This window comes from Bradyrhizobium sp. 23AC, from assembly GCF_054863025.1.
Window position 1 is genome coordinate 1 of sequence record NZ_JAVAYN010000035.1, and the last position, 40,821, is coordinate 40,821.

A 40,821-nucleotide genomic window follows, 5' to 3' on the forward strand; every position below is an offset into this window, starting at 1 on the left:
CCGACATGAACTACGCCTGGCCGACCGCCCAGATCGCGGTGATGGGCGCCAAGGGCGCGGTCGAGATCATCTTCCGCTCCGACATCGGCGACCCCGACAAGATCGCCGCGCGCACCAAGGAATACGAAGACCGCTTCCTGTCGCCGTTCATCGCCGCCGAGCGCGGCTACATCGACGACGTCATCATGCCCCACTCGACGCGAAAGCGGATCGCCCGGGCGCTGGCGATGCTGAAGGACAAGAAGGTGGAAGCGCCGGCGAAGAAGCACGACAATTTGCCGTTGTAGGGAACGTAGCCCGGATGAGCGCAGCGACATCCGGGTTTTTGCAGAGGTCCCGCATGTCGCTTTGCGCATGCGGGATACCGCGTCCTGCTGATTTGGCATCCTCGATCCAATGACTGAAGACGATCCGACCGACGAAATCTCCGATATTGAAGATCGCATCGAGCGGCTCGCCGAGATCGCGGAGCGGTGCCGGAAGTACATCCTGGCCTCCAAGATCGCGATCGGGGGCGGGGCGGCGCTGCTGTTGGTGACAATCCTCGGCGTGTTCGGCTTCGGTCAGACCGCAGCGCTCGGATCGATTGCGCTGGTGCTGGGCGGGATCGTGTCGCTCGGCTCGAACGTCTCCACGTTGCGGCAGACGGACGATGCCATTAGCGCAGCGGAGGCGCGCCGTGCGGCGTTGATTGGCAGCATCGACTTGCGCCTCGTCGCCGACGCGCCGCTGAAGCTGGTGTGAGGTGTAGGGCGGATTAGCGACAGCGTAATCCGCCAACGTCCGTATCGCCGGATGCATGTGTTGGCGGATTACGGCTTCGCCTAATCCGCCCTACGAATTACGAGCGCGCTTTATCCGCCGCAGCGAAATGCGCCATCTGGTCGGCGTGGGCCTTGGCGAACGCCGGGCGGGCCGTCGCACGCGCGACGTAGGTGCGGCAGGCAGGACTGTCCGCCAGCCCGTCGAAACCATCGACGACGCGCAGCACGTCCGACATCAGGATGTCGGCGACGGAGAAGGAGCCCGCCAGCCATTCGCGGCCGGCCAGCACCGGCTCGAGATGCTTCAGGCGCAGCTTGAGGAAGTCGTCGACGAATTTCCACGCCGCCGTGTCGATCGGATGTCCCATGAACTTCGACATTCCCCAGGGCAGGCTCGCCATCTCCACCGAATTGAGCGCCGCGAACACCCATTCCGTCGCCTCAGTGCGGCCGCGCGGATCGGTCGGCATCAGCTTCTCGCTGAGCCCGCCGAGATGGAGCAGGATCGCGCCGGTCTCGAAGATCGAGAGGTCGCCGTCGGTCAGCCACGGCACCTGGCCGAAGGGCTGGTGCGCGAAATGTGCGGCGCCGCGGTCGTCGAACGGGGCGCTTGCGACGCGATAGGGCAGCGCGGCCTCTTCGAGCGCCCAGCGCACGCGAAGGTCGCGCACGAATCCTCGCGGCGGTTCGGGAACCCAATTGAAGGTGGTCAGGGTGAGGTCGGCCATTTGCTGTCTCCGTGTCCTGATTCGAAACAAAGGACGAGCGAAGGGCGCCCGTTCCGACACCCGCGCCAACTCTTTTTGTCGGCGGCGGCGTATCCGGCTAGGCTCGCGCCAAACAACCGGAGGAAACCCGATGCCATCAGCTTTCTTCGTCGTCCGCGCCACCGTCTCCGATCCCGCCCAGCGCGCCGTTTTCGACACATGGTACGAGAGGGAACATGTGCCCGACGCGGTGAAGGCATTCGGCGTGAGCAAAGCCTGGCGGTTCTGGAGCCTGGACGATCCCTCGCTGCATCAGGCGATGTATCAGTTTGATGACGAGGCCAAGCTTGCGGCGATGCTGAAGGGCGATGCGCTCAAGCAGCTCGTCGCCGATTTCAACCGCGACTGGCCCGACGTCAAGCGTTCGCGTGAGACGCTGGTGCTGGCGCAGGAGTTTGCGAAGTAGCGAGGTCCATCCAGGCTACGAACTCTCCACTCACTTCATTTCTGAATCTGAACACAGGATTCAGCCTTGGTTCATGTCGTGACCGCGACACTCCCTCTGCATCACTTGCTCGATAGCCTAGAGGACATGTCATGGAGCGCCGGAACTTTTTGAAACTTGCATTGGGAGTGACGGCGGGCGCCGCCGCCTTCGCCGCGACCGCACAGGCCGCGCCGTTGTCGCCGCAGCCGGTCGGCGATCCCGCGCGCATGCCGCAAGGCAACCCCGACGCTCATCCTGCCGTCACCACCAGCGAGGAAGCCGCCAAGCTGACGCCGGAACAGGTTCACTGGCATGGCCGCCACCGAGGCTGGGGTCACCGTCATTGGGGCTGGCGTCGCCGGCGCTGGCACCGCCGCCACTGGTAAGCCGCTGCGAGCCGCGAATTTGGACGGGGATCGCAGCCGCGGTCCCCGTTTCGATTCCAGGCCGCTCAACCCACGGCGGACGAATCGTCGGCCGCAAGCCTGAAAACGAACAAGTCTGAAAACGAAAATGGCCGCGCAGGCTGATCCTGCGCGGCCATCTTGCGATGCAAAGAGATCAGAACGGGCGGCAGCGGCCGGCGTACCAGCGGAAGCCATAGGGGCACACGCGCGCGCGCGGCACGACGACGACGGGCGGAGCGACCACCACAGGGGCGGGGCGCACGACGACCGCGCCGCGCATCGGGCGGCAGCCACCGTAGGCGCCACGATACCAACCCGGGCCGCAACCCTGCGCGGCGCTGGCGGCCTCGCTGAAACCGACAACCGCGCTGGCGAGCATGGCGGCGGCGAACAGGTATTTCATGTGATCTTCCTTCTCGTCCTTGGGGCAAGTCTTTGGGGGAAAGTCTTCGGGGGCAAGTCTTTGGAGGCAGGTCTTTGGAGCAAGTCTTTAGGAGCTTGGCGCTTGCGGCGCACAATGAATCAAAAGACACGATTCGACATGTTAATTTTGCAACATGCCGACACGGCGCGATCCAAACCTGCCAATCATGACCTGAATGCGGCATGAACGTTCGCTCAGCGTGCGGCTTCATGCGACGCGGATGGCGCTGGAGCCCGTCCGATGAATCGGAACGGGCTCCAGGTTCTGGTTTGACGCGTTTTCTTGACGCGAACCGGGTATCCACTTCGCTCGACGACGCTCTAGCGGCCGAGAAAGCCCAGCACCAACTCCTTGTACTTGTCCGGAGCCTCCAGGAAGACGAGGTGGCCGGTGTCCGGAATGACTTCAGCTCGCGCATTTGGCATCTTCGCCGCAAATGCCTTCGCCAGCTCGGCGTTCTGACCCATCTTGGGACGTAGTGCTTCCGGCGCGTTTGGCCGGCCCGGCGCGTTATGGTCGTTGGCGCCCATGATGAACAGCGTAGGTTCGGTGATGAGAGGAATCTCATGCGCGACCGGCTCGCGATAGATCATCTGCCCGGAGCTGACATAGGCGCGCAGCCAGCGCGGGTAGTCGGGGCTGCCCTTGATGTTGAAGCGGGCGTCGATATACGGCGTGATCGCATCAGGGGGCAGCTTGATTGCGTAGTTGGTTTGCAGCTGCTTGCGATAGCCGTCGGCGGTGAGCTTGTCCTCGGTCTCAATGATTGCCTCGGTCGGCGTCGGCGGCACGTAGAGGCGGTAGTCCTCCAGCCCGATCGGCGCGGTCAGCACGAGGTGGGCGACGCGGTCAGGGTAGGCGCGGGCGATGCGCACGCCCAGCATTCCGCCAAGTGAATGGGCGACGATGTCGGCCTTGTTGATCTCTAAGTGATCGAGCAGCGCGATGGTGTTGCGCGCCAGCGTGTCGAAATGCAGTTCGCCCGCAGGCTTGGAGGATTTGCCGAAGCCGATCTGGTCCGGCACCACGACGCGGTAGCCGGCCTCGTTGAGCATCTTGATAACAGGGGCCCAATAGCTCGACGGAAAATTGCGCCCATGCAGCAGCACCACGGTGCGGCCGTTCGGCTGTGCAGGCGCGACGTCCATATAGGCCATGCTGAGCTGCTCGCCGTCGTTGACGAGCGGCAACTGGTGCACGGGGTAGGGATAGGCAAAACCCTCGAGCGCGATGCCGTAGGGCTCTCGTGGGGGCGTGTCTGCAGCGTGGGCGGTGGTGAGCAGGGAAGCAAGGAGAGCGGCGGCGAGGGCGGCCGGGAGGATGCGGAACATGGGGGTCTCTAACGGTCACTGAATGACCGTTCGCATAAGCGCGTGGATGGCCGGGTCAAGCCCGGCCACGACGAGAGTGGGAGTTCACACGCAAATGTGCGACGTCACGCGAATAGCGTGATCAGTCCTTCCCGTCGCCGAACAGCGCAGCAAACTGCTTCTCGCCGGTGCGGGTGAAGTTGACGACGCGGCTGCCGGGCGTGGCATCGCGCGCCGCCCATTTCAGTTCGGCGAAGCGTTGCATCATGGCGGCCCCCAGCGTACCGGCGAGATGATGGCGCCGTTCGCTCCAGTCGAGGCAGGCCTTGCACACCGGCCGTCGCGGATGGGTGAGCATGCCGGGCGAGATCTGCAGATGCTTGGCGAGAAAGCGTTCGCCCTCGGCCGTCAGCTCGATGTCCTGCTTCTTCTGCCTGACCAGATGCCGCTCGCGCAGGGAATCGAGCATCTGCACGCCGAGATCGCCGGCGAGGTGGTCGTAGCAGATCCGCGCGCGCCGCAAGGCCGGATCCTTCGGCCCGGTGCGCACCCGCATGTGGCCGGTGCGCGCGGCAAGGCCTGCGAGGCCCTCGAGCACGCTGGCGACGTCGTCGTCGGTAAGGCGATAGTAGCGGTGGCGGCCCTGCTTCTCCGGCTCGACCAGCCCGCCGGCCTCGAGCTTGGCCAGATGCGAGCTCGCAGTCTGCGGCGTGATGCCGGCCTCCTGCGCCAGCTCGCTCGCCGTGAGCGCGCGGCCGTTCATCAGCGCGGTGAGCATGTTGGCGCGCGCGGGATCGCCGACCAGCGAAGCGACCAGGGCGATGTCGGGTCCAGATTTCATGCTTCGATGGTAGCCGAAGCATTGTGGTCGGGCAAGGGCGTAGCGTGTTGCTGCAAACACGTCGTTGCGAGGAGCCGAAGCCGGTAGGCAAAGGGGCGTAGCGACGTGCCCACCAGTCGTCGTCGCGGACGAAGGACGTGGGCACGCTTCCGCCTTCGCTCTGCGAGCTACGGCGGACAAGTCGCTTTGCCCACCCTACGAGACCTGCGCTCGCAATGACGACGGAAACACAGGAGCCCATCATGTCCGTCACCGTCTTCATCCGCTACCAGATCGACCCGTTCAAGCGCGCGCAGTTCGAGGAATATTCGAAGCGCTGGCTCACCATCATCCCGGAATGCGGCGGCGACCTGATCGGTTATTTCATGCCGCATGAGGGCACCAACAACATCGCCTTTGGGCTGATCAGCTTCGAGAGTCTGGCCGCGTACGAGGCCTATCGCGCGCGGCTGCGGCAGGACGCGGAGGGAATGGCGAATTTCCATTTCGCCGAGGAACACAAATTCATCCTCGCGGAAGAGCGCACCTTCCTGCGCAAGGTGGTATTGTAGGTCCGATAGCAGCAGGAGATGCCCATGATCGCCGTGATCTTCGAGGTCTGGCCGAAGCCGGAACACCGCCAGGACTATTTCGACCTCGCAGCCGATCTGAAGCCGATCCTGCAAACCATCGACGGCTTCATCTCGGTCGAGCGCTTCGAGAGCCTGACCGAGAAGGGCAAGATCCTGTCGGTGTCGTTCTGGCGCGACGAGGCGGCGGTGCAGGCCTGGCGCAACACGATGGAGCACCGCCGCACCCAGGCCAAGGGCCGGGCGCAGATTTTTGCCGATTATCATCTGCGCATCGCCAGCGTGGTCAGAGACTACAGCATGAATGATCGCGAGCAAGCGCCGAAGGACAGCCGCGCCCTGCACGACGCGCACTAGCGCTGCCAGGCGCGCACTGGCGCTGCCAGGTTAGCGCGCCTATGTCTGGCGCGGCCAACAAGGGAGAAGAAACATGCACGTCACGACCGCGGACAAGCGCGCGACCTTCAAGAAGATGCACGAAAGCGGCTGCTTCATCCTGCCCAATCCGGTCGATATCGGCAGTGCCAAGGCGTTGCAGCATCTCGGTTTCAAGGCGATTGCGTCATCAAGCGCGGGCTTTGCCTGGACCATCGGCAAGGCCGATAACTACGTCAGCGTCGAGGACGTCTGTCAGCATCTGGCAGCATTGAGCTCGGCCGTCGACATCCCCGTCAACGCCGATTTCGAGGGCGGCTTTGCGGTCGAGCCTGAGAGGGTCGCGGACAATGTCGAGCGCTGTGTGCGCACCGGCGTTGCCGGCCTGTCGATCGAGGATTCCACCGGCGACAAGGACAGGCCGCTCTACGATCGCGCACTCGCGGTCGAGCGCATCAAGGCCTCGCGCAAGGCGATCGGCGACAGCGGCACGCTGCTGGTCGGCCGCTGCGAAGCCTATCTGTGGGGCGTCACCGACTTGAAGCTCGTCATCGACCGGCTCACCGCTTACGCCGATGCCGGCGCCGACTGCCTCTATGCGCCGGGCCTGAAGACCCGCGAGGACATCTCTGCTGTGGTGAAGGCTGTCGCACCAAGGCCGTTCAACCTCTTGATCGGCGCATCCGGCCTGTCGTTGCAGCAGGCCGAAGATCTCGGCGTGCGCCGGATCAGCGTCGGCGGCTCGCTCGCCCGCGCCGCCTGGGGCGGCTTCATGCGTGCGGCAAAGGAGATGGCGGAGAAGGGGACATTCACCGAGCTCGGCACCGGTTATCCCGGCGGCGAACTCAACAAGATGTTCGGCTAAGACCAAACGACAATCCAGGAAAACGAAGAGCGGCGAGACATGCGTCCCGCCGCTCTCTCATCCTTTCGGTGTCATGCCCCGGCTTGACCGGGGCATCCAGGACGCCGCGGCTGATCGGTTCAATCCGCGCCGCCTCTGGAATACTGGGTCGCCCGGTCAAGCCGGGCGACGACAGCTATCGTGTTACTCTTACTTCGCGCCGTCAGACGGCTTCTGCGTGTCCGGGGCCGGCTTGGTCGGCGCAGCACCCGTGGTCACGCCCGGCTCGGTGTTGTTGCGCGGTGGTGTCACGTCGCGCATGCCGGGAGGCGCGGCCGGATTGGTGGGCTGCGTCTGTGCCGTCTGCGAGGCCGGCGTGTTGCTGGCCTGGTTGCCAGTGGTCGTATTGTTCAGGCCGTAGAACACGGCACCGAGCACCAGTGCAATCGCAACGGCGAACAACGCAACCTTGCCGCTGGAAGCGGGGCCTTCGCCAAGCTCGGGATCGGCCTGAAGGTCGGCATCCCGGCGCGCCGCGCGAAGATACTCATCGTCGGCGAGGTTCGGGCGGTACGGATCGTTGGGAAAACGGTCGTCAGCCATCGATTCAATCTCCTCGTTGATTGCGCCGTGACAACCCGGGGATGCGAGATTCTGTTCCGCCCGTTTTATGCTTTCGTCGGATGTTGCCCTCCCGGCGGGAATCGGGAACCTGTCTGATAGGGAACTGGACGCGGGTTCCATGGCCGCGACGAAGGGAACAAGCTGATGTGGAGCCTGCCGCCGACGGATAGCGTGCTGCACCTGCTTGGACTCATCGCAATCACGGCAGAGGGCATGACGGCGGCACTGGCTGCCGGCCGGCGCAGCATGGACTATGTCGGCGTTTGTCTTCTCGCCTGCGTGACCGCGCTCGGCGGCGGCACGCTGCGCGACCTGTTTCTCGGTCACTATCCGCTGGTGTGGGTGGCGAGCCCAATCTACCTCGCGCTGCCGGGTGGCGCGGCGCTGCTCACGATCCTGATCGCGCGGCTGGTGCATCGGCTGCACCTCGCGTTCATCGTGCTCGATGCCATCGGCCTCGTGGTCTTCACCATGATCGGCTGCAACGTCGGCTGGCAGATGGATGCCTCGCTGCCGATCGTGATCGTGTCGGGCATGGTGACGGGCTGCGCCGGCGGCGTGTTGCGCGACGTGCTCTGCAACGACGTGCCGCTGCTGTTCCGATCCGAACTCTACGCCAGCGTCTCGGTCGTGACGGGACTGTTCTACGCCACCGCCTTCGGCCTCAATCTCAATGCCGAGCTCTGGACCATCCTGACCTTCGTGCTCGGCCTCAGCTTCCGCCTGCTCGCGGTGCGCTACAAATGGGAGATGCCGAAATTCGTGTTTACAGGGGATGAGGAGAGGTGAGCGCTGCGCGCGTGAATGGCGAATAGATCTGGCTATTCGCTACTCCCCATTCGCCCCTACTTCCTGGCCTTCGCGACCTGCGCCGGCGTCACCAGCGGGGCCGCATTGCCCCAGGAGTTGCGGATGTAGTTCGTCACCGCAGCGATCTCCTCATTGGACAGCCTGTCATAGGGCGGCATCTCGCCGGTGTTGGGCGCGCGCGGGGTAGTCGCGGTGTGGGCGCCGTCGAGAATGATGCGCAAGGTCGAGGACGGATTGATCGATTGCAGCAGCGCATTGCCCGGCAGGGGTGGATAGATGCGCGGCGCACCCGAGCCGTCGGCTTCATGGCAGGCGATGCAGAGCTTTGCGTAGACCGCCTGGCCCGCCTTCATCTCGGCATCATCAGGCGGCGTCACGATCGCCTCACGCCGCGCCGGCGGCAGGCCTTTCAGGTACACCGCGATCGCACGCACATCGGCATCGCTCATCTTCGAGGTCGAGTTGACGACCACTTCCGCCATCGGCCCGCCGGCATGGCTCCTGGCGTTGCGTGCACTCTGCAGATATTCGGCGATGTCCGCCTCACTCCACGACTTCAGGCCCGTGCGGGAGGCGCCGTCGAGCCTTGGCGCGTACCAGCCCCCGACCTCGTTGCCCGAGAGCGCCTGCGCCTGCTTGTCCGCGCCAAAATAGTTCTTCGGTGTGTGGCAGGCGCCGCAATGACCGAGCCCGGTGACGAGATAGCCGCCTCTGTTCCAGGCCGCGCTCTGGCTCTGGTCCGGCTCGTACAGGCCGGGCTTGAAATACATCGCGTTCCAGACCCGCATCAGGCCGCGATAGCCGAACGGCCAGCGCAGCTCCGGCGGCTTGTTGCGGCTGACGACGGGCGCAAGCGTTCCGAGATAGGCGCGGATCGCCAGCGTGTCGTCCTTCGTCATCTTCGTGAAGTAGGGATAGGGGAACGCCGGATAGTAGTTCGAGCCGTCGGGCGCGACGCCGGTGCGCAATGCGCGGGTGAAATCGGCATCCAGCCAGGCGCCGATCCCGGTGTCGCGGTCCGGGGTCAGGTTCGGCGCATAGACCGCGCCGAATGGCGTGTCGATGCGCTTGCCGCCCGCGAACGGTTTTGCCGGATCGGCGGTGTGGCAGCCCGCGCAGTCGCCGGCCTCGACCAGCGTCTTGCCGTAGGCGATCAGCTCCGGCGACGGCTCGGCGGCGCGGGCTGCGCTTGCAACCGCACTGCACAACGCCAAGCCGACAAGAGCCGAGCCAGCCAGAATCGTCCGCATCGAAAGTCTCTCCTGCGACCAATCGCCCGCATCCGGCACGACAGGGGCATCAGTTCATTTCGCCACAGTGGGGGTATGGTGACACAAATTGAAAATGCCCAGCGTGTTTCAGGCCACGAAATTGCGATTTTTACCCAGGCCTCCCTTTGGTCCAGATTTGTGATGCGGATCCTGAAATATCCGACATAGAGTGGCGAAATTGGTCGGCGCGCCCTAGCTAAAAACAACGGGAAGGCAACGGCTTACGTCAGCAAGACCTGAACAGGGCGATAAAGAGGACAGCATGGGAATCAACCAGGGTCCGATCAGTCTCGATCAAAAATACACCCAGGAAACCGGACACGTCTTCACCACGGGCATCCAGGCCCTGGTCCGCCTGCCCATGGCCCAGATCCGGCGCGACCGGGCGGCGGGGCTCAATACCGCCGGCTTCATCTCCGGTTATCGCGGCTCGCCGCTCGGCGGCTACGACCAGCAGCTCTTTGCCGCCCGCAAGCATCTCGAACAGTACAACATCAAGTTCCAGCCCGGCGTGAATGAGGATCTGGCGGCCACCGCCGTTTGGGGCTCGCAGCAGCTTAACCTCTCGCCCGGCGCGAAATATGACGGGGTGGTCGGCATCTGGTACGGCAAGGGCCCCGGCGTCGATCGCTGCGGCGACGTGTTCCGCCATGGCAATGCCGCGGGCTCCGCCAAGAACGGCGGCGTGCTGTGCCTTGCCGGCGACGACCATGGCGCAAAATCCTCGACCGTCCCGCATCAATCCGACCACGCCTTCATGTCGGCGCTGATGCCGTATCTCTATCCCTCGAGCATCCACGAGATGATCGAGATGGGCCTGCTCGGCATCGCGATGTCACGCTATTCCGGTTGCTGGGTCGGCATGAAGGTGATCACGGAGACGGTGGAGACCACCGCCGAGATCGATCTCACCGACGAGATGAAGCCGTTCATCATCCCGACCGATTTCGAGATGCCGCAAGGCGGACTCAATCTGCGCTGGCCCGACGACCGCTTCGAGCAGGACCGGCGCCTGCAGGACTACAAGGGCTTTGCCGCCATCGCCTTTGCGCGCGCCAACAAGGTCAACCGCATCACCATGGATTCGCCGAACGCCCGTTTCGGCATTATGGCGTCAGGCAAAAGCTATGAGGACGTCCGTCAGGCGCTGCGCGAGCTCGGCGTCACCGAAGAGGTCGCTGCCAAGATCGGCCTTCGCCTCTACAAGATCGGCATGCCCTGGCCGCTGGAGCCGGAAGGCGTGCATCAATTCGCCATCGGCCTGGAGGAGATTTTCATCGTCGAGGAGCGCCGCGAGATCGTCGAGAATCAGGTCAAGCAGGTGTTGTTCAACTGGCGCGACGACGTGCGCCCGCGCATCGTCGGCAAGATGGACGAGCACGACAAGCGCTTCCTGACCTTCGCCGCCGAGCTCAGCGTCGCCTCGCTTGCGACCTCGCTTACCGAGCGACTTCTCAAGCTCGATCTCAACCCTGAGATTGCTTCGATGCTCCGCGCCAAGGCCGACTGGTTCAACGGCCGTCAGGCGAGCCAGATGCAGGCGGTCGCACCTGTCTCCCGCACCCCGTATTTCTGCTCCGGCTGTCCCCACAACACCTCGACCAAAGTCCCCGAAGGCAGCCGCGCGCTCGCCGGCATCGGCTGCCACTTCATGGCGCTGTGGATGGACCGCTCGACCGAGACCTTTACGCATATGGGCGGCGAGGGCGTGCCGTGGGTCGGCATCGCACCCTTCACCAACGAGAACCACATCTTCGCCAATCTCGGCGACGGCACCTATTTCCACTCGGGCCTTCTCGCCATTCGCCAGGCGGTGGCGTCCAAGACCAACATCACCTACAAGATCCTCTACAACGACGCGGTGGCCATGACCGGCGGCCAGCGCCATGACGGCGATCTCTCGCCGCAGCAGATCACCCATCAGCTCCACGCCGAAGGCATCCGCGAGATCTATCTTGTCTCGGAGGCGCCCGATGCCTATCCGGCCAGCACCATCGCGCCGGGCGTAAAGCTCTATCATCGCGACGAGCTGCAAAACGTCATGAAGATGTGCCGGGAACACAAGGGCACATCGGCGATCGTGTTCGTTCAAACCTGCGCCGCCGAAAAGCGCCGCCGCCGCAAGCGCGGCCTGATGGAAGATCCGGCGCGCCGCGTCATGATCAATCCGGCCGTCTGCGAAGGCTGCGGCGATTGCTCGGTGCAGTCGAACTGCATCTCGGTCGAGCCGCTGGAGACGGAGTTCGGCCGCAAGCGCGCCATCAACCAGTCCTCCTGCAACAAGGACTATTCGTGCCTGAAGGGCTTTTGCCCATCCTTCGTCACCGTGGACGGCGGCAAGCCGCGCCACCGTGCGCCGGCTGAGCTTGCCGATATCGGCGCGCTGCCCGAGCCGGCCTCGCGCCCGACGCTCGACAAGCCCTATAACATCGCGGTCGGCGGCGTCGGCGGCACCGGCGTTCTCACCATCGGCGCGCTGCTCGGCATGGCCGCCCATATCGAGGGCAAGGCCTCGATGATCCTCGACATGTCGGGCCTTGCACAGAAGGGCGGGGCGGTGCTCAGCCATGTCCGCCTGTCGGATCACCCCGCGGAAGTGACCTGCTCGCGCATCGTCACCGGCACGGCCGATCTCGTGCTCGCCGCCGACGAGGTGGTCGCGGTCGCCAAGGACACGATCTCGCTCTGCGATTCCACCCGGACCCGCGGCATCATCAACAGCCACGTCATTCCCACCGCCGATTTCGTCCTCAACCGCGACTTCAACTTCCAGACCCGCAAGCTGAATGGGCTCCTGGAAACCGCGCTGCACAAGGACTCGGTCTTCTTCGATTTCACCAAGCCGGCTGAGCAACTGCTCGGCGACAGCATCGCCACCAATATGATGATGATGGGCTACGCCTATCAGAAGGGTCTGTTCCCGCTGTCCGCGGAATCGATCGAGCAGGCGATCGAAGTCAACGGCGTCTCGATCAAGATGAACAAGGAAGCCTTCCGCCTCGGCCGCCTCGCGGTCGCCGATCCCGCACGTCTTGCCGACATGCTGAAGGGCACGGACCAGGTCGCAGCGCCCAAGACGCTGGAGGCCATGACGCTCGATGAAGTCATCGAGCACCGCGCCAAGCACCTCACGGCCTATCAGAACAACCGTCTCGCCAAGCGTTATCGCAAGCTGATCGACCAGGTGCGCGACGCCGCGGTGAAGGGCGGTTATGGCGATGCGCTGCCGCGCGCGGTCGCGGTGAACTACGCCAAGCTCTTGGCCTACAAGGACGAATACGAAGTCGCGCGCCTCTACAGCGACGGCGCCTTCGCCCAGCAGCTCCGCGACCAGTTCGAGGGCGACTTCAAGTTCAACTTCAACCTTGCGCCGCCGATCCTCGGCGGCGGCCTCGACGCGCTGGGACGCCCGAAGAAGCGCGCCTTCGGCCCCTGGATGCTGAACGTATTCGGCGTGCTGGCGAAACTCAAATTCCTGCGTGGAACGCCGCTCGACATCTTCGGCCGCAGCGCCGATCGCAAGCTCGAGCGTGATTTGATCGCCGGCTACGAGAAGGATGTCGCCACCGTGCTCGGCCTGTTGTCGCCGGTGACGATCGACACCGCGGTGGAACTGCTGTCGCTGCCCGACCGCATCCGCGGCTACGGTCCGGTGAAGGAGAAGGCGGTCGCGGACGCCAAGGCCCGCTACGCCCAACTCGCTGCGGACTTGGCAAATCCGCCGCCGGCGCCGCGGCAGATCGCGGCGGAGTAGGGCGATCTCGTAGGGCGGATTAGCGAAGCGTAATCCGCCACATCCGTGGCCGTGGGGATCAATACGGCGGATTACGCCTTCGGCTAATCCGCCCTACGGCAACGGACTAAATTCATCCGTTTGACAAGAGTTGTGGCGTCGCGATATCAGCAACTTGCGATAGTGAGGCGCGCCGGGCGATGCGGCCGTGCGCTATGCGGGGCGATGATCGATGTCATTGCGCAGAGTGTTGATTCTGTTTTTGGCCGTCGGTGTGTTGGCGGCGTTGGGGATGTTCTGGAATCAGCATGCCATCGAACGCGTGATGCGCGATGGCTATGGCACCACCGGAAAGATCATTTCGGCCAAAGCCGTCTCGCCGCGGTTTCCGTTCGTGTTTGACGGCGGCTGGCCGCGCTATATCGACGAAAATCTGTCGATCGGATTGCAGTGGACCGGCAGGGATGGCGTCCAGCGCGAGCGCACGGGCATTGCGGTCAGTGCTGCCTATGCGGCGCGGATCATGGTTGGCAATCAGCTCAAGCTCCTGACGATTCCCATTCAGGCTGTTGACGACGATTCATCGCTTCCGGTCATTGTCGAAGATCTCGACGACCATCTGAGCCATATCCGGTCCACGTCCAGGTTCATGGCGGCGGGAGCGGGCGTTTGCGCCGTGCTCCTGATGCTCGTGGTCGGATGGCAGACATGGTCGGCGCGTCGAGGCGGGCCGGGGAGCGCGACGATCGCCGCCGGAGCAAGGCGTCCCTTTCCCTACATCCTCGGGACCCTGACTGCTGTGATGCTTCCCTTCGGCGGCTATATGCTGGTGAACTCCTACATTGAGCAAAGCACGTTGAATGAGATCCTCGCCCATGGCGATGAAGCCAACGGCGATGTGACCCGCGCCTACGGTGAGGTGAACAAGGCCGGTGACGCTCCGAGCTATCTCGTGACGCTGGCGTGGACCGACAAGAGCGGACGACAGCAGACCTACGGGCCGACCCATATCAGCCCCGCCTTCTGGCGGCAGATCACGCGCAACGGCGTCCAGACCGTCAGGCAGACCAGGATCCGCTATCTCACGGGCAGACCCGATGCGCGGCCTCTGATCGTCGACGACGCGGCCGAGCGCCAATACCAGGACAGTTTTGGCGTGAAGGGAGGCGCTGTTTTTCTTGTCCTCGGCCTGATAATGGCCGGGCTGACCGCGTTCCGCTATCGCGCGCGCCCGAGCACCGTCTCGTAGCGAAGAGTCTGTCACCCCTCGTATCGGACGAGCGAGCAATGTTCACAGCCCTTGATGCGCCTCCCGATCGGCTCGATAAGCACGAGCAGAATTTCGTGGAGAAAGTCCGCAATCACGGCTGGTTCGGCACGCATGTGATGTCCGATGGCGAAGGACCGGGCTTCGCCTATACGACCGGCTTCTGGCTGAAGTTCAGGTTTCCAGAGATGATCGTGTTTTCAATGCGGCAACAGACCGCCCAGGACACGTTCTGGACGATCTACCACGAGCTCGACGCAGGACGGCGACCGCTGGTCGGGGAGCCCACGGATGCGCTGTTTGAGAATGTCGCCGCCGTGCTCCTTCCGGTGTCGTTGCAGCACTACCGCTCGTATCTCGGATGGAGCAGATGGTTCTACGGCAATGATGAGTTCGAATGCCTGCAAGTCGCGTACCCCGATCGCGACGGGCATTTTCCCTGGGCTGCGGAGGCATCCGCTGAAGCCCGTGCCGCACAGCCCGACCTGACGGAAGGCAATTGGTCAGGATTACGCGAGGTCCCGTAGGGTGGGCAAAGGCGCGAAGCGCCGTGCCCACGGCCTCGCCATGATTGCGCAAAAGACGTGGGCACGCTTCGCTTTGCCCACCCTACGATACCACCCCTTGTGTTACCGCCGGGCGAAACATCCAAGAGACGAGTCAATCCCCCGCGGAAAAACATTCCACTTTACCGAAATTCGGAATTGTCGTATCGGTCGACCACCTCATCCCAGTCAGAGGGGCGTATCGCGATCGTCACGAAACGCGGGGTGAGTGGCGGTGGACGCGGGCTGCGTCGCGCGGGCGATTGTCTCGTGCACGACGGGCGCGGTCTCGCGTACGGCAAAATCGTGTGGTCCTGACGCCCGGGGTCTGTGCGTCAAGTCTTGCGCTTCGCTCGCAAGGCGACGGGGGCAATAGTGCATCGCTCCCCGGGGAGAGCGCGACATAAGCCGTAAAGCCACTGCGCAGGGAAGGCCGGATGTTTGGCTTCACCTGTATGCCGCTGTGCATCTGTTCTTCGCGCAATTCGCGCACAGCGGACCGTGGGTGTCCAGCCGGCACCCGGTCTTCCCTGCGCCCTCTGTTCAAGGAGGGGGCGAGACGGAAGCAAAGCTCGGGCGAGATGGGCCGCGAGGATGCGGGGGTGTGTCTGCAGGACAAGGTCTCGTGCCCCGGACGCTGCGCAGCACGAAGTGATGCGCTGCTGAGCCGGGGCCCATCTCGCAACGAAAACGCGGCCGCATGGGTCCCGGCTCTGCGCAGCAACGCTGAGGCGTTGCAGCGCGTCCGGGACACCAGAATATGCCCCACTTGCGCCGACCCGCCGCCCTCTCGCGGGGCGGAATATTTCCGCGCTTGCCAACAGGGCCACCGCGGTTCAGAAAAAAGAGCCAAGAAGAAACGCCAGCGGAGACCTGAAGTTTGACCATCAAGGGCAAGGCCTACATTGCCGGGATCTACGAACACCCGACCCGGCATGCGCCGGACAAATCCACCGCCCAGCTCCATGCCGAGGTCGCCAAGGGCGCGATCGAGGATGCCGGGATCAGCAAGGACGACGTCGACGGCTATTTCTGCGCGGGCGATGCGCCCGGCGGCGCTTGGCCGATGGTCGACTATCTCGGCCTGAACACCAAGAAGCTCCGCCACGTCGACTCCACCGAGACCGGCGGCTGTTCCTACATCATCCATCTCGGCCACGCGGCTGAAGCGATCGCGGCGGGCAAGTGCTCGATCGCGCTGATCACGCTCGCCGGTAAGCCGCGCACCGGTGTGATGCCGCCGAGGGCGGCCGGCGCCGAGGCCGATTTCGAGTCCGCTTATGGCGCGACCACGCACAATGCCTATGGCATGTGTGCCATGCGCCACATGCACGACTATGGCACCACCAGCGAACAGCTCGCCTGGATCAAGGTCGCAGCCTCGCATCACGCGCAATACAATCCGCATGCGATGCTCAAGGACGTCGTCACCGTCGAGGACGTCCTGAACTCGCCGATGATCTCCGATCCTTTGCACCGCATGGATTGCTGCGTCGTCTCCGACGGCGGCGGCGCGCTGATCGTGACGACGCCCGAGATCGCCAAGAGCCTGAAGAAGCCGCTGGTCAAGCTGATCGGGCATGGCGAGGCGATGAAGGGCCCGCGCGGCGGCAAGGATCTCGATCTCACGTACTCCGCCGGCATCTGGTCCGGCCCGCGTGCGTTCGAGGAAGCCGGCATCACGCCGAAGGACATCAAGTATGCTTCGATCTACGACAGCTTCACCATCACGGTGCTGATGCAGCTCGAGGACCTCGGCTTCTGCAAGAAAGGCGAGGGCGGCAAGTTCGTCGCCGACGGCAATCTGATCTCGGGCGTCGGCAAGCTGCCGTTCAACACCGACGGCGGCGGCCTCTGCAGCAACCATCCCGTCAACCGCGGCGGCATGACCAAGATCATCGAGGCCGTCAGGCAGCTGCGCGGCGAGGCGCATCCGAAGGTTCAGGTCAAGAACTGCGATCTCGCCATTGCCCACGGCACCGGCGGCCTCTTGGGTGTTCGCCACGCCGCCTCGACGGCCATTCTGGAGCGCGTGTGATGGTAGATGCAAAGAAATATCCGGCTCCGGTGACGAACCCCGAGACCGCGGCGTTCTGGGATGCGGCCAAGCAGGGCAAGTTCATGATCAAGCGCTGCACCGCCTGCGGCGAAGCGCATTACTTCCCGCGCTCGATCTGCCCGTTCTGCTATTCGGACAAGACGGTGTGGGAGGAAGCCTCGGGCGAGGGAACGATCTACACCTGGAGCCTGATGCGAAAGTCGCCGACCGGTCCTTACGCGATCGGCTACGTCACGCTGAAGGAGGGGCCGTCGGTGCAGACCAACTTCGTCGACTGCGATCTCGAGAAGCTGAAGATCGGCCAGAAGGTGAAAGTGGTGTTCAAGCCGACCGACGGCGCACCGCTGCCGTTTTTCACACCGGCCTAGGGCGGTCCTCATCCTGAGGAGCTTGCGAAGCAAGCGTCTCGAAGGATGGCTACAACAAAAAGCGTTTCGGGCATCCTCATGGTTCGAGACGGCGCAAGAGCGCCTCCTCACCATGAGGATGAGAACCAGAGGAAACCATAAAAATGTCCGCCAGATACGACGAACTCAAAGGCCTCAAAAACCTCGGCCAGAAATACGCCTACACCGATCGCGAGGTGATGCTCTACGCCTATGGCATCGGGCTCGGCGCCGATCCGATGGACGAGCAGGAGCTCGCTTTCGTCAACGAGGGTACGCTGACGCCGCGGCCGCTCAAGGTGGTGCCGACGTTTGCGTCCGTCGCCGCGTGGGGCGCGGGTCCCGGCGAGATGAACCTCAACCGCGTGATGGTGGTCGACGGCGAGCGCGACATCACCTTCCACCAGCCGCTGCCGGTCGCCGCGCACATCACGGCCGACTCTTCCGTCGTCGAGGTCTACGACAAGGGCAAGGATAAGGGCGTCGTCATCGCTCACCAGACCGTGCTGAAGAACGAGAAGGGCGAGAAGCTTGCGACCCTCGTCGCCTCGCGCTTCGCTCGCGGCGATGGCGGTTTCGGCGGGCCGAGCCTGACCCAGCCCGATCCGCACAAGATTCCTTCGCGCGCGCCCGACAAGACCATCGACATCGTCACGCGTCCCGACCAGGCGCTGGTTTATCGACTCTGCGGCGACCGCAATCCGCTGCACTCTGATCCCGAGTTCGCCAAGAAGGCCGGCTTCCCGCGTCCGATCCTGCACGGCATGTGCACCTACGGCATCACCTGCCGCGGCGTGCTTCAGACCTACGCCGATTACGACGCGAGCGCGTTCCGCCAGCACGTCGCGCGGTTCTCCTCGCCGGTCTATCCCGGCGAGACCGTGACGATGGACCTCTGGAAGGACGGCAACACGATCTCGTTCGAAGCCAAGGTGAAGTCGCGCGGGGTTACGGTGATCAAGAACGGCAAGACGGTGCTGGGTTAGGCCGGTCTCGTGCCCCGGACGCTGCGCAGCGCGCCTTTGCGGTGCGCTGCAAAGCCGGGGCCCAGAGCCGTAGCAAAGAACTGGGTCCCGGCTCTGCGACGCAGCGTTTCACGCTGCATCGCGTCCGGGACACGATAAAAACAAAACAGGGAGAAGCCACCATGGGACTACTCGACGGCAAGGTCGCGCTGATCACCGGTGCGGGCGGGGGGCTCGGTGAGGCCTACGCAAGACTGTTTGCGCGGGAAGGGGCCTCGGTGGTCGTCAACGACCTCGGCGGTCCCCGTGACGGCTCCGGTGCCGACAAGTCGATGGCGCAGCTCGTGGTGGACGCGATCAAGGCCGAGGGAGGCAAGGCGATCGCCAACGGCGCCGACATCTCCACCATGGAGGGCGGCCAGTCGGTGTTCGACGACGCCATCAAGCACTTTGGCCGCGCCGATATCCTGGTCAACAATGCCGGCATCTTGCGCGACCAGACCTTTCACAAGGCTTCCGAGTCCGACTGGGACAAGGTCATCAAGGTGCATCTGAAGGGCACCTTTTGTTGCACCATGCCGGTGTTTCGCTGGATGCGGGAAAACGGCGGCGGCGTCATCGTCAACACCGCCTCGACCTCAGGTCTGATCGGCAATTTCGGCCAGACCAATTACGGTGCGGCCAAGGGCGGCATCTGGGGCCTGTCCAACGTGCTGGCGATCGAGGGCCGCAAGTACAACATCCGGATCTGGACGCTCGCCCCGGGCGCCCTGACCCGCATGACCGCAGACCTGCCCCGCTATAAGGAGAACCCGGGGGCGGCGCTGGGGCCGGACGGCATCGCGCCGGCCGTGCTATACATGGTCAGCGATTTGTCGGGCGACCAGACCGGCAAGGTGCTGGGCGTGTCCGGGCCCCGCGGCGTTCGCGAGATGCGGATGATGGAGATGGAAGGCTGGAAACCGCCGCACACGGGCTGGAAGGCCCAGGACATCGCCGATCATGCCAAGGAGATCTTCTTCTCCGAGGAGCAGATCAAGATGGGGGCGCGGCGGTTTTAGCCACACTGTCATTCCGGGGCGCGACGAAGTCGCGAGCCCGGAATCCATAACCACCAGCAGTGGTTATGGATTCCGGGCCTGTCCCTTCCGGCCATCCCGGAATGACGAACAGAGAGAGAGAGAGAGAGAGACGAGGAACTAAATGAAACTCACCGCCGACGCCAAGGGCACTTTCGCAATCGCGCCGACGCCGTTCCACGACGACGGCCGGATCGACGAGCGCTCGATCGACCGCCTGACCGATTTCTACGAGGAGGTCGGCTGCGACGGCGTCACGGTGCTGGGCATCCTCGGTGAGGCCCCCAAGCTCGACGCCGCCGAGGCCGAGCAGGTGGCGGTGCGCTTCGTCAAGCGCGCCAAGAAGATGCAGGTGATCGTCGGCGTCTCCGCGCCGGGCTTTGCCACCATGCGCTCGCTGGCCAAGGCTTCGATGGATGCCGGCGCGGCCGGCGTGATGATCGCGCCGCCGCCGTCGCTGCGCACCGACGACCAGATCGTCGGCTATTTCAAGCAGGCGGCCGAGGCGATCGGGCCGGATGTGCCCTGGGTGCTGCAGGACTATCCGCTGACTCTGTCGGTGGTGTTCACCCCCGCCGTGATCCGCAAGATCGTCATGGACAATCCGAACTGCGTGATGCTCAAGCACGAGGATTGGCCGGGCCTGGAGAAGATCACGACGCTTCGCGGCTTCCAGAAGGACGGCTCGCTCCGTCCGCTCTCGATTCTGTGCGGCAATGGCGGCACGTTCCTGGACTTCGAGATGGAGCGCGGCGCCGACGGCGCCATGACCGGCTACGCCTTCCCGGAGCTCCTGATCGACGTCGTCAACCTCTCCAAGGCCGGCAAGCGCGATGCCGCGCATGACCTGTTCGACGCGCATCTGCCGCTGATCCGCTACGAGCAGCAGCCCGGCGTCGGCCTGACGATCCGCAAATACGTGCTGCAGAAGCGCGGCATCATCGCCTCCAGCGCCCAGCGCAAGCCCGGCGCGACCATCACGGCGACGGCGAAGGCGGAGGTCGAGTACCTGCTGTCGCGCGTTGCCCGTGTCGATAAGCGCGCCAATCTCGGCCCGCAATCCAGCGCCGCAGGTTAGTTGGATGGCCGAGACATCAGCATCACGCCCGGCGTCGACGATCCTTCTGCTCCGTGATGGCGCCAAGGCCGACGGCAAGAGCCGCGGCGAGATCGAAGTCTTCATGATGGTCCGCCATCATCAGATCGAGTTCAACTCGGGCGCGCTGGTGTTTCCCGGCGGCAGCGTCGATGCCGGCGACAACGAGATCGTTGCGCGCGCCGACCTGTATTCGGGCGGTGAAGGCCTCAGCGAGGCGGATCGCGGTTTTCGCATCGCTGCGATCCGCGAGACCTTTGAGGAGAGCGGCATCCTGCTGGCGCGGTCGAAGGGGACGGGCGCGCCTGTCGATGCCAGGCGTGCCGGCGAGATCGCCGACAAGCACCGCGTCGCGCTCAACGAGCATAAGGTCAGCTTCCTGAGCATCCTGGTCGACAACAACCTTCAGCTCGCGCTCGAGACGCTGGTGCCTTACGCGCACTGGATCACGCCGGAGGGCATGCCCAAGCGCTTCGATACCTGGTTTTTCCTCGCCGCCGCACCGCCCGACCAGCTCGGCGCCCATGACGGAAGGGAGTCGACCGATTCGATCTGGGTCTCGCCGCGCGAGGCGGTGGAGGGCGGCGAGAGTGGCCGCTTCAAGCTGCCGTTTCCGACCACGCGCAATCTGATCCGGCTGGCGAAGCAGGGCAGCGTGAAAGACGCGCTCGACCATGCCAAGGGCATGTCGATCGTCACGGTGATGCCCGTCATGACCAAGACCGAAACCGGCCGCCAGCTGCGCATCCCCCGCGAAGCCGGCTATGACGGCGAGGTGTTCGAGGTCGGGGCGGTGGGCTGATACACTTCGACACGTAACGAACTATCTGCGACTGCAGACGCGCTAGGTTTCCGTCTCTGACAACGGGACGGAGCGCGCGAAATGGACAGCCGGCAGGACACCAATATTGCCGTCGAGCTGGCGCTCCTGGTCGCGCTCGCAACGCTCTGGGGCGGCTCCTACACCTTCATCAAGCTCGGCGTCGCCACGATCCCCCCGATTACCTTGATCGCGGCGCGGACCACGATCGCGGGCCTCCTGCTGCTCGTCGTGATGTGGGCGCGCGGCATCAGGATGCCCACGGACGCCGCGACCTGGCAGCGCTTCGCCTTCCAGGCCGTGCTCAACAGCGTCATCCCCTGGACGCTGATCGCCTGGGGCGAGCGCCATGTCGATGCCGCGCTCGCCACCATCCTCAACTCGGCGGGCCCGATCTTCACCTTTTTGCTCACGGCGGTCGTCACCCACCACGAGGCGACGACACCGCGAAAGCTGTTCGGCGTGGTCGCCGGCATGGCCGGCATCCTGCTGATTGTCGGCGTCGATGCCTTCCAAGACATGGGCAGCGGTCTCCTCGCGGAGGCGGCCATCGTCGCCGCCACCATCTGCTACGCCTGCGCCGCGATCTTCGGCCGCAGCTTCAAAGGCCTCGATCCGATGGCGCCCGCAGCCGGCTCGCTGCTGGCGGGGGCGGCGGTCCTGATCCCGGCCTCGCTCGTGGTCGAGCAGCCCTGGACGCTGTCACCGTCGCCGAGTTCGCTGCTGGCGCTGCTCGCGCTCGCCGTGTTCTCGACGGCCGCGGCGTTTGCGATCTATTTCCGCCTGATCCAGACCCTGGGCTCGGTCGGCACCACCGCGCAGGCCTATCTGCGGGTGCCCATTGGCGTTGCCATCAGCGTCGCCTTCCTCGGCGAGAGCCCGAGCCAGACCGCCTGGATCGGGCTTGCCTGCGTGGTCCTCGGTGTGGCCGCCATGACGATCCCGGCCCGGCGGCAGGCAAGCGTCAAACCGTCATAGATCGGGGAAGGGGGCTCCGAGGCCCACAAATATTAAGGATAATCGGCGGCCCGAGGCATGTTTCCCCGGGGCCGCAATACGTCGTATATTGGGCCTCCAATATCCCGGTCCCTCAAAGCCCAATGTCCGCCGAATTGACGCCGACCCCTGAGAAAAAGCGAACATTCTCGCTCTCCATCGGCCAGCTCACTTTCGGCAGCTTCCTGTTGGTGCTGGCGGTGATCATCGTCACGTCGACCGCGAGCGTGATCGCGATCCGGCACATCGACACCACCTTCGCCGAGCTGCAGCGGCTCCAGAGCGTCGGCGACCTCGCCGAGGACATCGATCGCCGCATGAACGAGTTGCGGCTTGCCGCGCGCGACTTCGTCACCGATCCCGGCGCCGGCATCCAGTTCAAGCAGGTCGGCGAGGCGGCCTCGACGCTCAGCGACATCCTGAAGAAGACCCGCATCGAGCTCGCGCCCGAGCAGCAGGACATGATCGACGGGGTGACCGAGCGGCTTGCGACTTATCGCAACGGCCTCGAGCGGATATCGACCCTGATCGATCGCCGCGCCCAGCTGCTCGCCGGCCTGCCGCCGCTGCGCGAACAGTTCGATGTGGCTGTCTCCGGTACCGCCGACCGTGAGCTGGCCTCGCGCCTGTCGGAGGCGCAGAGCCGGATCGCGCTCGGGCTGCTCGCGCGCAACCCGTCCGCGGCAGAGCAGGCCGCGCAGAACATGCGGGCCCTGAACATTGGCGATGCCAGGCTGAAGACGGCGGTGAACGATTATGCCGAGGCCATCATGGCGGTGGCGGTCCGTGAGCGGCAGATCGCCGACATCGACCGCGAGGTGCTGGGAACCGAGGGGCGGCTGATCGGTCGCGTCACCGAATTGCTGCGCGAAGTCAGCGACCGGCGCGGCCACGTGCTGTCGCGTGATTTTGCCCGGACGCTGACGGAAGCGCGATGGCAGAGCATCGTGCTCGGCACCATCGGCGTGCTGATCGGTATCGCCGCGGCGTTGTTCGTGGTGCGCAGGACGGTGCGCCCGCTCGCCCAGATCGCCCGCTCTATCCGCGCGCTTGCGGCGGGCCGGAAAGATACCTCGATCCCCTCGGCCGACCTCGACAACGAGATCGGCGACATCGCCCGCGCAGCCGAAGTGTTCCGCCGCGCGCTGGAGGAAGCTGATACGGCGCGCGAGGCCGCGGTGCGCGCGCTCACCGAGCAGCGCCTCGCCGAAGAGAGCTACCGAAAGCTGTTCGAGGGCTCGGTCGACGGCATCTACGTCACGACGCCGGCCGGCGATCTGCTCAACGCCAATCCGGCGCTGGCGCGGATGATGGGCTATGACAGCCCGCAGCACCTCATCGCCAGCATCAACGACATCGCCCACACCATCTACGTCCATCCCGAGGCGCGCGTCGAATACCAGCGGCTGATGGCGCGCGACGGCATGGTGCGCGAGTTCGAATACCAGGTGCGCCAGCGCAGCGGCAACATCCTGTGGCTCTCCGACAGCGCCACCGGCGTGCGCGACGAAGCGGGCAACATCGTCCGCTATGAGGGCACGCTACGCGACATCACCGACCAGAAGCGGGCGGAAGACGCCATCGCCGAAGGCCGGCGCCTGCTCCAGCAGGTCATCGATACCGTGCCCGCGGTGATCAACGTCAAGGACCGCGACCTGCGCTATGTGCTGATGAACCGCTACATGGCCGGCATCTTCGGCATCGAACCCGGCGACGCGCTCGGCCGCACCACGGCGGACCTGATGTCGCGCTACGGCGCGGCCAAGACCGACGAGAACGACAAGCGCGTGCTCAGCATCCGCAAGGGGCTCGGCTTCTATGAGGAGGAGTACAAGGACTCCTCCGGCAACATGCGGCAATGGTTGGTCAACAAGCTGCCGCTGCTCGATGCGGAGGGCGAGATCGAGCGGATCGTCACCGTCGCGCTCGACATCGGCGAGCGCAAGCGCGGTGAGCAGGAGATGCGCAAGGCCAAGGAGTCCGCCGAGACCGCGCTGCGCAATCTGCGCGAGACCCAGGCTTCGCTGATCGAGGCGGAGAAGCTCGCCGCGCTCGGGCGCCTCGTCGCCGGCGTCGCGCACGAGGTCAACAATCCCGTCGGCATCAGCCTCACGGTCGCCTCCGCGCTGGAGCGCAAGACCGCGATGTTCACCGCCGAGGTCGAGCGGGGCGAGCTGCGCCGCTCCACGCTCAACGACTTCCTCAGCACCAGCCGCGACGCATCCTCGCAGCTCGTCTCCAATCTCAACCGCGCCGCCGAGCTGATCCAGTCGTTCAAGCAGGTCGCCGCCGACCGCAACTATTCGGACCAGCGCAGCTTCGATCTCGGCGACCTCACCGAGCAGGTGGTGATGAGTCTGAGGCCGGGCCTGCGCAAGCACAATCTGACGCTCAATGTCGAGTGCCAGCCCGATCTGACCATGAACAGCTATCCGGGCCCGTACGGCCAGGTGCTGACCAATCTGTTTCTCAATTCGGTGGCGCACGCCTTCCCGGACGGCCGGCCGGGGACCATCGACATCCAGGTGCGGGAGTCCGGCAAGGACAATGTCGAGATCATCTTCTCGGACAATGGCTGCGGCATGTCGCTCGACGTCCGACGCCGTGCCTTCGATCCGTTCTTCACGACGCGGCGTGACCAGGGCGGCACGGGTCTCGGATTGCACATCGTCTACAGCATCGTCACCAACCGGCTCGGCGGGCGGCTCGATCTCGATTCCGAACCGGGCAGCGGCACCCGCATCCAGATCATCCTGCCGCGCACGGCGCCGCTGGAGCAGGCCGCCGAGTAGCTTCTATTGTTTGAGCATGATCTTTTCGGAAAACCGCAGCACACTTTTCCGGATCATGCTCTAATCAGCCTCGGCGAGCTTGTGCAGCGTTGCGCCGAAAATCAGGCTGGCCTTGCCGACCAGCGCCGTGCCTGTCATTTCCGCGCGCGTGTCCGTGTAGGTCCCGCTGACGCCGATACCGACGGGAGCAGGACCGCCGAACAGCGGATTGTCGTCGCCTCGCGGCGAGGTGTGTCGTTGCACCAGCACCTCGCCTTTGAAGGTGGTGTCGTCCTTCACCACGTAGCTGCCGGTGTAATAGAGGTAGGCATCGCCGCCAAGGATCTTGCCGTCGCGAAAAAGGATCACGCCGCTGCCCTTGCCGGCTCGACCATCGAGCAGGGTCACGTGAATCGAATAGAGACCGTTTTTCATAACGTCCCGCGGGCCGGCCGCCATCGCCCAATGGCGTAACCGGTCCCGCTTTTATGCCAAAGCGCATTCTCTCGCGCAACGCGGCAGTTTGCCGGCCGGCCACGGGAAGTTGCCGCCGCGAGCCGTAGTTGTCCCGGCTTGTGCGTGACGCCGTCATGACGGTCTGATGACGGGGAGAGGCCGGCCGCCTGCGAATCAGGGTTGGCCCGCGAAATGCATAAAAATGTTGCACTGGCCGAGGGGTGCCGGAGCTTGCGCCGCGTCAGGTATATTTCTTGTCGCGCTCGAGCAGCTCGATGGAGATGCCTTCGGGGCCGCGGATGAAGCAGATGCGCACGCCCGGCCGGATCGTGGTCGGCTCGCGCGTGAAGGTGACGCCCTTGGCCTTGATCTCGGCCGCAACGGCATCGATGTCCTTCACCGTCAGGCCAAAATGGTCGAGACCCTGATGCGGGTGCGGAGGCGGCGGGTTGACGGCGTTGTCGCCCTCGAGCGGCGCGATGAAAATCCTGGCGCCGCCCAGATTCACGTCGATCCGTCCCGGCGCGTGCACGATCTCGCCACCGAGGATGTCCCGCAGCCAGGCCGCCGTGGCCTCCGGATCGGGGCTGCGCAGATGGACGTGATCCCAAGTGACGACTGGCATTTCAATTCTCCCAACGGGCCTTCGCGATGTTGCAGCGCATGTTAGCGGCGGCGGGCGGTGATCGCCACCGTCCTTGCCGATTCGCAAGCGCGCGGGAACCTTAGTTCCTCTTCCGGATTAAGGTAAGCAGTGGCCGGTCCGTCGTTGCATGGGGCTTTGGCCGCGATCGGTGATGCAACCATGAACGCCAGACTCGACCGGATCGGATTGGGGCGCTTCGCCGGGACCGGCGAACGAGTCGCGCGGGCCGTGACAATTGCGAGCGTCTCATTTGGCCGCACTCTTCTGTGGCTGCTGGCGGCCATCGTTGTCGGCTGCGGCGTCTGGATGCTGCTGCCTCTGTCCCAGGGAAATAGTGCTGAGCCGGTGAAGGCGGAGCTCGCGGCCGCCGAGGCGGCTCCTTCGGGCGATGCGGCCGCAACGGTGTCGCCGGTCTCGGAAGCCCAGGCACCGGCGATGGCAGAACTCGGTCGTCTCAGGATTTCATCGCAGACCTGGCGCCGCGGCGGCCTTGGCTCGAGAGCCCTGGTGACGTTCACGCTGCGAAACGACAATGACTATGCCGTAAAGGATGTCGAGATCGTCTGCGCCTTTACGCGGCGCGACGGCAGTCATCTCACCAACCGCAGCCGCGTGCTGGCAGATCCGGTCAGCATGAAGAGCCGCAAGACCTTTGCCCATATCCCCGTCGGCTACATCAACGTGAATGCCGATCAGGCGAAATGCTCGCTGGTTGCAGCACGCCGTGCTTAACGGCGGAATGTTCCGGTAGCGGAAAAGTTACCCTCATTGGTCCTTGTTGGTCCTTGGCGAAAAAACCTCGCGTCGCCATTTGAACCGAACGGCTGGGCCAGGAACCAAATAAGAGATCGCCTGTTGAGGCGGAGAGCCCACGCGGGGATGCGGGGGGCGGAGCGCGGCCAATGCCCATCTTTCGATATTTCACCTTTGTCGGTGGAGCTTTGCTTGCACTGTTGTTCGCGGTGAATTTCGCTTTCCCGGCGGCGCCCGTGGCGCAAGCCGTTGCGACCGTAAGCAACGATCAGCCGCTGATCCGAATCCGGTCCGATCGGCACCTGCCTGAGCGCGTCGTGCTCGACACCAGCCAGCCCACGATCGTCGCGCCGGCGGTGAAGACCGCCGCGGTTGTGGCTCCCCAGCCGCCCGTGCAGGAGGCCCAGTCGGCGGCCTTGGCCGAGCTGTCAGCCAAGGCGCGGGTGCGCGAGACCTTCGCCCAGTTCACGCCGCCGCTGAAGACTGATACCGCCGCCAAGGCTCCGGTTCAGCCCAAGCGCAAGGTCGCCAGGACGCATCCGGCGCCGCAGCAGGGACGGCCGATGATGCTGGTCGCCCAGCAGCCGCATTTCGGGCTCTTCAACACGACCTGGTGAGAGTGGCCTTCAATCCGTCCCGAAACGAGGCGGGGAGGGCTTTTTATTGGTCGGCCTCTCTGCTAATTCGAACCCATCCGAACCGCCGTCCGGTGTGCTGGCTCGTCAGCTGCCGGTCTGGCAAGTCTCGGTTTGTGGCCCAGTGTCCGGGCCAGGGCGCTCGTAGCTCAGCTGGATAGAGCATCGGATTTCGATTCCGAGGGTCGGAGGTTCGAATCCTTCCGAGCGCGCCAATCCCCCTTGGCGTTCCAGATATGTTCCAGAACGGCGCTGATGCCGCGCAGGCTCGCAAGGGCTTGCTGCGTCGGTCAGGCTGACGGGATACGGCTGTGCCGGCCCCGCGCCAGCGTGTCCGAGGGCGTCTCGTGGAAAGTCGCGCGGTAGGCTGCGGCAAATTCACCGAGATGATGGAAGCCCTGCGCGCGTGCGCACATGGCGACAGTGGCGCCGCCGCCCTTGAGCAGGCGGGCGCGGGTCGCCCACAGCCGCTTGAGGCGAATGTACTGGTGCAGGCTCATGCCGCGGACCTTGCTGACTGCGCCGCCGAGGGTGCGGATCGAGACGCCGAACTCACCGGCGAGATCGGCGGTATAGATCGGCACGGTCGGATGGGCTGCGACGTAATCATCGATCCGCTGCACCAGCTTGATCGAACGCTCGCCCTGGACCGAGGCGCTCCGATCCGACGTCGGATCGATCCGAAACAGATCGTCGAGTGCGAGCAGCAGGCCCTCCTGCAGATGGGCCGCCGCCTCGGTGGTCTCGAACAGGAGCGGCTGCATTGACGCGGTTCGCAGGATGTCGAGCAGGAGCTGCCTTGTGTGCAGCAGGGCGGGCCGGTTCGCGACATGCGCCCGCAAATCGTCGGCGTGATCGAACCAGCCCCGGTCTTTTAGCTCGGGGGAGAAGATGATCATTGCATGATGATTGGTCTGAGGCTCGACGAAATGGCATTCATCGTTGCCGCGGAGCGTCACGAAGAAGCGCGCGTCGAGATCCGAGCCCTTGAAATTGACCTGGAGGTCGTCGGTCATGGACAGGATCACCATCCCGCCCGGCATCCGATAGGCGGTGTCGAGGATGCGCGCGAACGATCTCATCATGATGATGCGGCAGGCCGGCAGGGAGACGACGGCGCGGGCCGCGGCGAAGTTCGGAATGTCGAGCGGAATGCTTCTGGCGTCCTCCATCGTCTCGATCGGCCGAAACGCATCGACGTCGGCAAAGCCAATCAGTTGAAGGGCGGAGGACGGAGCGAGGGCGTCGAACAACATGGGTCTGGCCGGCTGCTGAAATGTGACAATCAAATGAACGTCGATACACCGCCATCAATGGCGAAACATCGCGTTTCAGTAAACCGAATTTCAGGCCGTAGTATTGCGGACGTCATGCCATGACGTCCGTCAGATCAATGCCACCGTCAACGTTCCCGGCTCATCGGCTGGCCGGAGGCGAGGTCGATGAAATGCAGCCGCGTGCAGGCGGGACAGGCGAAGGATGCAAAGCTCCGTCTCTCCTGCCTCAGCTGCTTCTCAAGATCCGTCTGCACGTTCATGCCCGTCTGGGGGCATCGAAAAACGATCAAGTCCGCCATCACCGTAGAATGACGGTGCGGGCCGATTTCATCCTTGATCTGGATCAGTTTTGGAATTGCTCCAGGCCGGCGACGACCGCGCGAGGAATGATCTCGCAAAAGCGAAGGGGCCCCGAGGGCCCCTTCAGATGTCACCAGCGGCGATAGCGTGGGCCATAATAGCGTGGACCGTAACCGTAATAGCGCGGCCCATAATACCGGGGGCCGTAATACGGCCGGGGCCCGTAATACCCATAGTAGTTCGGACGCCAAAAGCAGCGCCCCCAGGCGTCGCAGACCATGCGGACCTGCTCGACACCGGAGGCCTGCGGCGTTGCAGGCGCGGGCGCGATGGGCATGGCGGACGCCGCCGGCGATGTCGCCAAAGCGCCAAACATGGCGCCGAACAGGGCTGCGGCGACGAGGCCGATCTTGAGATTCATGATGTCTTCCTCCGCTGACGCGATCCAGGATATCGAACTTGTTCTGATCAAATTGTGGCGGAACCGAAATGTAATGCTGATGAACAAATCGTCAGCCGGTCCGCCGCAGGCCTGACCTCAACCCCGCCAGACTATCCCAGGTTCGCGCGAGTGGCCAATGCTGCGCCTGCGCTGCAATGGCCCCGCAGGACATCGATGCCGTTCTTGATCCTGCGCAATTCGCCGTCGGGGCTTCGTTCGTAGTCTTGTCGCGTGGCCAGTCCTTCGACCAATTCGAAGGGCAGGCTCACAGGTTGCTTGGAGCTGTGCAATGGACAAGATGAGATTAGACAAGGGCGGCTGGCTGGTCGTGTGCGATGGGCGCAAGGCGCTCATTCTGGAAAACCTCGGCGACGAGATGTTTCCGAACCTTCACACCAGGGAGGTGCACGAGCAGCCCAATCCCATGACCAGCGCGCCAGGGAGCGACGCGCCGGGTCGCGCCGCTGCCGGCGGTGTGCGCAGCTCGGCCGAGCAGACCGATTGGCACGATGAGGCCGAGCGCGCCTTCCTGCGCAGCCTTGCCGGCCGGCTCGATGCTGCCGTCAGCTCTGGCGAGACCACGGCCCTGACCATGGTGGCCTCACCGCGTGCGCTCGGGATGATCCGCGCCGATTATTCGGACGTCATGCGCAAGGCGCTGCGGGGCGAGGTCGGTAAGGACCTCGTCAAGCTGCCGGTCTACGAGATCGAGAAGCAATTGCTGCTGTCGGGCGCCGCCAAATAGAGGCGTCCGCAGAGGCCGCGCCAGCACCCCCTCAGTAGCAGGGGTGCCGGCGGCGGTCTTGGCCGACATAGGCGGCCGCGCTCCGGTAGCAATGGTTGGTCGAGGGGCCGTCGTAAAAGGCGAAGGTACCGGGGGTGATGCCGGGGCCGTAATTGTGCAGATAGCTGATCGGGTAGGGCAGCGGATTGGCGTAATGGCGGTAGTGCCGGTGATGACCCCGCGCCTCCGCGAGGCCAGGGGCTAGGATTGCGGCCGACAGGGCAGCAACCGCGGCTACAAGCGTCAACTTGCTCATCTCGATTCTCCGGAACCCGCGCGAAGTGGTCAGCCATCTATAGCCACTTCGTACCTCCAGGGCACCCGTCCGGCGCCCGGAAATCGGGGCTGATCGCTCAGATTCCCGGGTGGGTGTGACAGAATTGCCCGACATGCGGTCGAAGGCTGCCCATTTTTGGCCTTTTCGGGATGCTTAACGAATTCCCCACACAAGTATGACCAAAGACTATTCGGTTAAGAATCCTGTTGCCGGCCTAGGGGCTCATTTCGCGGGTCCTTCGAGGCCGGTCCATTCCTGAAGGCTTTCGCCGTCACGCCGCCATGCGCATCACGCTTCTGAGCCTGCTGTTGCTCTCCATCGCCGCCGCCACGCCGGCGCGGGCAGAGCTGCATATCACCCGCGACCACGGCGGCTACGTCGAGGAATACAAGACCAAGTACAAGCGCGTCCGCGAGAAAGGCGAGCGCGTCATCATCGACGGCATCTGCAACTCGGCCTGCACGCTGGTGCTCGGCATGGTGCCGATGAACAAGATCTGCGTAACGCCCCGCGCCAGCCTCGGCTTCCACCAGGCCTATTACGACAAGGCCTTCACCTTCGGCATCAAGGTCACCAGCTCCGAGGGGACGTCCGACCTGATGTCCTACTACCCCGACAAGGTGAAGGACTGGATCCGCCGCAATGGCGGGCTCACCACCGACATGAAAAAGATCAAGAACGGCGTCGAGCTCTGGAAGATCATCGACCCCTGTCCGGAAGAATGGTGAGCGGCTGCGCTGAGCCGTCATCGTCCGTCGCAGCGCAGCATCGTCCGCACGAAATTCGCATTGCCGCATAGCCGCCGGTGGGGCAATGAGGGCGGCAATGAACCATAATCAAGAAGCCCTGACCGCCCGCGCCGCGCCGATCCTGTTCGTCCTGCTCTGGAGCACCGGATTCATCGGCACCAAATACGTCGTCAACAATGCCGATCCCTTGACCTATCTCGCCATCCGCATGGCGATCGTGGTCGGCCTGATGGCGATGATCGCGGCGATCGCGCGGCCGAAATGGCCTGGTCGCACCGGCATCGCGCACAGCGCCGTCGCCGGCATTCTCGTCCACGGCTTCTATCTCGGCGGCACCGCGATCGCGATCGCGCATTCGATCCCGGCCGGGCTCTCCGCGCTGATTCCGGGCCTGCAGCCGATCCTGACCTCGACCATCGCCAACCGCTGGTTCGGCGAGAAGGTGACGCCGGTGCAATGGGCCGGGCTCGTGCTCGGCCTCGGCGGCGTGGTGATGATCCTGCACAACCGTCCCATGACCGGTGAAGCCGGTCTCGGCTGGCTCGCCTCGGTCGTCTCGCTGATCAGCATCACGCTCGGCACGCTCTACCAGCGCCGCTACTGCAACCAGATCGACTGGCGCGCAGGCAATCTCGTGCAATATGTGTCCGTCACCATCTTCTTCGCGATCGGGGCCTTCCTGTTCGAAGACCGCGTGGTGCACTGGACGCGGGAGTTCGTGCTCGCGCTCGGCTGGCTCGCGGTCGCGCTCTCGATCGGATCGATCGGGCTATTGTACTGGCTGATCCGCCACGCCGCGGCGACCTCGGTCGCGAGCCTGTTCTATCTGGTGCCCGCCGTGACCGCGCTGATGGCTTATCTGCTGTTCGGAGAGAAGCTCGACGCGCTGGCGATTGCCGGCATGGGGATGTGCGCGGCCGCCGTGTTCGTCGTCAACAGGCGCTTCTAGGCGGATGGAGCGGGGCGTCGGGATACATCCCTGACGTGCGCGGCACGTTCGTGTTAGGCTGAACGCATTTCAGTCTCACATTCACACGGTGATTTTCATGAAGAAGGCGAGGCGCGCGCTGCTCGGCAGATCGTTGAAGCCGGTCCGGATTGCCTGCATCAACTACGCGGAGGAGATGATGAGCGACCGGATGATGGCCAAGCTCACAGCCGCGCTCCAGAAATGCTACGATGAGCATTTCCTCCCCGTCTGGGGCTACCCGGTCGATCTCGACGTCACCCGCAAGCCGAAGCCGACGGACTGGCAGCTCGTCTATTTCGACGACGCCACCCACAAGAACTTCCTCGGACGACACGAGCTGACGCATCGGGGACAGCCGATCTCGAAGATATTCCTGAAGGCGCTGGGTGAGGACGATCCCGTCAGCCTCGCGGCATCGCACGAGCTGTTCGAGATGGTGCTGGACCCCATGGCCAATCTGTGGGCCGACAAGACCCGCCACACCCAATATGCCTACGAGGTCTGCGACGCCGTGGAGGAGGACTCTTTCCTCGTCAACGGCTTCCCGATGTCGAACTTCGTCTATCCGTCCTGGTTCGAGCCCTTCAAGCATCCCCGCGGCACCAAATTCGACCATATGGGATCGCTCAAGGCGCCGTTCTCGATGACCGAGGGTGGCTACGTCATCAAGAAGGTCAACGGCAGGCGGCTGATCAAGCAGTTCGGCTCACCGGAAAAGCGGCGGCGCTTCAAGGCCGAGGACCGCCGCGGCCATCGCAGCGAATTCCGCGATCCGAAGGGGGAGCATCACCCGGGCCGGCGCGCATCCAAGCCGCGGGGATAGGGTATCCCGGGAGCTTGTCTCCGGGCGCACACGCACCCGGAGACCGGCTCGAGCGCCCCGATCAGCGCTTGGCCTTTCGAGCCTTCTTTTTCGACTTGGTGGCTTTCTTGGCCGCTTTCTTGGCGGTCTTCTTCGCGGCCTTCTTTGCAGTTTTCTTGGTCGCTTTCTTCGACGACTTCTTTGCAGCCTTCTTCGAACTCTTCTTCGAGGCTTTCTTGGCCTTCTTCTTGGAGGCCTTCTTCGGCGCTACTTTCTTCGCGACCTTCTTGGCGGCTTTGACGGCGGTAACCGCCGCATCCTTGGTCGCTTCCACGGCTGCGGTGATCGTCTCCATCGCCTGTTCGGTGATCGGCTTATCGTCGTCCATATCGTCCCCCGCGGTTTGATTAGAGCGATGACGATAGCGGGTTTCGAAATTGTGTCAAAGCAGCGCTCAACTTCTGCGGATCTTTGCGTAGGCGGCGAGCGCACGCTCGCGCCCTTTGGCATGATCGACGATCGGCTGCGGATAGGTCTTGCCGAGCGTGATGCCCGCGCTCGCAAGCTCGATCGGCGTGGCCTGCCAGGGCCGGTGGATCAGCGTGGTTGGCGTGTCCTTCAACTCCGGCACCCAGCGCCGAACGTAGGTTCCATCCGGATCGAACTTCTCGCCCTGGAGCTGCGGGTTGAACACGCGGAAATAGGGCGCCGCGTCGGCGCCGCAGCCGGCGACCCATTGCCAGTTGGCGGGATTGCTACCGGCATCCGCATCGACCAGCGTGTCCCAGAACCAGGCTTCGCCCTCGCGCCAGTCGATCAAGAGGTGCTTGACCAGAAACGACGCCACCACCATCCGCACCCGGTTGTGCATCACGCCGGTGTGCCAGAGCTCGCGCAGGCCGGCGTCGACGATGGGGTATCCGGTGTGCCCGCGCCGCCAGGCCGCAAGCGCTTTCTTGTCGCCCTTCCAGGGGAAGCCGTCGAAGTTCGTTTGCAGGTTTTCGGTGGCGAGGTCGGGATGGTCGTGCAGCAGGTGACGGCAGAATTCGCGCCAGCCGAGCTCGCTCAGGAACTTTTCGATGCCGGGCCCGAGCGCGGGATCTTCATCCGCGGCAAAGCGCGCCGCGTGCCAGACCTGGCGCGGGCTGAGCTCGCCGAAGCGCAGATGCGGTGACAGGCTTGAGGTGCCCTCCCGATCCGGCCGGTCGCGATCGCCGACATAGCAGCGCGCGGTGTGCTTGAGGAAATCGCGCAGACACGCCCGCGCGGAGGCTTCGCCCGGGGTCCATGTCTCGCGCAGGCCGCCCGCCCAATCCGGCCTGGTCGGTTCGAGCTGCCAGCTTTCCAGCTCATCGCTCGCAAGCCTCGGCGCAGGGCGCAGCTGCTTCGGCGCAGGCAAGGGCTTTGGTGGATCGCCGAGCGACAGCACCCGCCGCCAGAACGGCGTGAATACGCGCAAGCCCCGGCCGTCCTTGTTGCGGATCGCCGAGGGCTGGACCAGGAGATCGCCGGGGAAGCTCTGCGAGTCGATGCCGAGCTTTGCCAGTGCGGCTTCGAGCTGCCGCTCAACCGCCTGATGCGGCGCCTGCGCGATCCCATTCCAGTAGACGGCGCGGGCGCCGCTTTCGCGGGCCAGCTCGGCGACGACCTTGGCCGCCGGTCCCCTGCGCAGGATCAGCGATCCGCCGCGTGTGACAATCTCGGCGCCAAGCGCCCGCAACGACTGCGCCAGCCACCAGCGCGCTGCGCTGCCCGGCGGGCGCCCGGCGGCCTCGTCCAGCACATAGAGGCAGACCACCGGCGCACCGGTTTTCACGGCAGCATGGAGGGCGGGATGGTCGGACAGGCGAAGGTCATCGCGAAACCAGACGATGACAGGCGCGCTCGGCGTGGTCAGGGGCGTCCTCGTTTACACTTTGGAAAGCATGCCGCGTGCGGCGGTGTGAACCGTCGTTAATGGGACCGTAATCGGGCTGCACGAATATGCAGGAATTACGGGGGTAGTTCCATCCATGTCCAATCTTTCGACGGCAAAACTCCTGCCGCAATTCAAGCTCGGCACCAAGGCGGTCCTGTGCGCCGTCTTGCTGATCGCCATGAACACCGCGCTCGTGGTCGGCGCCGGCTATTGGTCGCTGACGTCCGCCTTCAACGATCGCGCCTTGCGCGACATCGAGGTCAATCTGCGCACGCTGGCACTGGCCTTTACCGAGACCGTTCCGGCCGCCAAGATCACGGTGAAGGATGGCACGGTGGCGCGCGCCGAGATCCCCACAATGCCTGACTTTAGGGATCACGCCATCGTCGATCGCGCGGTGTCCTATGTCGGCGGCAATGCGACCCTGTTCGTGTTCGACGACGCGAGCGGGCAGTTCGTGCGACGCTCCACCAACGTGAAGAAAGAAAATGGCGACCGCGCCGTCGGCACCCAGCTTGCCGCCGACCATCCAGGGCAGGCACCGCTGCGCCGTGGCGAGGCCTATAAGGGTCCGGCCACGCTGTTCGGCAAATCGTTCATGACCGCCTATTTCCCGATCGCGGATGCGGCCGGCAAGGTCGTCGGCATTCTCTATGTCGGCATCCCCATGGCCCAGTACGAGAGCATGCTGGCCCAGGCGATCGAGAGCATGGCGGCGGCCGCGGGCCTCGCCGCGCTTCTGGTGCTGGTCCTGACCCTGCTGGTCGTCCGCCGTATCACCCGGCCGCTCACCTCGGTCACGCGCTCGCTCACCGCGCTTGCCAACGGCCAGAGCGATGTTGCGATCGAATGCGAGGATCGCGCCGACGAGATCGGCGAGATCGCCCGCACGGTCGCAGTGTTCAAGAGCAATTCGCTGGAGCGGGCGCGCATGCGCAGCGAGCAGGCGGCAGCCACGGCCGCGGCGGCCGAGCAGCGCAAATCCGACCTGCGCGGCTTCGTCGAGGAGTTCCGCGGCAGCGTCGGCGGCATCCTCGACAAGGTGCTGGCCTCGTCAGGCGAGTTCGAGCGCGCCGCGCGGCAGCTCACCGACGTCGCGCGCTCCACGGCCGATCTGTCGGCGCAGTCGGCGGGCGCGTCCGAAAACGCCTCCGAGCACGTGCGTTCGGCGGCGTCGGCCTCGGACGAGCTGTCCCAATCGATCTCCGAGATCACGCGGCGCGTGCAGGAATCCAACCAGATTTCCGCCGAGGCGGTGCAGCAGGCCCAGGCGACCGATCAGCGCATCGCGCAGCTCTCCGAGGCGGGCGCGCGCATCGGCGACGTCGTCAAGCTGATCACCTCGATCGCCGAGCAGACCAACCTGTTGGCGCTGAACGCCACCATCGAGGCCGCGCGCGCGGGCGATGCCGGTCGCGGCTTCGCGGTGGTCGCCCAGGAGGTCAAGACGCTGGCCGGCCAGACCGCCAAGGCGACCGACGAGATCTCGAACCAGATCGCCAGCATGCAGCTTGCGACCGAGGAATCGGTCGTCGCCATCAAGGCGATCGGCCAGACCATCGAGCGCATCAGCGGCATCGCCGGCTCGATCTCGGCTGCGGTCGAGCAACAGAAAAGCGCGACCCACAACATCGTCGCAAGCGTTCGCGCGGCGGTCTCGGGCACGGCCGACGTCGCCGTCAATGTCCGCCACGCCGCCAAGGGCGCCAGCGAGACCGGCGAGACCTCGAGCCGGATGTTTGCTTCAGCCCAGGCGCTGTCGGGCGAGAGCCTGCATCTGAAGGCCGAGGTCGACGGGTTTCTGGACCGGGTGCGCGCGGCTTAAAGCTGGGCTCGAAATTCACGGCGTCATTCCGGGTTCGGTGCTTCGCACCGCCCCGGAATGACAGTTCGTTGTTATTTCGGCTGCGGCACGATGCGGATGTAGGGCTTCGGCTCTTTCCAGCCCTGCGGGTAGATCGTCTTGGCCTCGTCGTTGGAGACTGAGCCTGCGATGATCACGTCCTCCCCCTGGTTCCAGTCTGCCGGCGTCGCGACGCGATGCTTGGCGGTGAGCTGGAGCGAGTCGATTACGCGCAGGATCTCCTGGAAGTTCCGGCCGGTCGTCATCGGATAGACCAACACCAGCTTGATCTTCTTGTCCGGGCCGATGATGAAGACGTTGCGGACGGTCTGGTTGTCGGCGGCGGTGCGGGTGAGGGGATCGCCCGAGATCGCGGCCGGCAGCATGCCGTAGAGCTTCGAGACGTTGTAATCGGTGTCGCCGATCATCGGATAGTTCGGGGCCGCGCCTTGCGTCTCCTTGATGTCCTCCGACCATTTGGCATGGCGGTCGACCGGATCGACCGAGAGGCCCATCAGCTTGACGCCGCGCTTGTCGAATTCCGGCTTCAGCTTGGCGAGCGCGCCGAGCTCGGTCGTGCAAACCGGCGTGAAGTCCTTGGGGTGCGAGAACAAGAGCGCCCAGCTGTTGCCGATCCAGTCGTGGAACTTGATCTTCCCTTCGGTGGTCTCGGCTTCGAAGTCAGGTGCGGTGGTGCCGATCGGAAGTGTCATGGTTCTACCTCATCACATTGAATATACTGGAGAATTTCTCTCTGGCCGTCCCCCTCATTATAGGGGTCTTACAACGCCAAGTGAACGCCAACTGAACCAGTTCAAGTAAAATGTGAATTCCTTCCTTGAAGGGCTGATTTTCTAGCAACTTATTGTTACGGCGGCACCTGCGGCGAAACAGCTCCATCCGGGGTCGCACGGTCTCGCTCGCCCCGATAATGCCTTTTATGACTTCCATCACGCTCGCCCGGCGCGTCTTAGAACCAAAATGGTCCTGACAGCGACCAATTGGCAACCATCTAGAAAAGTCGCGATCCCTGTATCGAATCGTTAACCACCCCTTTACGCCGGCATGAAAATGCTGGCCGATCAGAAGAAATCTGGAAGTGAACTATGTCTGCCGCTGCGCCTAAATCTGCTGACTCGCCGTCCCTTGAACCGTCCTGCCGCGATACCGCTGCCCATGCACTCTCCATCGTGCGCGACGGCGTGATCACGGGCGAAGGCCCGACCACCAAGGGCCGGGTCCATTTCTCCCGCTCGCTCGATGCCGATGACACCGCCTGGTGCACGCGCATCCTCACCGCCACCGCCGTCAACGACCAGCCGGTCAGCCGCGCTGAGGCCGAGGTCCTGTTCGAGATCAACGAGGCCGCGACTGAACGCACCGATGGCGGCCGCTTCGATGATTTGCTCGCCAAGGCGGTCGCACACTATGCCGCAAGCGCCTCGGGCCTGAAAGTGCCGCCGCGCAGCGTCGCGCTGTCTGCCGATGCCGAGATCGAGAGCTGGGCCCCGTCCTATGCCTCCAAGGTCAACAGCGAGATGCTGGAGTGGATCGCCGGCCAGATGCGCGGCAAGCGCCACAACAACCGCCGCCTGATGGCGATGGTGGCGACCTTCCTCGGCGCCACCGCGCTGCCCCTGGCGGGCCAATTGCCGAACGTGTTCGACATTGGGATGTAAAAATCTGGGCATGTAACAACCGAGATCTTCTCGCGCCCCGTGCGGGGCGCGAGCGAAAGCGGCGGGGTTATTTCCCCGCCGTTTTTTGTTTGCCGCCGTCCGGCTCGAGGCCGAGCGTGCGGCCCGGGAAGCCGGCGGCGTCGAAATAGCGCTGGCTGCCGACGCGCTGGAAGTTCAGCACGGTGGTCAGGCCGCCCTCCGCGGGCTTGGACTTCATTGTGCCTGCATAGGCCTTCGGCACGGTGCCGTTGGGCATGGCTTCCGACATCACGCGGCCGGCCAGGTCTCCTTTCTGTGTCGCGCTTAGGCCCATCAGCCGGGCGGCCGTCATGCCGACGTCGGCATTGCTGACCGGCAGCTCGTCGACGAAGCCGGCTTTGAAGTCCGGGCCGATCGCGGCCATGAAGTTCATGGTGTCGCCGCGGCTGAAGCTGCCATGCATGCCCTGGCCCTGGCGCAGCACGGTATCGGCGACCTGCACCGAGCAGTTGGTCGGCGCCTCTCCGCAATCGCTGGCATAGGAGCGGAAGTTGACGACGATCGACGGCGTCGGCGTCGCCGCCTTGCCGCGCAGATTGATGCTCGACAGCGGCAGGGTGCCGGGGAAGCGGCCGAGCGAGTCCTCGACGAACAGGCCGGAGACGTAGTCCTGCCCGAGCAGCGCCTTGATGGTTTTGGCCGCCAGCTTCTTGTCCCTGTTCGGGAGATAGACGAGGTCCGAGCCGCCATTGGTGGCGACGACGAGGTCGGGCTTTTCCGGATCCTTGCCGAGCACGCCATTGCCGGCCTTGGGATGCTTGTTGCCCTCGATCTTCGCGTTCTTGTCGTTGGGGTCGAACAGCGGCAGGTCGAGCGCCTTGGCGAGGTCGAGCGCCAGGAAGCCCATCGGCAGGAAGTCCTTCGGCGTGTCGTCATAGCTGACCTTGGCCGAGGGGCTGGTCTTGCTTTCCTTGGAGATGGTCGAGAAGCCGTGGTCGGCGGAGACGATGATGTTGGTCGAGGCCGCAAGCCCGAGCTCGTCCAGCGCCTTGCGGAGCTGGGCGAGGTTGGTGTCGGCGTTCTTGATGCCGGCCATCGAGGTCGGACCGTTGATGCCGGGCATGATCTGGTTGAGGCTGTCGCCGGTGTTGTGCTGGCTGCCATCGGGGTCGCGCGACCAGAACACCAGCACGAACGGCTTGTTGCGCGCCTTGAACATTGGCAGCACCACCTTGGCGGCGACGTCGGCGAAATAGGCCTGCTGCGCGACGTTGGCGGCGGTCGTGCCCGGCGTCTTGGCATCGCCCGCCTTGGAATTGTCGCCGCGCGGTGGCGTGGTGGTGGGCAGGCCGGCCTTGGTGAGCGCGTCCTTCACCTCGTCCGACAGCGCCACGCCGTTCTTGCCGCCGGTGGCGTCGTCGAACACGATCGAATGCAGGCCGGCCTTTTCGGGCTTGTCGGTGTGGTCGAACTGATAGGTCGGGCCGTGCTTGCCCAGCGCGGCGGTGCTGAACCCCTTGTCGCGGGCCAGCTTCAGGATGGTGTCCTCGTTGAGGTAGTTGCCCTTAAAATGCTCGTCGATGTCACCGAGCACGGCGTCGTTCTCGATGAAGGGGACCACGGTGTCGCCGGCCGGGACGGAAGTGTAGTTGGTCCAGATCGTGTTGGAGAACACGCCGGTATCGCCGAGGTAGTGACCGGTCGACATCGCCGAGCCGTTGGCCATGGTGAAGGTCGGGAACAGCGAGTGCGAATTCTTGAAGTTGACGCCCTTGTCGCGGATTTCGGCCATGGCAGGTGCCGTGTCGGGGTTGACCTTCAGCGCGCGCAGACCGTCCGGGATGAACAGGATCAGATTGCGCGGCGTGTTGTTCTGGGCGGACGCAAATCCGGTGGATAGCACTGTCAGTCCGGCGGACAGCAACAGCAGTGAACGGCGCATCGAAATCTCCCTGCGAGGCGGCTCGGCCGCAACCCGCGGCCCCCGGTTCGTTTAGTTTCGCTGCATGACGGCTTTGTTACAAGGCCCGTCGCCGATGCAAGAGGGTTGGGGGGGACTTGTCAGTCTCGTGTCCCGGACGCGCTGCAGCGTTCTTACGCTGCTGCGCAGAGCCGGGACCCAGGAAGCCGCAGCACGTGCTGATACATGGGCCCCGGCTCT

42 protein-coding genes and 1 tRNA gene are annotated in these 40,821 nt (G+C 64.4%); 28 read left to right on the forward strand and 15 right to left on the reverse strand.

Going from position 1 to position 40,821, the window contains the following annotated elements:
• Positions 1-287, forward strand: a 287-nt coding sequence (locus RAD10_RS39850; protein WP_461621752.1) for a carboxyl transferase domain-containing protein, incomplete at its 5' end; no start/stop codon positions are given.
• A gap of 109 nt (positions 288-396) precedes the next feature.
• On the forward strand, positions 397-744 hold the full coding sequence (locus tag RAD10_RS39855) for a hypothetical protein (RefSeq protein ID WP_461621753.1): 348 nt from the start codon (positions 397-399) through the stop codon (positions 742-744).
• A 97-nt stretch (positions 745-841) separates the two neighbouring features.
• Here the strand turns inward: RAD10_RS39855 and RAD10_RS39860 are convergent, their stop codons facing one another.
• Positions 842-1,492: a glutathione S-transferase family protein gene (locus RAD10_RS39860; protein ID WP_461621754.1), complete on the reverse strand. Its 651-nt coding sequence runs from the start codon at positions 1,490-1,492 to the stop codon at positions 842-844.
• Between the two features lie 130 nt (positions 1,493-1,622).
• Here RAD10_RS39860 and RAD10_RS39865 point away from each other — a divergent pair, with 130 nt between their 5' ends.
• Together RAD10_RS39865 and RAD10_RS39870 are read left to right on the forward strand one after the other, a co-directional pair.
• The gene (locus RAD10_RS39865) at positions 1,623-1,937 is read left to right on the forward strand and encodes a hypothetical protein (protein WP_461621755.1); all 315 of its coding nucleotides are present in this window, start codon (positions 1,623-1,625) and stop codon (positions 1,935-1,937) included.
• A 131-nt stretch (positions 1,938-2,068) separates the two neighbouring features.
• A complete protein-coding gene (locus RAD10_RS39870; protein ID WP_104461113.1) occupies positions 2,069-2,344 on the forward strand; it encodes a twin-arginine translocation signal domain-containing protein in 276 nt (91 codons plus the stop codon).
• Between the two features lie 175 nt (positions 2,345-2,519).
• Here RAD10_RS39870 and RAD10_RS39875 read toward each other — a convergent pair whose 3' ends face one another.
• The 3 genes from RAD10_RS39875 to RAD10_RS39885 form a co-directional block, all read right to left on the reverse strand.
• Positions 2,520-2,768, reverse strand: coding sequence for a GCG_CRPN prefix-to-repeats domain-containing protein (locus RAD10_RS39875; RefSeq protein ID WP_026202719.1), 249 nt, complete (start codon positions 2,766-2,768; stop codon positions 2,520-2,522).
• A 341-nt stretch (positions 2,769-3,109) separates the two neighbouring features.
• Positions 3,110-4,120: an alpha/beta fold hydrolase gene (locus RAD10_RS39880; RefSeq protein WP_461621756.1), complete on the reverse strand. Its 1,011-nt coding sequence runs from the start codon at positions 4,118-4,120 to the stop codon at positions 3,110-3,112.
• Between the two features lie 121 nt (positions 4,121-4,241).
• Positions 4,242-4,940: an ArsR/SmtB family transcription factor gene (locus RAD10_RS39885; RefSeq protein ID WP_461621757.1), complete on the reverse strand. Its 699-nt coding sequence runs from the start codon at positions 4,938-4,940 to the stop codon at positions 4,242-4,244.
• A gap of 242 nt (positions 4,941-5,182) precedes the next feature.
• Here RAD10_RS39885 and RAD10_RS39890 point away from each other — a divergent pair, with 242 nt between their 5' ends.
• From RAD10_RS39890 to RAD10_RS39900, 3 genes are all read left to right on the forward strand, one after another.
• Positions 5,183-5,491: an NIPSNAP family protein gene (locus RAD10_RS39890; RefSeq protein WP_461621758.1), complete on the forward strand. Its 309-nt coding sequence runs from the start codon at positions 5,183-5,185 to the stop codon at positions 5,489-5,491.
• Between the two features lie 24 nt (positions 5,492-5,515).
• Complete coding sequence (locus RAD10_RS39895) at positions 5,516-5,866, forward strand: antibiotic biosynthesis monooxygenase family protein (protein ID WP_461621759.1); 351 nt, start codon at positions 5,516-5,518, stop codon at positions 5,864-5,866.
• A 73-nt stretch (positions 5,867-5,939) separates the two neighbouring features.
• Positions 5,940-6,749, forward strand: a complete 810-nt coding sequence (locus RAD10_RS39900; RefSeq protein ID WP_461621760.1) for an isocitrate lyase/PEP mutase family protein — start codon at positions 5,940-5,942, stop codon at positions 6,747-6,749.
• A 189-nt stretch (positions 6,750-6,938) separates the two neighbouring features.
• Here RAD10_RS39900 and RAD10_RS39905 read toward each other — a convergent pair whose 3' ends face one another.
• Positions 6,939-7,331: a hypothetical protein gene (locus tag RAD10_RS39905; RefSeq protein WP_461621761.1), complete on the reverse strand. Its 393-nt coding sequence runs from the start codon at positions 7,329-7,331 to the stop codon at positions 6,939-6,941.
• A 165-nt stretch (positions 7,332-7,496) separates the two neighbouring features.
• On the opposite strand from RAD10_RS39905, the gene RAD10_RS39910 reads away from it, so the two are divergent.
• Positions 7,497-8,141 carry a trimeric intracellular cation channel family protein gene (locus tag RAD10_RS39910; RefSeq protein ID WP_461621762.1) on the forward strand — a complete coding sequence of 215 codons (645 nt, stop codon included), beginning with the start codon at positions 7,497-7,499 and terminating at the stop codon, positions 8,139-8,141.
• A gap of 56 nt (positions 8,142-8,197) precedes the next feature.
• Here RAD10_RS39910 and RAD10_RS39915 read toward each other — a convergent pair whose 3' ends face one another.
• Positions 8,198-9,412 (reverse strand): cytochrome c, encoded by a 1,215-nt coding sequence (locus RAD10_RS39915; RefSeq protein ID WP_461621763.1) that lies wholly within the window; start codon positions 9,410-9,412, stop codon positions 8,198-8,200.
• Positions 9,413-9,695: 283 nt separating this feature from the next.
• Between RAD10_RS39915 and RAD10_RS39920 the strand changes: the two genes are divergently transcribed.
• From RAD10_RS39920 to RAD10_RS39970, 11 genes are all read left to right on the forward strand, one after another.
• Positions 9,696-13,187 carry an indolepyruvate ferredoxin oxidoreductase family protein gene (locus RAD10_RS39920; RefSeq protein ID WP_461621764.1) on the forward strand — a complete coding sequence of 1,164 codons (3,492 nt, stop codon included), beginning with the start codon at positions 9,696-9,698 and terminating at the stop codon, positions 13,185-13,187.
• 226 nt (positions 13,188-13,413) lie between these two features.
• Positions 13,414-14,415 carry a hypothetical protein gene (locus tag RAD10_RS39925; protein WP_461621765.1) on the forward strand — a complete coding sequence of 334 codons (1,002 nt, stop codon included), beginning with the start codon at positions 13,414-13,416 and terminating at the stop codon, positions 14,413-14,415.
• Positions 14,416-14,453: 38 nt separating this feature from the next.
• Positions 14,454-14,960 carry a DUF4262 domain-containing protein gene (locus tag RAD10_RS39930; protein ID WP_461621766.1) on the forward strand — a complete coding sequence of 169 codons (507 nt, stop codon included), beginning with the start codon at positions 14,454-14,456 and terminating at the stop codon, positions 14,958-14,960.
• Between the two features lie 898 nt (positions 14,961-15,858).
• Positions 15,859-17,016, forward strand: coding sequence for a thiolase domain-containing protein (locus tag RAD10_RS39935; protein ID WP_039147548.1), 1,158 nt, complete (start codon positions 15,859-15,861; stop codon positions 17,014-17,016).
• On the forward strand, positions 17,016-17,405 hold the full coding sequence (locus tag RAD10_RS39940; protein WP_014494555.1) for a Zn-ribbon domain-containing OB-fold protein: 390 nt from the start codon (positions 17,016-17,018) through the stop codon (positions 17,403-17,405). The genes RAD10_RS39935 and RAD10_RS39940 overlap by 1 nt, the downstream gene beginning before the upstream one ends.
• 143 nt (positions 17,406-17,548) lie before the next feature.
• The gene (locus RAD10_RS39945; protein ID WP_461621767.1) at positions 17,549-18,409 is read left to right on the forward strand and encodes a MaoC family dehydratase; all 861 of its coding nucleotides are present in this window, start codon (positions 17,549-17,551) and stop codon (positions 18,407-18,409) included.
• Positions 18,410-18,570: 161 nt separating this feature from the next.
• Positions 18,571-19,449: an SDR family oxidoreductase gene (locus tag RAD10_RS39950; protein WP_461621768.1), complete on the forward strand. Its 879-nt coding sequence runs from the start codon at positions 18,571-18,573 to the stop codon at positions 19,447-19,449.
• A 142-nt stretch (positions 19,450-19,591) separates the two neighbouring features.
• Positions 19,592-20,545 carry a dihydrodipicolinate synthase family protein gene (locus RAD10_RS39955; protein WP_018322313.1) on the forward strand — a complete coding sequence of 318 codons (954 nt, stop codon included), beginning with the start codon at positions 19,592-19,594 and terminating at the stop codon, positions 20,543-20,545.
• Positions 20,546-20,549: 4 nt separating this feature from the next.
• Positions 20,550-21,365, forward strand: a complete 816-nt coding sequence (locus RAD10_RS39960; RefSeq protein WP_461621769.1) for an NUDIX hydrolase — start codon at positions 20,550-20,552, stop codon at positions 21,363-21,365.
• Positions 21,366-21,446: 81 nt separating this feature from the next.
• Positions 21,447-22,361: a DMT family transporter gene (locus RAD10_RS39965; protein WP_461621770.1), complete on the forward strand. Its 915-nt coding sequence runs from the start codon at positions 21,447-21,449 to the stop codon at positions 22,359-22,361.
• 122 nt (positions 22,362-22,483) lie between these two features.
• Positions 22,484-25,171 carry a PAS domain S-box protein gene (locus RAD10_RS39970; RefSeq protein ID WP_461621771.1) on the forward strand — a complete coding sequence of 896 codons (2,688 nt, stop codon included), beginning with the start codon at positions 22,484-22,486 and terminating at the stop codon, positions 25,169-25,171.
• A gap of 60 nt (positions 25,172-25,231) precedes the next feature.
• On the opposite strand, the gene RAD10_RS39975 is transcribed toward RAD10_RS39970, so the two are convergent.
• Together RAD10_RS39975 and RAD10_RS39980 are read right to left on the reverse strand one after the other, a co-directional pair.
• On the reverse strand, positions 25,232-25,585 hold the full coding sequence (locus RAD10_RS39975) for a GrlR family regulatory protein (RefSeq protein WP_026202721.1): 354 nt from the start codon (positions 25,583-25,585) through the stop codon (positions 25,232-25,234).
• 262 nt (positions 25,586-25,847) lie between these two features.
• A complete protein-coding gene (locus RAD10_RS39980; RefSeq protein WP_028140965.1) occupies positions 25,848-26,231 on the reverse strand; it encodes a VOC family protein in 384 nt (127 codons plus the stop codon).
• A 180-nt stretch (positions 26,232-26,411) separates the two neighbouring features.
• On the opposite strand from RAD10_RS39980, the gene RAD10_RS39985 reads away from it, so the two are divergent.
• From RAD10_RS39985 to RAD10_RS39995, 3 genes are all read left to right on the forward strand, one after another.
• The gene (locus tag RAD10_RS39985) at positions 26,412-26,984 is read left to right on the forward strand and encodes a hypothetical protein (protein ID WP_461621772.1); all 573 of its coding nucleotides are present in this window, start codon (positions 26,412-26,414) and stop codon (positions 26,982-26,984) included.
• A gap of 170 nt (positions 26,985-27,154) precedes the next feature.
• The gene (locus RAD10_RS39990; RefSeq protein ID WP_461621773.1) at positions 27,155-27,622 is read left to right on the forward strand and encodes a hypothetical protein; all 468 of its coding nucleotides are present in this window, start codon (positions 27,155-27,157) and stop codon (positions 27,620-27,622) included.
• Positions 27,623-27,778: 156 nt separating this feature from the next.
• Positions 27,779-27,855 (forward strand) — tRNA-Arg (locus RAD10_RS39995).
• Positions 27,856-27,930: 75 nt separating this feature from the next.
• Here RAD10_RS39995 and RAD10_RS40000 read toward each other — a convergent pair.
• Both RAD10_RS40000 and RAD10_RS40005 read right to left on the reverse strand, forming a co-directional pair.
• Positions 27,931-28,896 carry an AraC family transcriptional regulator gene (locus tag RAD10_RS40000; RefSeq protein WP_461621774.1) on the reverse strand — a complete coding sequence of 322 codons (966 nt, stop codon included), beginning with the start codon at positions 28,894-28,896 and terminating at the stop codon, positions 27,931-27,933.
• A gap of 451 nt (positions 28,897-29,347) precedes the next feature.
• Positions 29,348-29,638 carry a hypothetical protein gene (locus RAD10_RS40005; protein WP_095426245.1) on the reverse strand — a complete coding sequence of 97 codons (291 nt, stop codon included), beginning with the start codon at positions 29,636-29,638 and terminating at the stop codon, positions 29,348-29,350.
• A gap of 310 nt (positions 29,639-29,948) precedes the next feature.
• On the opposite strand from RAD10_RS40005, the gene RAD10_RS40010 reads away from it, so the two are divergent.
• Positions 29,949-30,404 (forward strand): host attachment protein, encoded by a 456-nt coding sequence (locus RAD10_RS40010; protein ID WP_461621775.1) that lies wholly within the window; start codon positions 29,949-29,951, stop codon positions 30,402-30,404.
• A gap of 31 nt (positions 30,405-30,435) precedes the next feature.
• On the opposite strand, the gene RAD10_RS40015 is transcribed toward RAD10_RS40010, so the two are convergent.
• Positions 30,436-30,699 carry a hypothetical protein gene (locus RAD10_RS40015; RefSeq protein WP_091957266.1) on the reverse strand — a complete coding sequence of 88 codons (264 nt, stop codon included), beginning with the start codon at positions 30,697-30,699 and terminating at the stop codon, positions 30,436-30,438.
• 302 nt (positions 30,700-31,001) lie between these two features.
• Between RAD10_RS40015 and RAD10_RS40020 the strand changes: the two genes are divergently transcribed.
• The 3 genes from RAD10_RS40020 (at position 31,002) to RAD10_RS40030 (ending at position 33,262) form a co-directional block, all read left to right on the forward strand.
• Positions 31,002-31,448 carry a hypothetical protein gene (locus tag RAD10_RS40020; protein WP_028140958.1) on the forward strand — a complete coding sequence of 149 codons (447 nt, stop codon included), beginning with the start codon at positions 31,002-31,004 and terminating at the stop codon, positions 31,446-31,448.
• 97 nt (positions 31,449-31,545) lie between these two features.
• Complete coding sequence (locus RAD10_RS40025; RefSeq protein ID WP_461621776.1) at positions 31,546-32,418, forward strand: DMT family transporter; 873 nt, start codon at positions 31,546-31,548, stop codon at positions 32,416-32,418.
• 97 nt (positions 32,419-32,515) lie between these two features.
• Positions 32,516-33,262 (forward strand): hypothetical protein, encoded by a 747-nt coding sequence (locus tag RAD10_RS40030; RefSeq protein WP_461621777.1) that lies wholly within the window; start codon positions 32,516-32,518, stop codon positions 33,260-33,262.
• Between the two features lie 61 nt (positions 33,263-33,323).
• Here the strand turns inward: RAD10_RS40030 and RAD10_RS40035 are convergent, their stop codons facing one another.
• Together RAD10_RS40035 and RAD10_RS40040 are read right to left on the reverse strand one after the other, a co-directional pair.
• Complete coding sequence (locus tag RAD10_RS40035) at positions 33,324-33,629, reverse strand: histone (protein WP_461621778.1); 306 nt, start codon at positions 33,627-33,629, stop codon at positions 33,324-33,326.
• 66 nt (positions 33,630-33,695) lie between these two features.
• Positions 33,696-35,087, reverse strand: a complete 1,392-nt coding sequence (locus tag RAD10_RS40040; RefSeq protein WP_461621782.1) for a cryptochrome/photolyase family protein — start codon at positions 35,085-35,087, stop codon at positions 33,696-33,698.
• 166 nt (positions 35,088-35,253) lie between these two features.
• On the opposite strand from RAD10_RS40040, the gene RAD10_RS40045 reads away from it, so the two are divergent.
• Positions 35,254-36,984 carry a methyl-accepting chemotaxis protein gene (locus tag RAD10_RS40045; protein ID WP_461621779.1) on the forward strand — a complete coding sequence of 577 codons (1,731 nt, stop codon included), beginning with the start codon at positions 35,254-35,256 and terminating at the stop codon, positions 36,982-36,984.
• A gap of 71 nt (positions 36,985-37,055) precedes the next feature.
• Here the strand turns inward: RAD10_RS40045 and RAD10_RS40050 are convergent, their stop codons facing one another.
• Entirely contained in the window at positions 37,056-37,715 is a 660-nt protein-coding gene (locus RAD10_RS40050; RefSeq protein WP_028140953.1) for a peroxiredoxin, read from the reverse strand.
• 393 nt (positions 37,716-38,108) lie between these two features.
• Between RAD10_RS40050 and RAD10_RS40055 the strand changes: the two genes are divergently transcribed.
• Positions 38,109-38,681 (forward strand): hypothetical protein, encoded by a 573-nt coding sequence (locus RAD10_RS40055; RefSeq protein WP_461621780.1) that lies wholly within the window; start codon positions 38,109-38,111, stop codon positions 38,679-38,681.
• Between the two features lie 67 nt (positions 38,682-38,748).
• Here the strand turns inward: RAD10_RS40055 and RAD10_RS40060 are convergent, their stop codons facing one another.
• On the reverse strand, positions 38,749-40,602 hold the full coding sequence (locus RAD10_RS40060; RefSeq protein WP_461621781.1) for an alkaline phosphatase family protein: 1,854 nt from the start codon (positions 40,600-40,602) through the stop codon (positions 38,749-38,751).
• Positions 40,603-40,821 lie beyond the last annotated feature (219 nt).

Excerpts from the sequence above, each read along its gene's own strand:
- RAD10_RS39955 (WP_018322313.1), top strand. The coding sequence starts at position 19,592 with ATGAAACTCACCGCCGACGCCAAGGGCACTTTCGCAATCGCGCCGACG.
- RAD10_RS40010 (WP_461621775.1), top strand. The coding sequence starts at position 29,949 with ATGGACAAGATGAGATTAGACAAGGGCGGCTGGCTGGTCGTGTGCGAT.
- RAD10_RS40015 (WP_091957266.1), bottom strand. The coding sequence starts at position 30,699 with ATGAGCAAGTTGACGCTTGTAGCCGCGGTTGCTGCCCTGTCGGCCGCA.
- RAD10_RS39965 (WP_461621770.1), top strand. The coding sequence starts at position 21,447 with ATGGACAGCCGGCAGGACACCAATATTGCCGTCGAGCTGGCGCTCCTG.
- RAD10_RS39950 (WP_461621768.1), top strand. The coding sequence starts at position 18,571 with ATGGGACTACTCGACGGCAAGGTCGCGCTGATCACCGGTGCGGGCGGG.
- RAD10_RS40000 (WP_461621774.1), bottom strand. The coding sequence starts at position 28,896 with ATGTTGTTCGACGCCCTCGCTCCGTCCTCCGCCCTTCAACTGATTGGC.
- RAD10_RS39900 (WP_461621760.1), top strand. The coding sequence starts at position 5,940 with ATGCACGTCACGACCGCGGACAAGCGCGCGACCTTCAAGAAGATGCAC.
- RAD10_RS39945 (WP_461621767.1), top strand. The coding sequence starts at position 17,549 with ATGTCCGCCAGATACGACGAACTCAAAGGCCTCAAAAACCTCGGCCAG.
- RAD10_RS39860 (WP_461621754.1), bottom strand. The coding sequence starts at position 1,492 with ATGGCCGACCTCACCCTGACCACCTTCAATTGGGTTCCCGAACCGCCG.
- RAD10_RS39855 (WP_461621753.1), top strand. The coding sequence starts at position 397 with ATGACTGAAGACGATCCGACCGACGAAATCTCCGATATTGAAGATCGC.
- RAD10_RS40060 (WP_461621781.1), bottom strand. The coding sequence starts at position 40,602 with ATGCGCCGTTCACTGCTGTTGCTGTCCGCCGGACTGACAGTGCTATCC.
- RAD10_RS40050 (WP_028140953.1), bottom strand. The coding sequence starts at position 37,715 with ATGACACTTCCGATCGGCACCACCGCACCTGACTTCGAAGCCGAGACC.
- RAD10_RS39960 (WP_461621769.1), top strand. The coding sequence starts at position 20,550 with ATGGCCGAGACATCAGCATCACGCCCGGCGTCGACGATCCTTCTGCTC.
- RAD10_RS40005 (WP_095426245.1), bottom strand. The coding sequence starts at position 29,638 with ATGAATCTCAAGATCGGCCTCGTCGCCGCAGCCCTGTTCGGCGCCATG.
- RAD10_RS39875 (WP_026202719.1), bottom strand. The coding sequence starts at position 2,768 with ATGAAATACCTGTTCGCCGCCGCCATGCTCGCCAGCGCGGTTGTCGGT.
- RAD10_RS39930 (WP_461621766.1), top strand. The coding sequence starts at position 14,454 with ATGTTCACAGCCCTTGATGCGCCTCCCGATCGGCTCGATAAGCACGAG.
- RAD10_RS39885 (WP_461621757.1), bottom strand. The coding sequence starts at position 4,940 with ATGAAATCTGGACCCGACATCGCCCTGGTCGCTTCGCTGGTCGGCGAT.
- RAD10_RS39865 (WP_461621755.1), top strand. The coding sequence starts at position 1,623 with ATGCCATCAGCTTTCTTCGTCGTCCGCGCCACCGTCTCCGATCCCGCC.
- RAD10_RS40030 (WP_461621777.1), top strand. The coding sequence starts at position 32,516 with ATGAAGAAGGCGAGGCGCGCGCTGCTCGGCAGATCGTTGAAGCCGGTC.
- RAD10_RS40020 (WP_028140958.1), top strand. The coding sequence starts at position 31,002 with ATGCGCATCACGCTTCTGAGCCTGCTGTTGCTCTCCATCGCCGCCGCC.
- RAD10_RS39970 (WP_461621771.1), top strand. The coding sequence starts at position 22,484 with ATGTCCGCCGAATTGACGCCGACCCCTGAGAAAAAGCGAACATTCTCG.
- RAD10_RS40035 (WP_461621778.1), bottom strand. The coding sequence starts at position 33,629 with ATGGACGACGATAAGCCGATCACCGAACAGGCGATGGAGACGATCACC.
- RAD10_RS39920 (WP_461621764.1), top strand. The coding sequence starts at position 9,696 with ATGGGAATCAACCAGGGTCCGATCAGTCTCGATCAAAAATACACCCAG.
- RAD10_RS39905 (WP_461621761.1), bottom strand. The coding sequence starts at position 7,331 with ATGGCTGACGACCGTTTTCCCAACGATCCGTACCGCCCGAACCTCGCC.
- RAD10_RS39990 (WP_461621773.1), top strand. The coding sequence starts at position 27,155 with ATGCCCATCTTTCGATATTTCACCTTTGTCGGTGGAGCTTTGCTTGCA.
- RAD10_RS39910 (WP_461621762.1), top strand. The coding sequence starts at position 7,497 with ATGTGGAGCCTGCCGCCGACGGATAGCGTGCTGCACCTGCTTGGACTC.
- RAD10_RS39890 (WP_461621758.1), top strand. The coding sequence starts at position 5,183 with ATGTCCGTCACCGTCTTCATCCGCTACCAGATCGACCCGTTCAAGCGC.
- RAD10_RS39870 (WP_104461113.1), top strand. The coding sequence starts at position 2,069 with ATGGAGCGCCGGAACTTTTTGAAACTTGCATTGGGAGTGACGGCGGGC.
- RAD10_RS40055 (WP_461621780.1), top strand. The coding sequence starts at position 38,109 with ATGTCTGCCGCTGCGCCTAAATCTGCTGACTCGCCGTCCCTTGAACCG.
- RAD10_RS39880 (WP_461621756.1), bottom strand. The coding sequence starts at position 4,120 with ATGTTCCGCATCCTCCCGGCCGCCCTCGCCGCCGCTCTCCTTGCTTCC.
- RAD10_RS39895 (WP_461621759.1), top strand. The coding sequence starts at position 5,516 with ATGATCGCCGTGATCTTCGAGGTCTGGCCGAAGCCGGAACACCGCCAG.
- RAD10_RS39915 (WP_461621763.1), bottom strand. The coding sequence starts at position 9,412 with ATGCGGACGATTCTGGCTGGCTCGGCTCTTGTCGGCTTGGCGTTGTGC.
- RAD10_RS39940 (WP_014494555.1), top strand. The coding sequence starts at position 17,016 with ATGGTAGATGCAAAGAAATATCCGGCTCCGGTGACGAACCCCGAGACC.
- RAD10_RS39980 (WP_028140965.1), bottom strand. The coding sequence starts at position 26,231 with ATGCCAGTCGTCACTTGGGATCACGTCCATCTGCGCAGCCCCGATCCG.
- RAD10_RS40025 (WP_461621776.1), top strand. The coding sequence starts at position 31,546 with ATGAACCATAATCAAGAAGCCCTGACCGCCCGCGCCGCGCCGATCCTG.
- RAD10_RS39975 (WP_026202721.1), bottom strand. The coding sequence starts at position 25,585 with ATGAAAAACGGTCTCTATTCGATTCACGTGACCCTGCTCGATGGTCGA.
- RAD10_RS40045 (WP_461621779.1), top strand. The coding sequence starts at position 35,254 with ATGTCCAATCTTTCGACGGCAAAACTCCTGCCGCAATTCAAGCTCGGC.
- RAD10_RS39985 (WP_461621772.1), top strand. The coding sequence starts at position 26,412 with ATGAACGCCAGACTCGACCGGATCGGATTGGGGCGCTTCGCCGGGACC.